The 57,671-nt window shown below is 55.3% G+C and carries 43 protein-coding genes (2 of these 43 cut by a window edge); 29 read left to right on the top strand and 14 right to left on the bottom strand.

Annotated features, from left to right (window positions below):
• The 3 genes from G6R38_RS24255 to G6R38_RS24245 form a co-directional block, all read left to right on the top strand.
• Nucleotides 1-1,129 carry the 3' portion of a polysaccharide biosynthesis tyrosine autokinase gene (locus G6R38_RS24255; protein ID WP_166831368.1) on the top strand. Its footprint begins 1,202 nt before the window's first position, so only the last 1,129 of its 2,331 coding nucleotides appear in the window; the start codon falls outside the window, past its left edge; it ends in the stop codon at nucleotides 1,127-1,129.
• Between the two features lie 116 nt (nucleotides 1,130-1,245).
• Complete coding sequence (locus G6R38_RS24250; RefSeq protein ID WP_166831367.1) at nucleotides 1,246-2,166, top strand: carbon-nitrogen hydrolase; 921 nt, start codon at nucleotides 1,246-1,248, stop codon at nucleotides 2,164-2,166.
• Between the two features lie 13 nt (nucleotides 2,167-2,179).
• Complete coding sequence (locus tag G6R38_RS24245) at nucleotides 2,180-3,220, top strand: agmatine deiminase family protein (RefSeq protein WP_166831366.1); 1,041 nt, start codon at nucleotides 2,180-2,182, stop codon at nucleotides 3,218-3,220.
• A 57-nt stretch (nucleotides 3,221-3,277) separates the two neighbouring features.
• Here G6R38_RS24245 and G6R38_RS24240 read toward each other — a convergent pair whose 3' ends face one another.
• The gene (locus G6R38_RS24240; protein WP_166831365.1) at nucleotides 3,278-4,633 is read right to left on the bottom strand and encodes a DUF1552 domain-containing protein; all 1,356 of its coding nucleotides are present in this window, start codon (nucleotides 4,631-4,633) and stop codon (nucleotides 3,278-3,280) included.
• A 58-nt stretch (nucleotides 4,634-4,691) separates the two neighbouring features.
• A complete protein-coding gene (locus G6R38_RS24235; RefSeq protein ID WP_166831364.1) occupies nucleotides 4,692-7,427 on the bottom strand; it encodes a DUF1592 domain-containing protein in 2,736 nt (911 codons plus the stop codon).
• 497 nt (nucleotides 7,428-7,924) lie between these two features.
• Between G6R38_RS24235 and G6R38_RS24230 the strand changes: the two genes are divergently transcribed.
• From G6R38_RS24230 to G6R38_RS24220, 3 genes are all read left to right on the top strand, one after another.
• Nucleotides 7,925-9,298 carry a tetratricopeptide repeat protein gene (locus tag G6R38_RS24230; protein ID WP_166831363.1) on the top strand — a complete coding sequence of 458 codons (1,374 nt, stop codon included), beginning with the start codon at nucleotides 7,925-7,927 and terminating at the stop codon, nucleotides 9,296-9,298.
• A 65-nt stretch (nucleotides 9,299-9,363) separates the two neighbouring features.
• A complete protein-coding gene (locus G6R38_RS24225; RefSeq protein ID WP_315852373.1) occupies nucleotides 9,364-9,837 on the top strand; it encodes a YiiD C-terminal domain-containing protein in 474 nt (157 codons plus the stop codon).
• Nucleotides 9,838-10,029: 192 nt separating this feature from the next.
• Nucleotides 10,030-16,404, top strand: a complete 6,375-nt coding sequence (locus G6R38_RS24220) for a hypothetical protein (RefSeq protein WP_166831361.1) — start codon at nucleotides 10,030-10,032, stop codon at nucleotides 16,402-16,404.
• A 50-nt stretch (nucleotides 16,405-16,454) separates the two neighbouring features.
• Here the strand turns inward: G6R38_RS24220 and G6R38_RS24215 are convergent, their stop codons facing one another.
• Nucleotides 16,455-16,793 (bottom strand): ribonuclease E inhibitor RraB, encoded by a 339-nt coding sequence (locus tag G6R38_RS24215; protein ID WP_166831360.1) that lies wholly within the window; start codon nucleotides 16,791-16,793, stop codon nucleotides 16,455-16,457.
• 292 nt (nucleotides 16,794-17,085) lie between these two features.
• Between G6R38_RS24215 and G6R38_RS24210 the strand changes: the two genes are divergently transcribed.
• From G6R38_RS24210 to G6R38_RS24155, 12 genes are all read left to right on the top strand, one after another.
• Nucleotides 17,086-18,663, top strand: a complete 1,578-nt coding sequence (locus G6R38_RS24210) for an Hsp70 family protein (RefSeq protein WP_166831359.1) — start codon at nucleotides 17,086-17,088, stop codon at nucleotides 18,661-18,663.
• Nucleotides 18,664-18,969: 306 nt separating this feature from the next.
• Nucleotides 18,970-19,977: a GspE/PulE/PilB domain-containing protein gene (locus G6R38_RS24205; RefSeq protein WP_166831358.1), complete on the top strand. Its 1,008-nt coding sequence runs from the start codon at nucleotides 18,970-18,972 to the stop codon at nucleotides 19,975-19,977.
• Between the two features lie 171 nt (nucleotides 19,978-20,148).
• The gene (locus G6R38_RS24200) at nucleotides 20,149-22,635 is read left to right on the top strand and encodes a PAS domain-containing protein (protein WP_166831357.1); all 2,487 of its coding nucleotides are present in this window, start codon (nucleotides 20,149-20,151) and stop codon (nucleotides 22,633-22,635) included.
• Nucleotides 22,636-22,699: 64 nt separating this feature from the next.
• Nucleotides 22,700-25,492, top strand: a complete 2,793-nt coding sequence (locus G6R38_RS24195; protein WP_166831356.1) for a trypsin-like peptidase domain-containing protein — start codon at nucleotides 22,700-22,702, stop codon at nucleotides 25,490-25,492.
• Between the two features lie 40 nt (nucleotides 25,493-25,532).
• Nucleotides 25,533-25,817 (top strand): DUF962 domain-containing protein, encoded by a 285-nt coding sequence (locus G6R38_RS24190; protein WP_166831355.1) that lies wholly within the window; start codon nucleotides 25,533-25,535, stop codon nucleotides 25,815-25,817.
• Between the two features lie 59 nt (nucleotides 25,818-25,876).
• Entirely contained in the window at nucleotides 25,877-28,222 is a 2,346-nt protein-coding gene (locus G6R38_RS24185) for a TolC family protein (protein ID WP_166831354.1), read from the top strand.
• A 146-nt stretch (nucleotides 28,223-28,368) separates the two neighbouring features.
• Nucleotides 28,369-29,352, top strand: a complete 984-nt coding sequence (locus tag G6R38_RS24180; RefSeq protein ID WP_166831353.1) for a helix-turn-helix transcriptional regulator — start codon at nucleotides 28,369-28,371, stop codon at nucleotides 29,350-29,352.
• Between the two features lie 168 nt (nucleotides 29,353-29,520).
• The gene (locus G6R38_RS24175) at nucleotides 29,521-31,146 is read left to right on the top strand and encodes a CTP synthase (protein WP_166831352.1); all 1,626 of its coding nucleotides are present in this window, start codon (nucleotides 29,521-29,523) and stop codon (nucleotides 31,144-31,146) included.
• Nucleotides 31,147-31,255: 109 nt separating this feature from the next.
• A complete protein-coding gene (locus G6R38_RS24170; RefSeq protein ID WP_166831351.1) occupies nucleotides 31,256-31,621 on the top strand; it encodes a hypothetical protein in 366 nt (121 codons plus the stop codon).
• A 65-nt stretch (nucleotides 31,622-31,686) separates the two neighbouring features.
• Nucleotides 31,687-33,081, top strand: coding sequence for a hypothetical protein (locus tag G6R38_RS24165; protein ID WP_206028709.1), 1,395 nt, complete (start codon nucleotides 31,687-31,689; stop codon nucleotides 33,079-33,081).
• A gap of 70 nt (nucleotides 33,082-33,151) precedes the next feature.
• Nucleotides 33,152-33,622: a hypothetical protein gene (locus G6R38_RS24160; RefSeq protein WP_166831350.1), complete on the top strand. Its 471-nt coding sequence runs from the start codon at nucleotides 33,152-33,154 to the stop codon at nucleotides 33,620-33,622.
• Between the two features lie 71 nt (nucleotides 33,623-33,693).
• Nucleotides 33,694-34,227: a YfcE family phosphodiesterase gene (locus G6R38_RS24155; protein WP_166831349.1), complete on the top strand. Its 534-nt coding sequence runs from the start codon at nucleotides 33,694-33,696 to the stop codon at nucleotides 34,225-34,227.
• Nucleotides 34,228-34,416: 189 nt separating this feature from the next.
• Here G6R38_RS24155 and G6R38_RS24150 read toward each other — a convergent pair whose 3' ends face one another.
• Nucleotides 34,417-35,010 (bottom strand): hypothetical protein, encoded by a 594-nt coding sequence (locus G6R38_RS24150; protein ID WP_166831348.1) that lies wholly within the window; start codon nucleotides 35,008-35,010, stop codon nucleotides 34,417-34,419.
• A 239-nt stretch (nucleotides 35,011-35,249) separates the two neighbouring features.
• Here G6R38_RS24150 and glgC point away from each other — a divergent pair, with 239 nt between their 5' ends.
• From glgC to G6R38_RS24120, 6 genes are all read left to right on the top strand, one after another.
• Nucleotides 35,250-36,476, top strand: a complete 1,227-nt coding sequence (gene glgC, locus G6R38_RS24145; RefSeq protein WP_166831347.1) for a glucose-1-phosphate adenylyltransferase — start codon at nucleotides 35,250-35,252, stop codon at nucleotides 36,474-36,476.
• A 33-nt stretch (nucleotides 36,477-36,509) separates the two neighbouring features.
• On the top strand, nucleotides 36,510-36,875 hold the full coding sequence (locus G6R38_RS24140; protein WP_166831346.1) for a hypothetical protein: 366 nt from the start codon (nucleotides 36,510-36,512) through the stop codon (nucleotides 36,873-36,875).
• 39 nt (nucleotides 36,876-36,914) lie between these two features.
• Nucleotides 36,915-38,180 carry a serine--tRNA ligase gene (serS, locus tag G6R38_RS24135; protein ID WP_166831345.1) on the top strand — a complete coding sequence of 422 codons (1,266 nt, stop codon included), beginning with the start codon at nucleotides 36,915-36,917 and terminating at the stop codon, nucleotides 38,178-38,180.
• Between the two features lie 179 nt (nucleotides 38,181-38,359).
• Nucleotides 38,360-39,106: an ATP-binding cassette domain-containing protein gene (locus G6R38_RS24130; protein ID WP_166831344.1), complete on the top strand. Its 747-nt coding sequence runs from the start codon at nucleotides 38,360-38,362 to the stop codon at nucleotides 39,104-39,106.
• Nucleotides 39,103-40,680: a glycine betaine ABC transporter substrate-binding protein gene (locus tag G6R38_RS24125; protein ID WP_166831343.1), complete on the top strand. Its 1,578-nt coding sequence runs from the start codon at nucleotides 39,103-39,105 to the stop codon at nucleotides 40,678-40,680. The genes G6R38_RS24130 and G6R38_RS24125 overlap by 4 nt, the downstream gene beginning before the upstream one ends.
• Before the next feature lie 63 nt (nucleotides 40,681-40,743).
• Complete coding sequence (locus G6R38_RS24120) at nucleotides 40,744-42,774, top strand: POT family MFS transporter (protein WP_166831342.1); 2,031 nt, start codon at nucleotides 40,744-40,746, stop codon at nucleotides 42,772-42,774.
• 32 nt (nucleotides 42,775-42,806) lie between these two features.
• Here G6R38_RS24120 and G6R38_RS24115 read toward each other — a convergent pair whose 3' ends face one another.
• The 3 genes from G6R38_RS24115 to G6R38_RS24105 all read right to left on the bottom strand — a co-directional run bounded on the left by G6R38_RS24115 (nucleotide 42,807) and on the right by G6R38_RS24105 (nucleotide 45,661).
• On the bottom strand, nucleotides 42,807-43,388 hold the full coding sequence (locus G6R38_RS24115) for an anthranilate synthase component II (RefSeq protein ID WP_166831421.1): 582 nt from the start codon (nucleotides 43,386-43,388) through the stop codon (nucleotides 42,807-42,809).
• A gap of 228 nt (nucleotides 43,389-43,616) precedes the next feature.
• Nucleotides 43,617-43,979 (bottom strand): hypothetical protein, encoded by a 363-nt coding sequence (locus G6R38_RS24110; RefSeq protein ID WP_166831341.1) that lies wholly within the window; start codon nucleotides 43,977-43,979, stop codon nucleotides 43,617-43,619.
• Between the two features lie 50 nt (nucleotides 43,980-44,029).
• Nucleotides 44,030-45,661 carry a HEAT repeat domain-containing protein gene (locus G6R38_RS24105; protein WP_166831340.1) on the bottom strand — a complete coding sequence of 544 codons (1,632 nt, stop codon included), beginning with the start codon at nucleotides 45,659-45,661 and terminating at the stop codon, nucleotides 44,030-44,032.
• Between the two features lie 595 nt (nucleotides 45,662-46,256).
• Here G6R38_RS24105 and G6R38_RS24100 point away from each other — a divergent pair.
• Nucleotides 46,257-47,111: a SirB1 family protein gene (locus tag G6R38_RS24100; protein ID WP_166831339.1), complete on the top strand. Its 855-nt coding sequence runs from the start codon at nucleotides 46,257-46,259 to the stop codon at nucleotides 47,109-47,111.
• 68 nt (nucleotides 47,112-47,179) lie between these two features.
• On the opposite strand, the gene G6R38_RS24095 is transcribed toward G6R38_RS24100, so the two are convergent.
• The 6 genes from G6R38_RS24095 to G6R38_RS24070 all read right to left on the bottom strand — a co-directional run bounded on the left by G6R38_RS24095 (nucleotide 47,180) and on the right by G6R38_RS24070 (nucleotide 53,544).
• Nucleotides 47,180-47,692, bottom strand: coding sequence for a hypothetical protein (locus G6R38_RS24095; RefSeq protein WP_166831338.1), 513 nt, complete (start codon nucleotides 47,690-47,692; stop codon nucleotides 47,180-47,182).
• A complete protein-coding gene (locus G6R38_RS24090; RefSeq protein WP_166831337.1) occupies nucleotides 47,692-48,888 on the bottom strand; it encodes a DUF1559 domain-containing protein in 1,197 nt (398 codons plus the stop codon). Before G6R38_RS24090 ends, G6R38_RS24095 begins: the two co-directional genes overlap by 1 nt.
• A gap of 234 nt (nucleotides 48,889-49,122) precedes the next feature.
• Nucleotides 49,123-50,574, bottom strand: coding sequence for a cardiolipin synthase (gene cls / locus G6R38_RS24085; protein ID WP_166831336.1), 1,452 nt, complete (start codon nucleotides 50,572-50,574; stop codon nucleotides 49,123-49,125).
• Nucleotides 50,575-50,658: 84 nt separating this feature from the next.
• Nucleotides 50,659-51,576: a DUF6807 domain-containing protein gene (locus tag G6R38_RS24080; protein WP_166831335.1), complete on the bottom strand. Its 918-nt coding sequence runs from the start codon at nucleotides 51,574-51,576 to the stop codon at nucleotides 50,659-50,661.
• A gap of 90 nt (nucleotides 51,577-51,666) precedes the next feature.
• Entirely contained in the window at nucleotides 51,667-53,004 is a 1,338-nt protein-coding gene (locus G6R38_RS24075) for an MFS transporter (protein ID WP_166831334.1), read from the bottom strand.
• Nucleotides 53,005-53,103: 99 nt separating this feature from the next.
• Nucleotides 53,104-53,544: a hypothetical protein gene (locus G6R38_RS24070; protein WP_166831333.1), complete on the bottom strand. Its 441-nt coding sequence runs from the start codon at nucleotides 53,542-53,544 to the stop codon at nucleotides 53,104-53,106.
• Nucleotides 53,545-53,666: 122 nt separating this feature from the next.
• On the opposite strand from G6R38_RS24070, the gene G6R38_RS24065 reads away from it, so the two are divergent.
• The 3 genes from G6R38_RS24065 to G6R38_RS24055 all read left to right on the top strand — a co-directional run bounded on the left by G6R38_RS24065 (nucleotide 53,667) and on the right by G6R38_RS24055 (nucleotide 56,147).
• Nucleotides 53,667-53,882 (top strand): DNA gyrase inhibitor YacG, encoded by a 216-nt coding sequence (locus G6R38_RS24065; RefSeq protein WP_166831332.1) that lies wholly within the window; start codon nucleotides 53,667-53,669, stop codon nucleotides 53,880-53,882.
• 128 nt (nucleotides 53,883-54,010) lie between these two features.
• Nucleotides 54,011-55,486 (top strand): DUF1570 domain-containing protein, encoded by a 1,476-nt coding sequence (locus tag G6R38_RS24060; protein ID WP_166831331.1) that lies wholly within the window; start codon nucleotides 54,011-54,013, stop codon nucleotides 55,484-55,486.
• Between the two features lie 184 nt (nucleotides 55,487-55,670).
• The gene (locus G6R38_RS24055) at nucleotides 55,671-56,147 is read left to right on the top strand and encodes a hypothetical protein (protein ID WP_166831330.1); all 477 of its coding nucleotides are present in this window, start codon (nucleotides 55,671-55,673) and stop codon (nucleotides 56,145-56,147) included.
• Between the two features lie 13 nt (nucleotides 56,148-56,160).
• Here the strand turns inward: G6R38_RS24055 and G6R38_RS24050 are convergent, their stop codons facing one another.
• Nucleotides 56,161-57,099: a cation diffusion facilitator family transporter gene (locus G6R38_RS24050; protein ID WP_166831329.1), complete on the bottom strand. Its 939-nt coding sequence runs from the start codon at nucleotides 57,097-57,099 to the stop codon at nucleotides 56,161-56,163.
• 398 nt (nucleotides 57,100-57,497) lie between these two features.
• Between G6R38_RS24050 and G6R38_RS24045 the strand changes: the two genes are divergently transcribed.
• Nucleotides 57,498-57,671: the 5' portion of an SEC-C domain-containing protein gene (locus tag G6R38_RS24045; protein WP_166831328.1), read on the top strand. It continues 1,977 nt past the right edge of the window; the window shows 174 of its 2,151 coding nt (coding positions 1-174); the start codon lies at nucleotides 57,498-57,500; the stop codon falls past the right edge of the window.

Genomic DNA, 57,671 nt, shown 5'->3' with positions numbered 1-57,671 from the left:
ACTGCTTGCACTGGCGGCTCAGGAAGAAGAGTCCGCGAAAGAACTCGTCGTCTACGAACTGCAGGACGAAACGCTCGATAAGCAGGTTGCCCGTCGTCAAGAGTTGTACAACGCCGTCGTTGAGCGACTGCGAGACATCAATATGGCGAAAGATTACGGTGGGTTCATCAATGAACTCATTGCGTCCCCGTCATTTGGGGATACCGTTTGGCCGAACTTGCCGTTGTGCGTCGTACTTGGCACGTTCCTTGGATTGTTGGGTGGGGTTGGTGGGGCACTTGCGTTGGAATACCAAGACCGTTCCTTCCGAGATGCGGACGAAGTCGCCGCCGTGCTGGACCTGCCGGTTCTCAGCCAAGTCCCATTCTTGGAAATTCCGGAGGAAGCCACCAACCCGTTGCACGCGACGATGGACCTCACGGTCTGTGCGTTGCACTCTCCACAATCTCCGGAGGCAGAAGTCTTCCGGGGTTTGCGAACGCAAATGTTCTTCGCCGCCAATGGAGAGGAACTACGCGTCCTCGCGATCACGAGTGCCAAACCGGGCGACGGCAAAACCACGGTTACCGCGAACTTGGCGTTTAGCTTGGCTCAGACCGGGCGTCGGGTGTTGCTCGTCGACTGTGATATGCGGCGTCCACGGATGAACCAAGTCTTTGGGGTCGAAAACGAAACGGGCCTCAGTTTGGTGTTGCAAGGTCAAGTCAAACCGTCGGACGTGATTCATGCCGTCCCAGAGACGAACGTGACATTCCTGCCTGCCGGTCCGAACCCCGGCAACCCAGCGGAGATGTTGGAATCAGTCGCGTTCCACGAATTCCTGGAAACCGCCAAGAGCGAGTACGACTTCGTTCTCCTGGACTGTCCGCCGGTTCTGAAGGTGGCCGATCCGTGCATCATCGCCTCTCAAGTAGATGGCATGTTGCTGGCATTGCGGGTCTCGCAGGACACCAAACCCGAAGCCCTCAAGACGTTGGAAATGCTCGACCAAACCGGTGTCACCATGTTGGGCTTGGTCCTCAACTGTTGGGATGCCGGCGGCAGTTTCGACACCTACGGCGGCGGGTACGGGTATGGTTACGGCTACGGCGATTACGCCCCGGACGAAACCCCCAAGGCGGCTGCGTAACCACACACGAACTGCTATACTACGATACGGAAAGTCGAGTCGATCAGTTGATCGGCTCGGCTTTTTGCGTGGATGCACCCGCGATCTGAATCTGTAACCGGGAATCGATTTGGCCCATGAATGACGCTCTCCATGTCGCGATGCTGCAAATGAAGTGCACCGAGCATCCGGCTGTCAACTTGCAAATTGCCCAAGACATGATTCGCGAAGCCGCCGCAGCTGGTGCGCACATTGTGTGTTTGCCGGAATTGTTTTTGGCTCCGTATTTCTGTCAGACCGAAGACCATGTGCACTTCGATCTCGCCGAACCCATTCCCGGCCCGACGACCGAAGCCCTTCAAGAGACCGCCCGCGAATCTGGAACCGTCGTGATTGCTAGTTTGTTCGAGCGTCGCGCTCCGGGGCTGTATCACAATACGACAGCCGTTATCGATGCGGATGGCCAATACCTTGGCAAGTACCGCAAGATGCACATTCCCGACGATCCGCTGTACTACGAGAAGTTTTATTTCACACCCGGCGATCTCGGTTTCAAGACGTTTGAAACGAAATTCGCCCGCATTGGCGTGTTGATCTGCTGGGATCAATGGTTTCCCGAAGCGGCTCGATTGACCGCCATGCAGGGTGCGGAGATCTTGTTCTATCCCACCGCGATCGGTTGGCATCCCAGTGAGAAAGCCGAGTACGGTGTTGCCCAACACGGCAGTTGGGAACTCATTCAGCGTTCGCACGCGGTCGCCAACGGTTGCTATGTGTTCGCCGTTAACCGCACCGGATTCGAAGCGACCCCCACGAGCGATTCCCCCACTCTCACATCCGCCGCCGAGTCCGGTGGCATCGAATTTTGGGGTCAAAGTTTCGCGGCTGATCCTTCGGGAACTATCATCGCGAAGGCGTCCAGTGATGAAGCGGAAGTCGTCGTTGTGCCGATCAATCGGGAGCAGATCGATGTCACCCGCACGCACTGGCCATTCCTTCGGGACCGCCGTATCGACGCTTATGGCCCGCTGACAAAACGCTACATCGACGCTGACTGATCGAAAGCCCATTATGAAACCGATCACATCGGGAACGTTCAGCCAACGGAATTTCCGCATGCCCGCCGAGTGGGAACCGCACGCCGCCACATGGGTGTCTTGGCCGCACAAGGAAGACTCTTGGCCGGGGAAGTTCGAGACGATTCCGCCGGTCTACGCGCAAATGGTGACGCACCTCGCGAGCTCCGAACCGGTGCACATCAACGTCAACGATGCCGCTATGGAAGCGGAGGCGCGTGGGCATCTCGACCAAGCCGGTGCGAGTGGGGAAATTCACTTTCATCACTTCCCAACCAACGATGCGTGGTGTCGCGACCACGGGGCAATCATCATCAAAAATCCAGACGGAGACCGCCACGCTCTCGATTGGCAATACAACGCGTGGGGTGAAAAGTATCCGCCGTTCGATCTCGACAACCAAATCCCCGGGCAAATGGCAGACACGCTCGGCATTCCCAGCACACCGATTCCATTAGTGCTCGAAGGTGGCTCGATCGACGTGAACGGACAAGGCGTCCTGCTGACGACCGAATCGTGTTTGCTCAATCCTAATCGGAATCCGCAGTTTTCTAAGGTGGAGATCGAGCAATATCTCAAAGACTTCTTCGGCGTCACGGAAATTTGGTGGTTGGGTGATGGAATTGTCGGTGACGACACTGATGGCCACATCGACGACCTTACCCGATTCGTCAACCCGACGACTGTCGTGACGGTAGTTGAAGAAAACCCTGACGATGTGAACTATCGCCCGTTGCAAGAAAATCGGCGGCGGTTGGATGCGTTTCGAATCGACGGCCAACCGTTGAACGTCATCGAACTACCGATGCCGTCGCCAGTGGAATACGACGGGGAACGACTTCCCGCCAGCTACGCGAATTTCTACATCGCTAACCGGGTCGTCTTGGTTCCCACCTACAATTGCCCAGCGGATGCAGTCGCCAGGGAAACATTGGGGCGGTGTTTTCCGGATCGGGAAATCATCGGCGTGGACTGTACCGATCTCGTGTGGGGATTGGGTGCGTTTCACTGTCTGACACAGCAAATCCCGGCGTAAAAAAAGCCGCCGGTTAAAACCGACGGCTTCGCGAATTCGTTTTCCTCAAGAATAGGTCTAGCTGTCGAGACCTTTCAGACGGCCTTTGCTGTCGCCGATGCTTTCAACTTGGGCTCCCACGCGATCGAGCATGGAGAGGAACAGGTTGTTGAGGGGCGTTTCTTTCGGATAAGCCACGTGCCGACCGGTTTCGATCGTGCCACCACCGCGACCGGCCAACACGATTGGCAAGTCGTGGTGGGTGTGTCGGTTGGCGTCGCTGATCGCACTTCCGTAGAGAATCATGCTGTTATCGAGCACGTTGCCTTCACCCTCACGAGTGTTGCGGAGTTTTTCGAGGAACTTCGCGTACTGTTCGGCGAGGAACAAATCGATCTTCGCAATCTGATCCATCTTCTTGCGATCGTTGCGGTGGTGAGACAGCGAGTGATGGCCGTCGGTCACTTCGACTTCCGGATAGGTACGGTTGGAACCGGCGTTCGCCAGCATGAACGTTGCCACGCGGGTTGTGTCGGTTTGGAACGCTAACGCCATGATGTCGTACATCAATGCGATGTGCTGAGCGGTTTCCTTCGGAATGCCTTCGGGCACATTGTATTCCGGGACTTCGGCGGCTGTCACAGCGGACTGTTGAATCCGCAATTCCAATTCGCGAACGCTGGTGAAGTACTCGTCGACTTTCCGACGGTCGGTTTGGCCGAGACGTTGTTGCAGTTTGCGAGCGTCCTCGGAGACCAGGTCCAGAATGCTTTGTCGATAGAAATCACGACGAGCTTTCTTCTGGACATCTTCACCGGTGCCGAACAACCGTTCGAAGGCCAACCGGGGGTTGATTTCCTTCGCCATCGGCGTGGTCGGCGTTTTCCAAGAGATGTTCGAGGAATAGGCACAGCTATAACCGGAATCGCAGTTACCGGCGTTGCGGCTGCGGTCCACACCAAGTTCGATCGACGGAAGCCGCGTGTATTTACCGATGTCGTCGGCGGCGGCTTGGTCGACCGAAATGCCCAATTTGATGTCAGCGCCATTGGTCTTGTAGGCTTGGCAACCGGTCAAGAAGACCGAGGCGTTCCGGGCGTGGTCTCCACCGCCATCGCCGTTAGCACGACCATGGTGCTGCGTGAGCCCGGAGAAGATGTTGATATCGTCTTTCAGACCGGCAAGGGGTTTGAGCGTGGGAGAGAACTCGTAGTCTCGCCCTTCTCCCTTCACTTGCCATTGGTCCATGATCGCACCGTTGGCGAAGAAGATGCACGCCATTCGCACCGGTGGTTTCGACGCTGCAGCGGCCGCCTGTGCCGGGCGAATCAAACTTGTTCGTGGCGACATAATGTCCAACAGTGGCAAAGCCATTGCCGTCCCGGCACCGCGAAGAAATGTTCGACGGGGAATGTGATTCTTTTTCGTATCCATGATTAGCCTTTCCGACTTGTGTCGAGTGCTCCGAAACGCACAGCACGATCACTCTGGGTTACTTGGTGGTTTCGACTTGTTGGTTACGACGTTTCAGGAATGGATCACTCAACACCACCTGAGTCATCAGGGTGCTGAATCGATCCCCGTTCTCTTTCATCTGCTTCGTAATTTCGTCGATCGCGCATCGGTCATAGTATTCCACACCGCGACCGAGTGCATAGGTCAACATCTTCTCTGCCAATGAGCGGCGGAAATCGTCGTTACGGTTCTTGAGAAGTTTGACCAACTCAACCGGTCCGTTAAACGGTCCACTGCCTTTGAGGTCGGCAGAGGCATCGATGTCGATTCCCTCATCCTGATCACGCCATTGGCCGATGGCATCGAAGTTTTCGAAGCCGAAGCCGATGGCGTCCATCACACGGTGACACGACGCACATGCCGGGTCTTTCCGGTGAAGTTCCAATTGTTCACGAAGCGACGCCCCGTCCGGAGCCTTCGCAGCGGTTTCTTCGAGTTCCGGCACATTCGGCGGTGCCGGTGGCGGAGGTGTGCCGAGGATGTTTTCCATCACCCATTTGCCGCGTTTGACCGGGCTGGTTCGCACGGGATTGCTGGTCAACGTGAGAATACTTCCCTGCGTCAACACGCCGCGTCGTGGCAATCCGGTCAACGAAACTTTCCGGAATTGATCGCCTTTGACGCCACCAATCCCGTAGAGCTTCGCGAGCCGTTCGTTGACGAACGTGAAATCGCCGTCGAGGAACTCGAACACATTCCGATCTTCCCGCATGACCGTTTCGAAGAATTTGCGGGTTTCGGTTTGCATGTCTTTCCGCAGGTCTTCGTTGAACTGCGGGAAGAGTTTGGGGTCGGGTTCCATCTCGTCGAGCATTCGCAAGTTCAGCCATTGCATGGCGAAGTTGTCGACGATGGCCTGCGATTTCGGGTCGGCCAACATCCGCCGAACTTGTGTTCGGAGCACATCCGGTTTGTGAAGTTGTCCCGCCTTGGCCAGCTCGAACAATTGCTTATCGGGCATGCTACTCCAAAGGAAGTAACTCAGCCGCGAGGCGAGATCGTAATCTTCGATGTTTTGGATCGCGGGGGTATCGGTGGGCCGTGCGTCACTTTCCACCCGGAACAAGAAGTGCGGAGACACCAACGCCGCTGACACCGCGAGTTGGATCCCTTGCTCGAAGGTATCCCCTCGTTTGATGGCCAACTTTACGAGTTCTTGGAACCGTTCGATTTCTTCGTCACCCACGGGACGACGGAACGCACGCGGCAGGAACTTCCGTAAGATTTCTTCGCTGGCTCGGTCGGGAGTTTCATCTTTCCCCGGCCGAGTGAATACCACTCGCTGATGCGATTCAGGCAGAAGATCGAATTGGAAATCCCGAGGCCCTTTCACCGTGATGGATCGAACGCCGGCGTTTCGGTCGCGTTGATTGCGGTCTTTGGCTTTCGGGTTGTAGTAGTCGTTGATGAAAGCCACTTCGACTTTTCGTTGGCCTTCGGTCAACCGAACCGGGTACTCGAACGTTTCGGTCTTCATATTCTTTTCGGTCACGAAGGTGTGAACCGATTTGCCGTCAATTCGCAATTGCAGCTTGGCTTTTTCATCACCAGCTTGTTGCCCCATGCCTTCCACGATGACGAGATATTCGCTCGTCATCGGAATCTTCACCTTCGCCGCCACGGAACCACTCGATGCCATCCAGGCGTACCCGCGATCTCGGAGTGCGGCACTGCCTTCGAGTTGCAAATCCCGACCGGCAACCCGGCGATCGACTTGCGAAAACGGATCGGCAACAATTGCACGGCTGGCCACTTCCTCGGCGGCTTCGACATATTTCTCAAACAGCAGCGGCGGCAGCGACAGTACGTCGCCGATGTTGTCAAATCCGTAGCCGACTTCGTCGGAAGGAAAATCCTCGGCGGGATGAAAATCGACACCAAGCAAATCGCGGATTGTGTTATCGTATTCGGCCCGGTTCAATCGTTGGATCGTCACACGACCGGGATCGGGCGGCAAACTGCAATCGACATAGAACAAACGATCATCGAGCCAACTCAGGACTCGTTCCCGTTCCTTCGCGGTGGGTTGAGCATAGTGATCGCCGGGCGGCATGGCTTCGGCGACAATCATCCGCAGGGCTTTTTCGTATTGTCGACGATTTTTGTCGATATGTTCGGCGGTGGTGTCGTCATCAAAGGCCAATCCAGCTTCCTCGACACCATCGGCGTGACAATCAAAGCAGTATTTTTCCAGAAACGGACGCACATCTTTCTGGAATGCCGCTTCCGTTGCGGGAGATTCGCTCCGTTGCTGTGGTTGGTCTTTGTCTCCCGAAGCGGCCGCCGCAGTTTGCGGTTGCGAGACGCCTGAGAAATTCCGAAACAGAAGAATCGCCATCGTCAACGCGACAGCACTACTGAACCCCAACAGACCACGCCATCCCCAAGTCCGTTTCTTCGGTCGGGCTGGCTTCGGCCGAGCCAATCGTTTGCGGACGCTCGGCGGAATCGGAGTTTTCGACGCCTGAGACTTTGCCGCTGCCTGCGACGGAACTTGAATAGAAGCAATGGTTTGCGGCGACCGCTCTTTCCCGATCGGACGCCGAGCCGATGTCTTGGAACGGCGTTTCGGCGGAGTGGGAACGATAAACCTGGCCGCACACTGTTTGTTCGGGCAGGTTCCTTTTCGACCCGCAAAACGTCCATGGACGTTGAATTTCACGCCACAAGATCGGCAGCGAATCCGAATGAGATCATCGGTCGAAACAGTCACTATCGAAAACCCCCTCTAGGTTGGCATGGTGACAACGGGGGCCACAAGACGAACGTGGCAGGTCTAATTCAGGCATCCGTCGGCGGGATTCAATGCACTCGTCTTCGTGAGCATGAGCCAACGGAAGGATGGAATGTCAGCAATTTGCTATCGTTAAGTTTACGCGATACCTTGGGAAAAAGTAAAGGAAATCCATAAACATTGATACGATGTTGATCAATTGGTGTCGAAAACATCGCCTCATGAATTTGTCTTCGGTGATCTGTTTGGTGGATTTCCCGGAAAAATCCGTTTGAGCGGTAGTCTGTGGGAAAACTCTGGGCTTCCGTTGGGTTTTTGCTGTTCAGACTCGCAGTAACTCCGGTAAATTTGCATACTCAATTGAATTCTTTTGCATCTAATTCTTCCAGTTTTCGTATCCGGGCCTTGGACAATCGTTCGCGGAGGAGCATCGACCGAGGGCCGATCCGATGTTCGAAATGAAACCGTAAACCGATATGTCACCATTTGAACTCATCGGCGCACTGCTTGCGTTTCAAGTTGCTCTCGGCCTGATTGGCGAGTTAATTTCCCGACTCACGCCTTTTGGTCGGCAAGATTCCTCGCTGATTGTCGAGGTCTTTCAAATTCCTCAAGCTCCCGATGGAGTGCTGGAATTGAGCGGCCGTCGCGGTGGATTCTGGGGGTTGGTGCTGATGACCATCGGCAAACACGCACGGGAACGGCTGACGGTCGATTCCACCGAAGTTCGCCTGGAATCCGACAGTCTGATGGGGAAATCGTTGCAAGTGATGCCGGTAACTCGCCGTCTGGGTGTGACCGCATATGCCAGCCGATCCGGGATCTACCTGGCTTACGCAGTGGCCACGTTCCTGTTCGGTTTGCCGGGGCTGTTCATGAACTCCACGTTCTTTGGGCACATGCTTTACCTGGCGATTCTGTTAACGCTTGTAGGTGCATGGTTGACGGTTTTCGCGATGTCCATGCGGTATGGCGTGCACATTACCGGTCCGCTGACGATTGGAGTCGCGTTCAAACCGGGAGTTGTGAACAGCCGCAAAGTCACGTTCGCCGAAGTGATTCAAGCCGCCGACGCCATCACAAATTGGGTTCAAGACGCCGTTGAATCCCCCGAGATCGCGTTGCCACCGATGCCGCAACCCGTTGTGCAATCGCCTCCGGTTCCGCAACCGACCGTCGCACCGCCTCAACGGCGGACACACGATCCGCTAACGAATGTGCCGAAAGGCAGTCAGTTTGGCGGTCCGGCTGATTTCTCTGCGGATGAACCAGGAATCGCGGACTCCGTTCGGATGGAACAATCTCGGTCCATTCCGGGTGGCCCAAGCCAACCAGAGCGTTTGCCCGGCACGGGAACCGTCCCGGATACCGGTGGCATCGATTTCGGATCGCAAGTCCCCGGTGGATTTGGCAACGACGACGACGATGACGACAACGAGTGGGGTCAAACTCCCACCAACACCGTGGGTTGGGAAGACCAGACGGAACACGCCAGCGACGAAGACCGTGCCGTGAAAGTGCTCAACGAAATTCGATCGGGTGAAATGACCGCAACGCAAGCCCGTCGCCATTTGCAAGATGTGATGCGTCAATACCCGACCACGCAAGCGGCACGGAAAGCTCGGCAGATGCTCAATGACATCGAGCAGGGCAACATCCGAGAACGAGGCAAAGAGGCGGACCCTGAAGAACTGGCCTTCAATGCGTTTGAACAGATCAAAGGGCGATCGGATATGTCTCGCGGAGAGATCAAACAGCGATTGCAATTGATCGTCAAAAAATGGCCTAACACTCGTGCTGGTCGGCAAGCCAACGATAAACTCCGGCAACTTCTCCGTGGCAACAGCTAGGACGATGCACTTGGCAATGGCAGTCTCGTTTCTGCCTGGCTTCTGTGACAGAAATTGGGATCTGAATTATCACTCACGAAACGCACGCGGAATTCCTCTCCAACTACATTGCCGAGCATATTCCGTTGTCTCGAGCGATGGGGTTCGAGGTGCGGGCAGTTTCCGAAACGGGAATCGAGTTGTTTGTGCCGCTCGCTCCGAACATCAATCATCGGGACTCGGCCTTTGGGGGTAGCATTTCGGCGGCGGGAATCATGGCGGGTTGGGGCTTGCTGCATCACAACTGCCGCATGCGAGGATTCCGACCAACGCTCGTTGTCCAAGAAAGCACCACGCGATATCTCAAGCCAATTCTCGAAGACTTTTTGGTCACGGTGAAGCCCATCGAACCGGCGGCTTGGCAGAAGTTCTTCCGCACTCTGGAAGCTCGTCGCAAAGCCCGATTGCGGGTGACGTCGGTCATCCAATCCGCTGGCGTCACTCTCGCCGAGCAAGATGGCACCTTCGTCGCCATGCTGCGTGAGCCAAGTCCATCGTAGACGTCCACAAGTCCCGACATCCCAACAAGTCACGTATAAAGCCGTAGCCCCCGCGTGACTCGGTTCCTGGGAAACGCATGGAACGGTTGACCATTCGCAATCTTCCTTCGATGATCCAGTTTGAAGGAACTTTTGCCGACAGACTCCGTCTCTACGGTGGTTCTGCAGGTTTTCATCGCGAGGAGCGTTCCCATGCGGCGGTTTGGATTGATTGGGTTGATCGTTGGTAGTTTTGTTTTCGGTGGAGGAGGACCGATGCCCCAAGCGGACGCGGCGAAAATTGGATTCATCGAAGACTTCGCGTTGGCGAAGAACCGCGAACGTGCATTGTCGCAATTGATTCCCGGAACCGAAGACTACTACTACTTCAACGCCCTGCACTTCCAGCACACCGAGCAGTTCGACAAAGTCAGCGACTTGCTCACCCCGTGGGTTAAACGTCATGGACGTACACAGCGGTACCGGGAAATTGAACACCGCCAAGCCCTGCTCACTTACCAACGCACACCGCAAAATTCGTTGGATTATCTCAAGCGGGAACTCAATCTCCGGCTGAACCATCAACGACAACGACTCGGCGAGAAACCCAACCTGCCGACCAAGTTGGACCCGAAACAAATCTCACGGGAAACACTCACTCAACGGGCACTCACGCAGCAGAAAGATCTGCAAGGGTTCGAAGATGCCGCGTTGGATTGGGTCATTGATCGCAAGCTCTCCGAGAACGAACGCTGGGAGTTTCTCAAACGCATTGACCGTCCGGATTATGAAAACCTTGTCGATCACATCATTGCCGATCTGGGAACGCGGCACAGTGGCGGTTTCGGATATTTGGAGATCCACAAGAAACTGTTGTTGGCACAGCTGAACGAATTGCTCGAAAAGAAACCCGATCTGCGGAACGCTCAGAACTTCGTCAATACTTACCTGCAAAAGTTGCGTCCGTCCGACGATGTCGATTGGCCCCACGACGATGATGCACAACTTGCGTATCTGGAACGTCTGTGGTCATTCGTCTCCACGTTGGAACCGCGTTACAACACGCTCAAAGCCCACGTGTTGTATCATCGGTTGAAGTACGACCTAAAGCACGGCGTGTTCAACAAACAACGCTTCATGACGTACCTCGCGTTGCCACGTCAAATTGGCTACATGAAGCCTGATTATCTCCGCTCGCCCGCGCAGCGAAATTGGAACGCGAATCTCGGGGAGAACTTCCAAGGCATCACGTTGTTCCCGGCGATCCGCAACGACGAATCCCTGGTGCGAGCCTACTTGGCTCACTTCTTCCTCGAAGAAACGGACATCAAACCGTACGCCAAATATGTGAACGATGTGTTCCTGCGGAAGTTGCTCGCGGAGACGAAAATCGTCAACTGGCTCGGTGATCCGGAACAGTGGGCGTCGTTGCTTTCGCCAGAAGAATATCGGACGTTGAAAGACCGGGTCGATCTCGATTTCGCACCGACGAACCCCGATCACTTCGATCCGGAAGACCCCGTCAGCTTGGATGTTTCCGTCAAGAATGTGCGGAACTTGCTGATCAAGGTTTATGAGATCAACACGCTGACTTGGTACCGCCAAAGCGGACGGGAAGTCCGTACGGATATCAATCTCGACGGGTTAGTACCGAACTCCGAACAAACGCAAACCTACGACGAACCACCCGTTCGCCGGATCAAACGCCACTTCGAGTTCCCCGCCCTCGACAAACGCGGCGTGTACGTGATCGACTTCATCGGCAACGGACGCAGTAGCCGAGCGGTCATTCGCAAAGGGCGGTTGCATTTCGTAATGCACACCGATGTTTCCGGCCACGTCTTCACCGTGCTCGATTCGAAGAACGAAGTCGTACCGAACGCGGAACTTTGGCTTGGCGGTCAGAAATACACGGCGGACAAGAATCATCACATCGCCGTCCCGTTCACAGCCAGTGCCAAGCAACAGCTGATCATTCTGTGTGCGGATGATTTTTGTTCGCTCACGCGGTTTCCGCATCAGCAGGAAAACTACACACTCCAAGCGGGTTTTCTCGTCGACCGAGAAGCACTGCTGAAGAACCGGCAAGCACGAGTACTCATCCGACCGCAATTGCTCGTGCAATCGGTCGCCGCTCCGTTGGAACTCTTGAAGAACGTCAGCTTGACGATTGTTTCCACCGACCTCGATGGCGTGACCGCAACCCAGCGGTTTTCTAGCGAGACGTTGAAACTTTCGCCGGAACGCGAATCGGTCGTGGAATTCAACGTGCCGGATCGGTTGTCGAAGTTGCTGTTCACATTGGAAGGGAAAGTCGAGAATCTCAGCCAAGGAGATGACGCGTCCGTTTCAGCGTCGCGGACGTTCGAGATCAATCAAATCGATCGGTCGGACAAGATCAGTGATTTGTTCCTCGCCGAATTCAGTGGAGAGTACTTCGCCAATTTGCTCGGTCGTTCGGGGGAACCGTTGGCGGACCGTCCAGTGCGGTTGGAGATCAAACACCGCGACTTCACCCGTACCGTGCAACTCACCCTGCAAACCAATGCCGCCGGTCGGATCGAGTTGGGTCAATTGGTTGGCGTTGAATGGGTGAAGGCGACTGGCCCCAGTGAAGTGCCCACCACATGGACGCTCCTCCACGACGAACACACGCAATTCACGAACAAACACGGAATCGCCGGTGTGCCGGTGGAAGTGCCGTTGATGCCGACCCCGAAAACGCTGAGTCGCGATGACGTGTCACTCCTCGAAGTCCGTGGCGGCACATTTGTGGAAGACCACTTCGACGCCCTCACGCTCGAAGACGGACTGCTACGCACCGATGCACTTCCACCTGGCGATTACGATTTATATCTGAAACGCACCGGCGAACATGTGCGAATCCGTCTGACCGAAGGCGATTACAAAGACGGCTATATTCTTGGTGACGAACGGTATTTGGAGGTTGTGTCTCCGCGTCCGTTGCAGATCGCCGAGATTCGAGGTGACGACGACAAACTCCTTGTGCAACTTCGCAACACGCGCAATGCGGCCCGTGTGCATGTGGTCGCGACGCGATACCGTCCGGTGTGGTCGGCGTTTCAGGAATTGGCTCAGTTGTCGCATGCAGGTCCGAAACGGATGACCCGTCCGAATGCGATGTCGGCTTACGTCGAAGGTCGCAACATCGGCGATGAATACCGGTATATTCTCGATCGGCAATACGCTCCAAAATTCCCTGGCAACATGCTGGAACGGCCGAGTGTACTGCTCAATCCGTGGGCGGTCCGCGAGACCGAAACCGGTCAACAAGCCGCTCAGAAGGGAGACGAATTCGCCCCGACATCTCCCGACGTTGACAGCATGATGGCGACTCCGAAAGCCGCCCCGGCTCCGTCTGCGAACAACACTGATTATTCCAATCTCGATTTCCTCGCCGACCAATCGGTGACGCTATTCAACTTGGTGCCGGACGAAAACGGTTTGGTCACGATTGATCGCAAAGAAATCGGTCCGCATGCGTATTTGCAAGTTGTGGCGGTTGATCCGCAGAACGTGGCGTCACGCTTGGCAACCCTTCCGGAACCGAAACGCCGCTTCCGCGATTTGCGGTTGGCCGAAAGTTTGGATGCCGACAAACACTTCGCATTGCAAAAGAAGATCAGTGTGCTCAAGGCGGGTGAGAAGTTCCAGCTCAATCATCTGCAAACCGCTCGCTTTGAAGCCTACGACAGTTTGACGAGTGTCTACGGTCTTTTCGTGGCTCTCTCGCAGAATGCCGAGTTGGCGAAGTTCCGCTTCCTGCTGAATTGGCCTTCGCTGTCCGACGAGGAAAAACGCGAGAAGTACTCCGAGTTTGCGTCTCACGAAGTCAGTTTTTTCATCGCCCAGAAGGACCCGGAGTTCTTCCGAAACGTCGTCGTGCCCTACTTGCAGAACAAGAAGGACAAGACGTTCCTCGATCATTATTTGCTCGAAGATGACCTCTCGCGGTTCCTCTCGCCTTGGGAATACAACCGACTCAATGCGGCCGAACGGGCATTCTTAGCGGCACGCATCGAAGCCGAGAAGCCGTTCACGATTCGCGACCTCAAAGACTTGCTCGCCTTGCAACCGCCGAACCCGGCACGTGACGAACAACTCTTCCAAACCGCGATCAAGGGCACCGCGCTCAGTACGTCGGATCGGTTTGGCTTGCAGGAATTCAGCAAGCAAATACGTGAAGAAGTGCTCATGGATGACGAAGCGAAGCTCGGCTTCATGACGGAACTGCAGTCGGCCGCTCCCGGAATGGGTGGCGGTGGTGGTGGTTTCGGATTCGGTGGCATGGTTGCTGGCGAGCCGATGGCCTCCGACAAGAAATCCAAATCAGAGTCCAAACCATCCGCCGCCCGCAAACGCCGGTACTCCGGTCGCGAAATGGCGGAAGAAATGGACGCTGATTTCGATAATGCCGGTGCGAAGTGGAATTCACTGAATGTCGATGGCATCAAAGATCGGCTTGGTCGCCGGGCAAATGCACGGCAACTGTTCCGCAAGCTCGACAAGACGAAGGAATGGATCGAAAACAATTACTGGCATCTGCCAATGGCCGACCAGGACTCCGACATCGTTCCCGTCAACGAGTTCTGGGCGGACTTTGCCGCTCATGACCACCAGCAACCGTTCTTCTCGGAACACTTCGCCAAGTCCGCTGGCAACATTCACGAAATGCTTCTCGCACTCGCCGTGCTCGATTTGCCGTTCGAGGCCAAAGAACACGATGTGAAACTCGCTGAAGACACGATGACGCTCACACCGGGCGGTTCGATGGTCGTCTTCCATGAGGAGATCGAAGCTGCCGGAATCGTCGACGGCCCAACACCAGTGCTGATCACGCAGAACGTGTTCCGGTTGGACGACCGATACCGTATCGAAAACGGTGAAAAATCCGATAAATACGTGACCGACGAATTCCTGACCCACGCGGTCTACGGCTGTCAAATCGTGGTCACGAACCCCACGAGCACGCGGCAGAAACTTCGTGTGCTCACGCAAGTTCCGGTGGGGGCGTTTCCGGTGGGTGGCAGTCAATTCCTGAAGAGCATTCCGCTCGACTTGGAACCGTTCCATACGCACAAACTGGAATACCACTTCTACTTCCCGCTCGCGGGTGAATTCCAACACTACCCCGCTCACGTTGCCGAAGGTGGACAAACACTCGCCCACGCCGAGGCGATGGATTTCCAAGTGGTCTCCGAGCCATCGAAAATTGACCGGGAATCCTGGGTCTATATTTCCCAACTTGGCAGCAACGAAGAAGTCATCGAATTCCTCAACTCGCACAACCTGCGTGAGTTGGATCTTGATGCCATCGCGTTCCGCATGAAAGACAAAGCCTTCTTCAATCAAGTGACCGACCTGCTCGCCCGTCGGCATGTCTACAACGACACGCTGTGGGCATACAGCGTGTTGCATAACGATGTGGAGAACATTCGAGAGTTCCTCGCCCATTCCCACGGGTTCTTAGATCAGTGTGGTGACTATCTTCAGAGTCCGTTGGTCACGATCGATCCGGTTCGTCGCCACGAATACCAGCACCGCGATTACCGTCCGCTCGTGAATGCTCGCACGCACCGACTCGGGGCAGATCGCGAGATTCTGAACGATCGGTTCCACGCCCATTACCACGAGTTCTTGAAGATTCTCGGCTATCACCGGGAACTCTCCGACGAACAGCGAATGGCGGTGACGTACTACTTGCTCTTGCAAGACCGCATCGGTGAGGCGTTGGCGTTCTTCGGCGAGGTCCAACCAAACAACCTGGAAACCCGTCTGCAATACGACTACTTCGCCGCGTACTTGGCGATGTACCAACGCGAAACCGAGCGTGCTGCAACGTTGGCACGGAAACACGAGAACCATCCTGTCGATCGGTGGCGGAATGCATTCGTGGCGGTCTCGCAGCAGATTCAAGAGATCACAGGCGGCGATGTCCAATTGGCCGATCCAAAAGACCGCAACCAACAACAGACCAAACTTGCGGCAACCGATGCGAGTTTCGATTTCCGTGTCGAGAACGAAACCGTCGAGGTCGATTATCAAAACCTGAAGGAAGTTCAGGTGAACTTCTACTTGATGGATGTGGAATTGCTGTTCAGTCGCAATCCGTTTGTGCAAGCCGGGACGGAACGCTTCGGATTCATCAAACCGAACCAAACCATGACCGTGAACCTGCCAGCGGACGGCTCGCAAACGTCCTTCGAATTGCCGGAAGATTTGCGATCGCGAAACGTGTTGGTGCAATTGGTTGGCGGCGGACAAACCACGTCGAAACCGTATTACGCGAACTCGTTGTCCGTAACCACCAGCGAGAACTACGGCCAACTACTCGTCCGGCAGGCGAAGGGCGGAAAGCCGGAGCCAACCGTCTATGTCAAAGTGTATGCTCGCAAGAAGGACGGCAGCATCGAGTTCTACAAAGACGGTTATACCGATTTGCGGGGTCGATTCGATTACGTCTCCCTGAGCACGAACGAGGTCGAAAACGTCTCGCAATTCGCTCTGCTGATCCTCAGCGACGAACACGGTGCCATCGTGCGTGAGGCAAAACCGCCACAACGGTGAGGCAGATAATGGGGTGATGATGTGAAAGACGACCATTTCACATCATCACATCAATCCTGAGAGACGTTTCCAAATGTCCCCCAGCCATCGGAGTAACCATCGAATGGACGGCTCAGGTCATCGAGTTCGACCTGAGCCGACATGATGCTTTGATAGGTGGGCACCATCGATTTGGTGCAGTACACGCTCCAATTTCCCGATTCGTTGTCGTAATCGGTATGCGAATCGTATCCATTCTCGGCCGCCACTTCGCGAAAGTCATTGGCAGCCAATTCATTCGGCACAGCGACAGCAAAGTCAATTTCCATCGGCTTTGTCATGTCGTTGCCAGACTCAGCCAGAGTTCGCAGCACATTGCCGTCGGCGTTATTCGGGTATTCTGAGTTCATGAGAAACCTCGTCTGTTCACATCATCACCAGGGGTGGTCCGTCCGATTTTGCGGAGTCAGATCATTAAAGTTGGATGAGTTTCCTCAACGGAGCACGAACAGCTTGCAACGACTGGGACAGGCTGGCAAAATAGGAGACCGGGAGTTGGTCCGTAGAAAACGGTCCAACTCCCGCGCATTTCACAATCGCCGCTCGCGAACAAAATCCGATTTGCAATTTGGTTTTCGGTTCGTAATAACGGTTAATCTTCAGGTCAAAGTCGTTCCCAGTGGTGGTCAATAAGGGCAACTCATGAAATTTCTCGATGGGCAAACAGTTGGAATTGATTTAGGAACGACCTACTCGGCCATTTCCCAATTGAACGACGAGGGTGTGCCAGTCCTCCTCGAAAACGCCGACGAACGCACAATTACGCCTTCCGTTGTGCTTCTGGCCGACGGTGGGCAAGTGATGGTTGGGCCGTCTGCAGAACGGATTTCCATCGAAGACCCGAACAACATCGTCGAAGCCGTCAAACGGCAAATGGGCAACAGCGATTATTTCGTGGTCTATCAAAACAAGAAACTCACGCCTGAATTCATTTCCGCGTTGATCTTGAAGAAGCTGAAAAAAGACGCCGAAGCCAAAATCGGCCCAATCGCCAACGCCGTCATCACGGTGCCCTACTACTTCAACGATGTCCGCCGAAAAGCCACGCAGGATGCCGGTCGGATTGCCGGTCTGAATGTCTTGGACATCATCAACGAACCGACCGCCGCGACGCTGGCTTATGCCTGGAACAAAGGGGAACTTGGTCGTCCGGATGTCCTCTCTGGTGAACGAACGATTCTCGTTTACGACCTGGGTGGTGGTACGTTCGACGTGACCGTGGTGCGGTACTCGGCTTCTAAGTTCCAAGTGCTCGCGACCGACGGGGACGTGATGCTCGGTGGTTTGGACTGGACGCAGCGTCTGGTCGACCACGTCGCGGAGCAGTTCAAACGCAAGTTCGGCGAAGATCCCCGCGACGACTTGGAAGCATTGAAATCCTTCCAGCAGGAATGTGAAGACGCCAAGCTGCAATTGACGAAAAAGGCCCAGGTCCCGATTAGCGTTTACTGCAAAGGCAAAACGCTGACCGTGAGCCTGACACGCGGCGACTTCGAACGCATGACCGCAGACTTGCTCCAACGCACGAAAGACACCACGGAACTGGTGCTGGAGCAGTCGGGCGTCAAAGGACCGGATTTGGATGAAGTCGTGATGGTCGGGGGTTCGACCTACATGCCGGTGGTCGAATCGATGCTGCGGCAACTCACCGGTTGCGAACCTTCTCGTGCATTGGAACCGGAAAAAGGTGTGGCCCAAGGCGCGGCCATTCACGCGGCAATTCTGGAAGCACGGGAACGCGGCGAAGACAGCACGCTTGGGAAAACGGTTCTCAAGCGATTGCAAGCGGTGCAAACGGCCGACGTCAACAGCCACTCACTCGGTGTGAAGGTTTCCGATCCGGAAGAACGGTCGCGGAAGATCAATCACATCATGATCCCCCGCAACACAACGATTCCTTTCAGCGTCAGCCAACGATTCGTTACCAACTCGGATAATCAGAAGCGAATTCACGTCGAAATCCTCGAAGGTGAAGCCCGCGACCCAGCCGGTTGTTCATTGATTGGTGACTTCCGCATTCTCGATTTGCCACCGAACTTGCCGAAGGGTTCGCCCGTGGAAGTCACCTACAGTTACGACGCCAACGGACGAATCCAAGCCGCCGCCAAGGAACTCACAAGCAATAAAGCTTCGCAAACCGAGATCGTTCGTGACTCTGGTCTCTCCGAAACCAACGTCGGCAACTTCGAACAGTTGGCGAAGGACTACCACGTGGAATAATCGGCGGTTTTTGGCCACCGTGAGTCATTCCTCACGAGTCCGGGTTTCGCATGACTCGGACTCAGTTCACGCATAGGGTTGCGGACACGGTTCAATCCAAGATAATCAAAGGTTTGTCAAAGTCGCGAAGGGTTCGCTCGACAAAATCAATCACTGGCTCCAGCGTGTCGATCACACAGAACCCTTGGAAACCGAGCAAATTCTATGACTGAAGACATTGATGGTTGAGTGACACCCACGTTCAATGTTGATCTCAATTCGATCGGTCGAGTGAATCCAACTGACTACTAACCACTGACAAGCACCATGGACGTATACAAGGATTGGCTCGGGATTCCCGAAGGGGAACGGCCGCCAGATTATTACACGCTGCTTCGGCTGAAACAGTTCGAGGATGATCCGGAGAAAGTCCAGAAGCACTACAAAAAATTGAATGCGGTCGTACGAAAGTACGCCACCGGTCAGTACATGCAGAAGTCGCAAGACCTGCTGAATGAGTTGGCCAAGGCGATGCTCTGCCTGACCGACACCGAACGCAAACGCGACTACGACGAGAGTCTCGGTCGCGAGTTCGACGATGCCGACGAAGGCGGTCGCAAGCCGATGTTGCGGGTGCTGGTTGAGCGGAAGGTTCTTTCTCGAGATCAAGCACGCGAGACCGAAGAATTCGCCCAAGCCCGTGGGTTGTCTCATCGCGATGCCGTCGTGCAGATGAAAGTGACCGACGCCGAAACCGCCACCCGTGCCTACGCGCAGGAGTTGGGTCGACCGTACATCGATCTTTCCGAGACCACGCCCGACGACGACGTTCTCGACCGTGTGCCGCGAAACTTCGTCAAACGCAACGCCGTTCTGCCGTTGTTCGTGGACGACGATGTCGTGATGGTCGCGTGTGCCTACGAACCCACTCCCGATCTGGAAGAAGAAATCCAAGTTCGCTACGGCATGCCGATGCGGGCGGTGATGGCCACGCCGTTGGCGGTCAACCAGGGAATTGCGAAATACTATCAACCCGGCATGCGGGACGAAGCCGTCGCCGCGGCGGCTCCAACGGGTAACACCGGCGGCGGGAAAGTCGTCAAGCAGAAGAAGTCGACGGAGAACAAATCCTGGTCGCAACTCACACCTGATGAACAGCGAGAACGGAAGAGTCTCGGGATCATCATGATGTGCTGGGGCATTATTGGCTCCGTGATGATCGACACGTTCATCCTGCCGGAATCCTTGAAGTTCATTCCCGTAGTCCCGTTCTTGTTCACGTTGATTGTTCCGCCGATCGTCATTTGGTACGTCCTGAAGGTTTACTGGAAGTAAACTCGACGACCGGCGAAACCGCTAAAAACGAACAATTCGGAGAACTTCTTAGAAGAACACACTGTCGTCACTCGTTGACGTCCGACGTCTCTCAAACACGACGTATGGTTGAATCCGGGATGCTTTTTTGCATCACCACCAACCGATGTCCACAGTTTTGGGAGCCAGCTGATGTCCGGCCTTCGTCAAGACATCAATGAGTCAGAGCGAATCGATGCGCTTCGGCGACTCGCAATTCTCGATTCCCCGGCCGAAGCCGAATTCGATCGGTTAGTCGAGTTGGCTGCCGAGATTTGCCAAACGCCGATGGCGTTTGTTTGCTTCGTGGATAGCGAGCGGTGTTGGTACAAAAGTCGATTCGGCTTCGACGAACAAGAGTTCCCACGTGCGATCGCGTTGTGCGGCCAAACGATTTTGCATGCTCAACCGCTGATCGTCCCTGATACACACGCTGACGAACGCTTCGTCGAGAATCCGATGTGCACCGCCGACGGAGGCGTGCGTGCGTATGTCGGCGTGCCGGTTCGATGTCCCAACGGTCAACCGATCGGAACCATCGGCGTTGCGGATTCTGTCACTCGGGACTTCAGCGAATTGCAGCGGAAGACCTTGGAAACTTTCGCCGGGCAAATCGAGCAGCTCGTGCGACTCCGATCGACGGCATTGCAACTGCAAGCGAGCAACGAAGACATCACCCGCCGTGCGAACCGATTGAACGCGAGTGAAGCGCATCTGCGAATGACCACCGACATCATCCCGGCTTTCATCAGCTATGTCGATCGGGACTATCGGTACGGGTTCGTAAACGCCAAGTACGAGGAATTCTTCGGCAAAACTCGTGACGAGATTATTGGCGAACACGTCCGCGATATCGTTGGCGACGAGAGTTACGAGCAAGCGTTGCCGTACCTGGAATCCGCATTTCAGGGTGAGACGGTTCGCTATGAGATGCGTCATACTGATTTCGACGGTCGACGCTTGGGAAGCGAAGTGACACTCGTTCCCGATCGACACGATGACGGCAGTGTGCAGGGTATCCATGTCGTTGTGATCGACCAAACTGAGATGATCGCTCGCAAGAACGAACTGCAGCGGCAAAAGCAGGAAACACAACGCATCCTCGATGGCTTGCGGGCGTTCGTCGTTTTCAAGGACACCAAAAACCGGATTCTGCGGATCAATCAATTTGCCGCCGATGCGGTGGGGCTGCCGATCGAGGCCATCGAAGGTCGCCACACGCGGGAAATCTATCCGACGGAAGCCGATGCCTTTTACGAAGACGATTTGAAAGTCGCGCGGACGGGAAAACCCCGTTACGGAATTGTCGAGCCGGTCAAGAACGGTGATGGCAGCACGAGTTGGCTTCGAACCGACAAGATCCCTCTGTTCGACGTTCACGGGAATGTCGAGCGAATCCTTGTGGTGGCAATTGATGTGACCACGTTGATCGAAACCCAAGGTGAATTGGAAGCGGCCAAGAAAGCCGCCGAAGCCGCGAACCATGCCAAGAGCCAATTCCTCGCCAACATGAGTCACGAGATCCGCACGCCCATGAGCGCGATCCTTGGGTTTGCTGACGTGCTCGCCCAATCGGTGTCGGAAACTCAACACATCGAAGCGGCGAATACGATCCGGCGAAATGGCGATCATCTACTGAGTTTGATCAACGACATTCTCGATCTCTCCAAAATCGAAGCCGGTCGCATGACGATGCACACTCAGCGACTATCGCCACGGCTGTTAGTGAACGAGGTCGTCGAGTCACTTCATTGGCGAACAAAAAACTCGCGGATCGCACTTCGTGTGACCACTGTAGGACTGGTTCCTGCGTGGATCGAATCCGATCTTACGCGGTTGCGTCAAATTTTGATCAACTTGATCGGGAATGCGTTGAAGTTCACCCACGAAGGTTCGATCGAGGTCTGTTTGCAAACCAAACAAACATCCTCGGGAGAACGGCAACTGCTGGAGTTCGCGGTCACGGATACAGGAATCGGGGTGGATGAAAAGAACCTGGATCGGCTCTTTGAACCATTCACTCAGGTCGATGACTCCGCGACCCGTCAACACGGCGGAACCGGGCTGGGTCTGACAATTTGCAAGCGTCTCGTGGAGATGCTTGGTGGGGAAATCTCGTTGGAAAGTCGTCTTGGAGAAGGCAGTACGTTCCGATTCGTGATTCCGTATGTCGAATCGGCCCCGCTCGAAAACTCAGCGCGGGAATCCGTACATGCCAAGTCGCAACCGACACACGTCACCGAAGGACTCTCAAAAAGTCGACATGTCCTCCTAGCGGAAGACGGACCGGACAACCAACGACTGTTCAAATTCCTGTTGCAGAAAGCTGGTTTCACCGTTTCGATTGCGGTGAATGGTCGCGAAGCGTTGGAAGCCGTCGAAGCCGGTTGGGACGACTTCGATTTGATTCTGATGGACTTGGAAATGCCGGTGCTGGATGGCTACAGCGCCACACGAGAATTGCGAGCGTTGGGTTATGAACGCCCCATCGTCGCGTTGACGGCACACGCGATGCCCGAGGTCGCCGAGCGATGTCACGCGGTTGGGTTCAGTGATTACGCCACCAAACCCATCCGCCGGCAAGCATTGTTGGATCTGATCGCAAAATGGCTGCAACCAGCCGCAACGCCCGCCAGTTAAAGCGGTCCTGATCGGAAAACCGCTGTCCACGTGTTGCGGTGGGCATCATGCTCGGTAGAATCGAATGGATCGACCAAGCGATTTCACGCTGCCGATCCCAATGCGGATTCTTCTAAGGGCCTCTCCCATGCCGCACGATCAACTCCACTGCCCTGCCTGCGATGTGACAATTCGATTCCGCGACGGTCTTCCCGATCGTGAATGGATCCGCTGCCCACGTTGCCGGGAGGAAATCGACCTCACGGACTTCGGTCTTGGCTCGTCCTCGGCCACCGTCGAATACGGTGCTGACGACTTGGAAATCTTGGACGATGACAATCGCCGCGATCCGTTCGACGATATTTTCGAAGGTCAGCCGTCCCGCCAGCGACGACGTTCCCGCGGGCCGGTTCAACCGTCTTCGAACGGTGTTTGGTTCGGGATTGCCGGGGGTGCGGTGGCCATTCTCGCGTTGGCGGTTGCGTTGGTGATTGTCTTGCTGCAGAACGACAATCCCCCGGCTCAGCAAGCCCCGATTGCCCAAAACGATCAGCCGCAGTTCGCTCCCAACATCCCCGTCCCTCCAAAACCCAAGTTGCCCGATTTCAAACCGCGACCCGTGCCGCAACCGCAATTGGTGCCACAACCGATGCCGCCGGGAGGCGAAGATATTGCCCATGTGACAGCGGAACCGAAGCTGGAACTGCCGAAAGTCAATCCCCCGCTGACGGCGGAAAAACCAGTTGTTGTAAAGAAGCAGTCGGAACCGAAAGACATCGTTCCTGCTCCACCCACCAATCCGGCCAATGCCGAAGCTGCTCCGCCACGGAAACTGCGTTACGGGTGGAAACCCGGCGGCGTTTACACGTTCCAAGTCAAAATCAAAGCGGGCTTCAAGGACTATTCCGAGGACATGTCCGGGCTCTGCACCTACACCGCGTTCAATGATCGCGATCATCACCCCGCCGAATGGGAACCTGAGAAAGGCAGCGGAACGGGGTTCGTCATCAGTCCGGATGGCTACATGGCAACTTGTGCTCATGTCGTGGAGAATGCTAGCTCGATTGAAGTGGATCTCGGCGGAAAAACGTATGCCGCGACGACCGTCGCCACCGATCACGCTCGCGATTTGGCGATCATCCGCATCACCGCGAAGGATTTGCCTGTATTGCCGTTGGGGGATTCAAAGGTCGTCGAGTTGGCCCAAGATGTCCGTGCGATTGGTTATCCGTTGACGGGTGTGCTCGGCCGGAGTGTGAAAGTCACCAAAGGTACAATTGCCGGGTTCATCGACGACGAAGACGGCAAGACCTTCCAAGTCGATGCGAGCATCAACCCCGGCAATTCCGGTGGACCGTTGGTCAACAATCGTGGCGAAGTCATCGGCATCGCAAGCGCGAAACTGACCGGCAACAAAGTCTCCAACGTCGGTTTCGCGGTGCCTTCGGAAGATCTCCAGAAGATGGCGAAGGCCCACAAAGTTTCGCTAGGCGGAGAGAAATCGGAAATCGATTTAGACGGTCCGATTCTTGCCAAACGTGTCACGCCGGCCATTGGGTTGGTGCGGGTGACGATTGGGCCGATCCAGGGCGACGAACAGTTCGTGCTGAAATACAACGGGCTCCTCACGCACTACAAACGCACGAAACGCAGCTATCTTCGCGGACCAAGCACGCCGGGACACACCAACAACCATGGTCGAATGACGATCGATGAACTCGGCAACATCATCGACGGTGGTGAACCGGCATCGATTCCGTACCTCTTGGGACCACTCGCCCATTTGCCATTCGATCCGTTGCCCCGCCAACAACGAACTCGTTGGAACGTTGATCGATCCGTCATCCTTCAGCACACGCGATCGGAAAATGACAATTTCGGCCCGTTCTACGTTCCCCGATTTCGCTCTCGATTCGCACCGTCTCCGTTCGGGCGGAAGGAGACAATCACTCTGTTGGCGGCGGAGGAAAGCCGGAGTTACCGAATTGCTTCGGTGACGGACGAGGCGTATGTCATCGATCGCCAATACGACTTCAAGACGACAGAAAACGCGGAAAAACCAGCGTTTCGACTGAAAGGCAGCGGGACCATCACGATCGACCGCACGGATATGCTGCCGCGAAAAATCGAACATGAATTGGTGTTCGAGACCAACACGGAATTCAAGACTGTCCGCACACCATTGAGCGTCACAATTCATCGGATGACCGAGCAAGAGGTGGCGGAACAGAAGAAACGAAGCGAAGAACTCGCTGCCAAAGCCAAGGCCGACCTCGCTCGTCGGAAGGCGGAGAGGAATTCACCGGAGAAGCTCGCCGAGCATCTCAAGACCATCGAAGACGGCGATCGCCTTCGCTGGTATTCGGCGATGTCTGCGTTGAGCCGATTCACGCCGAGCGATCACGAAGAGAAACGTGCGGACGTCTTGAAAGTTCTCAAAGAATTGACGCAAGATACCAGCACCAGTGTGCAACGCGAGGCCCGATCGGCATACTTGGTTTGGGCGGACGAAAACGAACTGGACACCGTCCTCGAATTTATGAAGGATTCCAGCGGTTCTGTGCGACGAAAAGCCATCGAGGCGGCGGGACGGATCGGCGGTGACAAAGCGGCCGAGGCGATCGCAGCCCGAATGTCCGAACCACTGGACCGCCTGAACGTGAAACAAGCATTGGTGGCGATCGGGCAAAAGTCGGTCCCGTTTCTTGCGAAATGGATCGACCATTCGGATCGCAACCTCCGCATGGATGTGTATCGAGCGCTCGGTGAAATCGGTGGCGATGATGCGAAAGCCTTGCTAGAAGAACAGGCAAAAGCCGATCCGGAAAGCATCGGCCGATCCACCGCGAGTTACGCCCTCCGGCGTTTGAATCGTTAAGTGAAACAGTGGCCTTGAGTTTGGTTAAAGTGAGACTTTCGTGAAACGCATTGTTGCCAATTACATCGCGCGCCATCAAAACCGATGGAACCAAATTCTGCACTGGATCGGTGTGCCGTTGACGTTTGTTGTCTCTGTGGTTTTCCTAGTCCGTGAGCAGTGGTTGGCCGCTGCAGCTGCGTTCATTGGAGGCTATTGTTTGCAATTCATTGGACATGCAATCGAGGGAAATGACGCTGGCGAACTGATTTTGCTCAAAAAATTACGGGGAATTCCCTATACCGAATTCGGCCCGTCGACAAAACAGTCAAACTTTTCCGATTGACCCGCCGATACTGATTCTGCCGCTTGTGCCAATTTTGCGCGGAGTCAAAGGGTCTATCTATGCACTTGTCGCCGATGACGCACCGAGTCTCGGGTTGCGTGGTTGCCGGAATATTGGCAATCCTCGCCGGTTGCGCGAGCAATCCTCCCAAACTGCATTACCTCGGTGATGCCGATTTGAACTACTACAAAGAAGCCGCCACGCAGGTCGAGTACCCACTCGTCTTCTCCGATACCACCGGAGAGGCGATGGCGACCGACCTGCCACGAACCATCGAAGATCGTCGCAAGGATGAGATCTGGGATCTCTCGTTGGAAGAAGCCTTGCACTTGGCGTTGGAGAACAATGCCGTCATTCGGACGGCCAGTGAATTCCGTCAACGCGGCGGCGTGCTAGCCAACGCAACGAACACCCCGAGTATCTACGACCCCGCGATTCAAGAATCCGGCGTGCTGTTTGGTGGACGTGGTGTGGAGTCCGCGTTGTCGGCATTCGATCCGACGTTGAATGTCTCAATGAACTGGGGTCGCGACGAACAAATTCAGAACAGTTTGTTCTTCAACCCCATTACCTCACTTACCGACGACGCCACATCGCCGCGAATCGGACCGGCGGGGGAACTTGTTTCCGAAACCGGGAACTTCCAGGCAAGTTTGCAGAAGCAGTTCGCATCCGGCGGACAGCTCTCGTTGACGCACACTTGGCTTTATTCCGGTGTGAACAACCCGAACGTGTTGTTCCCCTCGTCGTACACGGGATTGGCACAATTGGGGTATCGGCAACCGTTGCTCGCTGGTGCCGGAACCGAGTTCACCCGAATTGCCGGCCCGATCGCACAAAGTTTCGGCGGTCTGACCGGGGTGAACCAAGGGGTTGTGATCACACGAATCAACGCCGACATCACCATCGCGCAGTTTGAGACGTCGGTTCGCAACTTGGCTCGCGACGTGGAGCGTTTGTATTGGCAGTTGTACTTGCAATATCGTCTGTACGACATCGCCGTTGTGGCTCGCAACAGTGCGCTCCGAACGTGGCGGGAAGTGTCGCTCATCATCGAAGCCGGTGGTGCCCGTGATCTTGGACGGGAAGACGAACTGCAAGCAAAGGCCCAATACTTTGAAACGCGGGCTCTCGTCAAATCGGCGTTGTCGAACATCTACTCGACCGAAACACAGTTGCGACGCATCATGGGTCAACCTGTGAACGATGGTCGCATCATTCGTCCAATTGACGAACCGCCGTTGGCCAAGTTCGTCCCGGACTGGCATGTCAGTTTGGCCCAAGCGTTGACCAATCGCGTCGAATTGCGAACCCAGAAGTTCAACATCAAGAGCCTCGAACTTCAGTTGCAAGCCGCGAAAAGCCTGACCAAACCCCGTTTGGACTTCGTCAGCAGTTACAACGTCAATGGTTTCGGCGACGATTTGTTTGGCGAAAACGACAATGACGGCCGGACTTCGCAGGGGTTGGCCAGCGGATACGAAACGATGACGCAGGGCGACCAAACCGGTTGGGGTCTTGGCTTTGAAATGACATGGCAGATCGGGTTGCGATCGGCACACGCTCAGGTGCGAAACCTCGAGCTGCGATTGGCGAAAGCTCGTGAAGCACTCGCCGTGCAGGAAATGGATATCAGTCACGAAGTCGCGGCGACCTTCCAAGACTTGGCCGCCAACTACGGAACCGCCGAGGAACAGTTCAACCGACGAACCGCTGCCGCCGAACGGGTGGAAGTCTTCCGCACGAAACAGGCGTTGGGGTCGGTCACATTGGACTTGGTGTTGCGTGCTCAACGAGAGCGGGCAGCCGCCGATCAGGCGTACTACACGAGTCTCGTCGAGTACTCTCAATCCATCGCTGACTACCACTACTTCACCGGCAGTATGTTGGAAGCGAACAACATTCACATCGGCGAAGGTGGCTGGCGTCCGGAAGCGTATCATCAAGCCTTGCGACGAGCATGGGCCCGCAGCTACGCCTTCGAACATGACATGACCGACGAACGACCGGCCGTGTTCGCGAGTGAAATCCCTGTGGAAACGGTTCCTTACGATCCGGCTCAGTTGAATCAAGCGAGCGACGTGAGCCTGGAGATTCCGAACTTGCTCGAAGAAGACGCTGCCGTCGATACGCCACTGATCCCCGTGCCGGAACCGGCCGTCGATCAGCCGGCAGAAGACGATGCGGGTTCGTCACTACCGATTCCCGATGCTCCGAAAGCGGACTACGACGGAGAGACTGCGGAAAACCGGTTCCTGTCGCGTCGGTCCCAAGGGGCACGCCCGGCGAGCTTCCAAAAAGTTGGGCTACAGGACATCGACGCTACCGCAAACGACCACCGCTTCATGGAACCCAAGCAGGAAGAGTCTCTGGACTTAATTCCCGGACGTGACTTCCTGAAGTAAACCGAACGCGGTCAAAACGAAACTGAAGCATCGACAGTTATCCTCATCGGGGTGATTGTCGATGCTTGTTTTCGTTCAGAATGTGACTTAGTATAAAATCGTCCAGGACGCCCAAAACCCGATTGATTTGAAGGTCCTTAGTCCTAATGGCGCCACAAGATCGGCTACTTCGACTGCTGCGAATTGTACGACTGTTACAATCAGGACGACCCTATACATCAACGGAGTTAGCCAAGGAAAGCGACGTCAGCCAACGCACGATCTTTCGAGATTTACAGCTGTTGCAGCGAGCGGGCATTGTCTACAGCCGCGACGAATCCGACACTGGTTACGTGCTGCAAGACGCTACGTTGCTGCCCTCCACTGATTTCACGTTGGCCGAGACGCTCGCGTTGCTGGTGCTGTGTAACCAGCTTGGCGACACCACCAAAGGAATTCCCTTCCAACGCGATGCCCGTTCTGCGGCATTGAAACTTCTCAGCAGTTTGCCCGGGGAATTACGGGATGAACTTAGCGAGCTGACCCAGTCGATTTCCATTGATCTCGGACCGCACAACACGCTGCATCATGCCCATGCTGCATACGATGCACTAACGATGGCGATTAGCGACGGGCGGAAGATTCACTTACATTACGGCAGTTTGAGCAGCGAAGGCGACATCGAAACCACACTCTCGCCGTATCATCTCTTGTTCAAGAATCGCAGTTGGTACGTCGTCGGATATTCGCAGTTGCACGACGAAACCCGAATTTTCAATGTCGGTCGGATTCAAAAATGGGAACTGCTTGCCGAATCGTTTGAGTGCCCTGCAAGCTTCAAGATCGAACGCTTCCTCGGAAACGCCTGGGCTCTGATTCCCGAACGAGGTCGCCGCACACGGGTGGTCTTGCGATTTCAACCGATGGTCGCGAAAAACGTCGCTGAAGTCCGCTGGCATAAGACGCAACAAATTTTTTGGAACGACGACGGTACGCTAGAGTTCCAAGTCGTTGTGGACGGACTCACCGAAATTCGTTGGTGGATTCTTGGATACGGGGCCCAAGTCGAAGTGCTCGAACCCTTGCAGCTTCGCAACAACATCCGCGATAGCATCGAGCAAATGCGTCAAATCTACGCCGAAGACGACTGACGTTCTCGGATCAACCGGTCCGACTTGCTCGGCGGCATTGATTTTCCGTCCCTGCGGTGTTAAATCCGAACAGGCAGCCCTCCGGTTTCGTCCCGTGGCGTGGACCGGAGGGTTTTGTTGTACTTATGTTGCCTGGATTCCCGCGATCGCTTTGCCTGCTGCTTCAATATGACCAAGCATATTTTCGTCACCGGTGGTGTTGTCAGTTCTTTGGGCAAAGGGCTCACGAGTGCGTCGATCGGATTGGTTCTCGAACGACACGGCCTCTCCGTGCGGATGCAAAAGCTCGACCCGTACATCAACGTCGATCCCGGCACGATGAGCCCGTACCAGCACGGTGAGGTGTACGTACTCGACGACGGTGCCGAAACCGATTTGGACCTCGGTCACTACGAACGGTTTACGAATAGCCCGTTGTCGCGAGAGTCGAACTACACATCCGGACAGATTTATCTGCGGGTGATCGAACGGGAACGTCGCGGCGAATATCTCGGCCGAACCGTGCAGGTCATCCCGCATGTGACCGATCAAATCAAAGAATGTATCCGGAATCTTGCGCGGTCGGATGTCGATGTTGTCATCACCGAACTCGGTGGCACGGTCGGCGATATCGAGGGTCTGCCGTTCTTGGAAGCGATTCGGCAAATCCCGCTGGATGTCGGCAAAGAAAATTGCTTGTTCATTCACCTCACGTTGGTGCCGTACTTGAAAGCCGCTCGGGAAGCGAAGACCAAACCAACTCAGCACAGCGTCGGGTTGCTTCGTCAGATCGGGATTCAACCGGATGTGCTGATCGTCCGCACGGAACGCGAAATCGAACGCGAACATCTCGATAAAATCGCATCGTTCTGCAATGTGGAGCCGCGAGCGGTCATCGAGGAAGTCGATAAGGAATTTTCGATTTACGAAGTCCCGCTCGGTTTGGTGGATCACAAACTCGATCAGTTGATCATCCAAAAGCTCGGTTTGAATGCCAGTCCGTTGCAAATGGACGATTGGCAAGACTTGATGCATCGTGTCCGGCATCCAGATTCCGAAGTGCGAATCGCGGTTGTCGGGAAGTACATCGACCATCGCGATGCCTACAAGTCGATTTACGAAGCCCTCGACCACGCCGGTTTCAGTCACTCCGCACGGGTGTTGGTCAAGCGGATCGAAGCCGAAGATTTGCAGAAGGAAGGCGTCGATCATCTGTTGCGTGGTATCGATGGAATTCTGGTACCTGGTGGCTTCGGCATGCGAGGCATCGAGGGCAAAATTGAAGCGGTTCAGTATGCCCGTGAGAACAACATTCCGTATTTCGGAATTTGCCTGGGTATGCAAGTCGCGGTGATCGAATTCGCTCGGAACGTGCTCGGTTTGTCGCAAGCTCACAGCACGGAGTTCGACGGAGACACACCCGACCCGGTGATTTGTATTCTCGAAGAACAGAAGACCGTCACCGACAAAGGCGGCACGATGCGGCTGGGTGCTCAACCGTGCCGACTCACCGAAGGGTCTCGGGTCGCCGAGTGCTACGGCACGACGGAGATCAGCGAACGGCATCGGCACCGCTACGAATTCAATCCCGAATACGAAGAACGCTTCGTAAACGCCGGACTGGTTCCTACGGGTACCCACGAGAGTGGTTTGCTGGTGGAGGTTGTCGAAGTGCCCGATCACCCGTGGTTCGTGGCGGTTCAGTTCCATCCGGAATTTCGGTCCAAACCCCAGGACGCGCACCCGCTCTTCCGCGAGTTCGTGGGAGCCGCATTGAAACGGCACAAAGATCGAGCCGGTTCCGGTGCTAATTGATTTTCCGGCCGGGAATTCTTGAGAGATCTCGTTAGCTCCCTGGATGGGTTGCGGTTAAGTCCCTGAGACGAAACCCATTTCAAGCAACCATCCGATGAGGAGTTGAACGATGAAGATTTTTGCACCCGCCGTGATCGGAGCCGGTCTCGGTGTGTTCGCGATGGCCATGATGGTCGGCGTGATTGCCGCGTTCGGACCGCCCGCAATCCCCGCAAACGGTTTGGTTGTTCAAGTCGATACCGTTCAAACATCGCTGTATCTGATGCTGCTCGGTTGGCCGGTCGCTGCGTTGTTGGGAGCACTCGGGGGGGTGGTTGTCGGGTTGATCCATGCCGAAGCCACGACCGTTTCGATTACCAAACCCGCCGCGGTCACAAGCACCGCTCCCGTGCAATGGAATCGCACCGCCGTGGCCTCTCCGATGAACCGCAAACCGCGTCCTTCACGAGCTGGCTCGTTCAATCAACCGGCGTGAACTTCGCCGAAGACCCTGCTACACTCGCATAGCGCTGAATCCATATCTTCTGAGGAGGCGATCGAATGCGTGTGGGCCGATTCCTAATTGCAACTATCTTTTGTTTGTCTTCCGTGACCATCGCGAGTGCCGAAGTCGTACCGTTGCGAGTAGGGACGTTTTCGGTCGACGCGTCGCCGCCGGTCGGCAGCCCATTGGCTTATGACCCGTGTGAATCGGTGCAACTTCCGCTCGCATGCCGCGGGATCGTTCTGCTGGGGAATGACAAACCGATTGTGTTGTGTGCAGTCGATTGGATCGGCATCGGCAACGGTGGAAACGATGAATGGCGAGCGGAACTCGCCAAAGCCGCCGGCACAACCCCCAGTCGCGTGTCCGTTCACACGTTGCATCAACACGATGCTCCCCTTTGTGATTTCGAAACCGCTGATCTTCTCGCGAAGCATGGTTTGGATGGATATCGATTCGACAACGAATTCGCGCGTGAGGTGATCAGCCAAGCCGCTGATACCGTCCGGTTTGCCATCGAGAAAGCCGTTCCGGTCACGCACATCGGCGTCGGCACGGGTGAGGTGAAGAAAGTGGCCTCGAACCGTCGGATTCTCGACGAGAACGGCAAAGTCCGTGCGGTCCGCTACACCGCGACGCGGAATCCGAAATTGCAAGCGGAACCGGAGGGCATCATTGATCCACTGTGCCGTGCGATCAGCTTCTTTCACAGCGACCAACCCGTCGCTGTCGTCACGTACTACGCCACGCATCCGCAGAGTTATTACCGCACCGGCAAAGCCAATCCGGACTTCCCCGGCATGGCTCGGATGATGCGAGACGAAGCTCTGCAATCCGACGACAATACCGGTCCCATACACATCCACTTTAACGGAGCGGGCGGCAACATCGGCGCGGGTAAATACAACGACGGTTCTCCTGAAAATCGTCCCGTTCTCGCCAAACGACTCGCCGAGGGCATGCGACTCGCGTGGGAAGACAGCCTTGAAAACCGCAGCCCCATTACAGCTAAAGATCTGGACTGGAACACGACCAGCGTCCAACTTCCGGTTGGGAAACACCTCAACGAACCGGCGTTGCTCGCCATCCTTGAAGACGACGAGCAAAACCCCGACCAACGTGTGCGAGCCGCTCGAAATCTTGTTTGGTTGCGACGCTGTCAAAAGCGTGTTGGTATCGAGATCGGTTGTCTCGCGTTGGGCGATGCTCGCGTGCTGCATATGCCGGGCGAGTTGGTCGTGGAATACCAACTCGAAGCTCAAAAAATGCGACCGGATTTGTTCGTCGCAATGGCTGCCTACGGTGATTACGCTCCCGGCTACATCTGCCGAGCGATTCACTACGAACAAGGCGGTTACGAATCCAGTCAGAGGGCCAGTCGCGTGGCACCGGAAGTCGAAGGCGTTCTCCGCACCGCGATGCGGGAACTGTTGGACGTCTCCGCCAAGTGAACTCGATGAAGCCAATGATGAATCGAATTCTTCGCGATCCTAAAATTGACCGATTATCAGATTGAGCACCATGGGATCTCACCATCGATTCGAATTCCAACCGGGTCGGGCAATTGGCCCGTTTGAATTGGGAATGACACCGGAAGAAGTCTCGCAAGTTGTGGTCAATATGGCCTGTGAGGACTTTGAAATCAGCGGTCGACCGGATTTCGATCGAGCGTTCGCGAACAGTCTGCAGATCGATTACGATCCGGAAACGAGCCGAGCCGCACGTGTCAGTGTTTATTGGCATCCCGACTGCGGGTATGAGTGCGATTTCAACGGCAAACCGATCGCGGCGTATTCCAGTCGGGAGATCTTCGAGTTCCTGGCCCGGCTCGACGGAGGAGTTCACGAATACGAACAGCAAACGGGATATCGGTTTCCGATCGCAGGAGTGAGCTTGTTCGATCTTGATAAGGATTACGACTATAGCGGTGATGGCCAAACGCTCGTTTACGGGGAGGTGGGAGTCATCATACCAACGTCAGGCATCGATTGAAGTTCGACAATACTGCTAGCGGCTCGTCCTGAGTTTTGGGCTCCGTCATCAACACGACTTTGAAGAACATTATGAGAATTGGAATTTTTGCGGACGCTCACGATCACGTCGACAACGTCCGGCATGCGGTCAATGTGTTCAACGCCGAGAAATGCGAGCTGGTCATCTTCGCGGGCGATTTCTGTTCGCCGATCGTGATCCCCTCGCTGCGGAATCTCTATTGTCGCGTGCTCGCGGTGTTGGGCGATAACGATGGCAATGTCATCGGCATCAAAGGCGGGATGAAGATCATCGGCGAAGTCGCCAACGGCCCGGTGGGCTTGCGAACACCCGATGGCATTCGCATCCTGATCGGTCACACGATTGATTCGCTCAAGGGGCTGGTGGGTGATGCGGACGTCATCATCCACGCCCATTCGCATCGGGCGAATCTCGAACGAACCGAACGCCGACTGGTCATCAACCCCGGCGAAACCAGCGGTTGGTTCTTCCGCAAACCCACCGTCGCCATCCTCGAAACCGCCCCGCTCGACGCCCGGTTAGTCGCGTTGCCGGAATTGGCGCCACGAGTCGAAATCGAAAACGATATGCGAAGCAAAGTGTGAGTTGATGCAACCGGAGACTGGGATTAGGTGAGACACCGCGAATGCTCGATTCGCGTTGTGTGCCACTGCTAGCTTGCCTAGCAGTACGAGTGATCAGCCATTCGCGAGTCGTTAAAAACACTGCTGGACAAGCCAGCAGTGGCACTCGCGTTATCTGACAAGCCTAGGATACACGGACGGCGAAATTCGCTATTTCTTGGATTCGAGTGTAGCGGCTCCGAAATGTTTCTTTCCGAACTGGTCAGTCAAGGAATAGGCGAGTGCGACCACACCGTTGCGAAGATTGCCGCGGGCATAAAGTTTGCCTCGCCCGATGACCGGCGACTCGATGACGACAAGTCCGTCACCGCGTGCTGGCGCCGTTCCGGAAACCGGAAGTTCGATCTTTTCATTGTCCTTCCCGATGAAGGCGATTGCCCCGGTGAATTTCTTGCCATCACGTGTGGCAATGGAAATTGCCCAAGGTGTTTTCTTGCCCTTTTTCACAGTCGCCAAGCCAGCCCACATAACGCCAGTATGGAACTGGTCTGCCTGACGAGTCCGGCTATCATCTTCCATGCCGTCATCATCTTTTCCGCTCCGGCTTCCCCCCTCTTTGCGGAGTGTCTCATTTTCCTTTTGCAACAATTCGATGGTCTTCTCGGCCAGTTCCAGCTTGGCCTCCAAAAGTTCGATTTTCTGTTTCAGATCGTCGATCTCGCTAGCTGCGACCGGGGAACTCAACGTCCAAAGTCCCACGGCAAATCCGCAGATTGCAATCCAAGATCTCGAATGCCCGCTCATTCGTCTGTTCCCTGATTCTCGACCAAAAACTGGATGTATCGTTCGGGTGCCGTCATGGCACGACGAACCGCTAGAATGCCGAACAGCCTACACGACATATTGACAAATGTCTAACAGCAAAACTGTCAAACCGAAGGCTTGTCACATCATCATCCGTTCGCGTTCGGTTGTCCCGAGACCCGTTTGGCTGCTACAACACACAGGGATTTTTCGATGGAAACGACGCGAACGGACGCATCATGCATAACGTGTTGGCTTTAGTGCTCGCTGGTGGCAAAGGGAGTCGGCTCGAACCGCTCACACGGGACCGGGCGAAACCCGCCGTTCCATTTGGGTGCGGATACCGAATTATCGATTTCACGCTGTCGAACTGTATCAACAGCGGTTTGCGGCGGATGTTGGTGCTCACGCAGTACAAAGCCGCCAGTCTCGATCGGCATATCAATCTCGGTTGGCGATTTCTTTGCCGAGAGTTGAACGAGTTCATCGACGTGCTCCCGCCGCAGCAACGGCTCGATGAAAATTGGTACCAAGGCACCGCCGATGCCGTCTATCAAAACATCTACACCATCGAAAAAATCGGAGCCGAGTACACGCTGATTCTCTCCGGCGATCACATCTACAAGATGGATTACTCCGAACTCGTCCGTGACCACATCGAAGCCGGTGCCGATGCCACGGTGGCGTGCATTCCCGTCCCGCTGCACGAGGGGTCGGACTTCGGCATCATGCACATCGACCCCGATCACAACGTGCTCTCTTTCGATGAAAAACCCGCCGAGCCGGAATGCATTCCCGGTGATCCGGAGAATTGTTTGGCTTCGATGGGCGTGTATGTGTTCAAGACGGATTTCCTCTTCGAGCAACTTTGCCAAGACGCCACCGTCGCCGACAGCCGACACGACTTTGGTCACAACATCATTCCCAGCATGATCGGCACGCGGAAGGTTCGGGCGTATCCGTTCCGTGACAAAAACACAGGCGAGCGGTGTTACTGGCGGGATGTCGGCACGCTCGATGCGTACTACGAAGCCAACATGGATTTGGTGCATGTCGATCCGCAATTGAATCTCTACGATCGCACCTGGGAAGTCCGCACGTATCATCCGCCGTTGCCACCGCCGAAATTCGTGTTCAACGATGCCGACGAAGCGGAACCGCGTGTGGGGACGGCTCTCGACAGTATCGTCGGTCTGGGGAGTATCGTCTCCGGTGGGCATGTCGAACGGTCGGTGATTTCCCCGGATGTGCGAATCAACAGTTGGGCGCACGTGGAAGATTCGATTCTATTTGAAGGCGTCGACATCGGTCGGCATGCGAAAGTCCGAAAAGCCATCATCGACAAGAACGTCCACATCCCCGCTGGCATGGAAATCGGCTATGATCCCGAACTCGACAAGTCCCGCGGCTTCACGATCTCCGAAGGTGGAGTCACCGTCATCCCCCTGGGAACGCAACTGGATTAGCACAATGGATTCGTGGAAACGATAGGCGGTGTTATGAATGTTGAAGCGCTGTTACCGGTTGTTCCCTTGGCCATCATTGGTGTTGTGATCATTGTCATCGTGTATCGGCTTGGACGGTATGGCTGGAAAGGCGCTCGATTCGGTTACCCGATTTATACAGTCGATGACAAGAAAATCACCTATCGCAGGCGTTCCACAAATTGCACCTTTCGGTTGTACAAACTGGATTCGGGAAACTTGTACGGGATCGAAATCGGTCAATGGACCGGTCTCGCCGGAGAAACCGCAATGTATGCCATTCCCGAACACAAACTGCTAGAACTTCGTGATCGCATTACTGAGTTTGTGGAAACAACTGGAAAATACTCTTTTCCAGACCCCACAGACGAAACCGTCTAAACACAACTGACAACCCAACATCAACAACTGACGAAAACAATGCTTGATCTGCAATATATCTGTGACAATGCCGACGCCGTGCGGGAGAACTGCGAGAAGCGGGGCGTGAAAGTGGACTTGGAAAAAGTTCTCTCGCTACGTGAGCAACGAAGCGAGTCGATTCAACTCGTGGACCAGAAGCGGAAGCAGCAGAAAGACGTTTCCAGCAAGATTCCCAAAGCATCGGCGGAAGACAAACCGAAGTTCATCGCCGAGGGGAAGCAACTCCGCGAGGAAATCAGCGAAGCCGAAGCGAAACTCAAAGAGATCGAAGCCGAGTTGTTCGCCGAGCAGAGTCGCATTCCGAACATGACGCATCCCGATGCCCCGATCGGTGGCGAAGACGATGCGAACGTCGTTCGCACTTGGGGTGAGCCGACGAAGTTCGATTTCAAACCGCTCGATCACGTCGAACTGGCGGAAAAGCACGACCTGATCGACTTCGAAGCCGGCTCACGTGTCGCGGGGGCGGGGTTTTATTTCCTGAAGAACGAGGCCGTGCTGCTGGAAATGGCGCTCGTGCAGTATGCCCTCACGACGCTTTACCAACGCGGTTTCGTGTTGCACACCACGCCGGACCTCGCCAAGAACGACGTGCTGTTCGGCACCGGTTACACGCCGCGGGGCGAAGAAACACAGATTTATTCCATCGAGAACACCGATCTCAGCTTGGTCGCGACGGCGGAAATTCCGCTGGGTGGTTCGTTGCGAGATGAGATTGTCGATTTCAACAAACTGCCGTTGAAATACGCGGGGTTGTCACACTGTTTCCGCACCGAAGCGGGAGCCCACGGTCGGGCGAGTCGGGGAATTTACCGGGTGCATCAATTCACGAAGGTCGAGATGTTCGGCTTCACCGCACCAGACGACTCCGCTTCCGAAGCGTTTCTGAACGAAGTGGTGGAAATCGAGGAAACGATTTTCCAAGCTCTTAACATTCCGTATCAGGTGATCGACACGGCATCGGGGGATCTCGGCGGACCGGCGTACCGCAAGTACGATTTGGAAGCCTGGATGCCCGGTCGCGACACCTACGGTGAAGTCACCAGTGCGTCAAACTGCACCGACTACCAAGCCCGTCGGCTCGGCATCCGCACTCGTGTACCGGAGCAGAAAGGCACGCAGTTCGTGCACACGCTCAACGGGACCGCGATTGCCATCAGCCGGGCGTTGATTGCCGTCCTTGAGAACAATCAACAAGCCGACGGCAGCATCGTCATCCCTGAGGTCTTGCGGCCTTGGGTCGGTAAAGACAAGATTGGTTGATTCTTGTGGAGGTGGAAGCGTGTGACAGTCATCGACATGGGTGAAGTGGCCCCAATTCTCAGGGACCATCAATCCACGATCACACCAAATCCATGCTCACGCAAGGCGGTGAGGATGCCACCTGGCCACTGAAGTCTGATGATCAATTATTTATTCAACACAACGAAATTTGTTGCTTCATGCTCGAATTGCGAGGCGTCAGCAAAATCTATCGCGGCGAGACGGTGCTGCATCCCCTTGACCTCACCGTCGAGGCGGCCGAAAACCTAGTGTTAATCGGTCCGAGTGGTTGCGGCAAATCGACAACGCTTCGGTTGATGATGGGATTGATCCGCACCGATAGCGGGGAAGTTTCCTTCGATGGTACGAAACTCACCCCGCAAAACGTGCTCGAACTCCGGCAGCGGATGGGGTATGTCATCCAAGACGGCGGGTTGTTTCCACATCTGACCGCCGCACAGAATGTCACGCTGATGGCGCGGCATTTGAAGTGGGATGAAAAGCGAATTTCCACGCGGTTGGAAGAACTTCGTGGATTGACGCACCTGCCGAAAGAGTCGTTGAGTCGGTACCCCGCTCAGATTTCGGGCGGCCAACGCCAACGCGTCGGGTTGATGCGAGCGTTGATGCTCGACCCGGATGTTCTGTTCCTCGACGAACCGCTGGGGGCTCTCGACCCGTTGATTCGAGCCGACTTGCAAACCGAACTTCGCGAGATTTTCAACACGCTCCACAAAACGGTGGTGCTCGTCACGCACGACCTGGCGGAAGCGGCGTACTTCGCGGATACGGTTGTGCTGATGCGGAGCGGGCGAGTCGTGCAACGCGGGACAGTTTCGGAACTCTGGGACAAACCGGCCGAACCCTTCGTCGAGGAATTTGTGCAAGCTCAACGCAGCATCCATGCCGATCGGGAAACTCCATGAATGTCGTCGCTGGTCGTTTTACTCGCTCGTTGACCGGACTTCTCTGTGGTCTGGTGTGTCTCGCGGGATGCCAATCGGAAACCAATTCCGTCGGCTCCGCTGGAGACGCTGAGACAATCGTCGTGGGTTCGAAGGTGTTTCCGGAGAACGTCATTCTTGGCGAGATGATCACGCAGCTCATGGAGAACGCCGGTGCCAACGTGATTCACGAACGCGGCATGGGGGGTTCGCAGACGCTGTGGGAATCGCTGCGAGCCGGTGAAATCGACGCCTACCCCGAATACACCGGCACTATCCAAAAAGAGCTGTTCGCTAGTCGGAATATCAAAGATGAAGCCGAACTTCGCAAGCTGCTGAAGTCGGAATTCCAAGTCGAAATGAGTCAGCCGTTTGGCTTGAACAACACGTACGCCATCGGCGTTCGCAAAGTTCCACCGGACGGGATTTCCCAAGCCGACTGGGACAAAGTCACTAATATCGCCGATTTGCGAAAGTACCCCGATCTCGAATTTGCTTTCAGCAACGAGTTCATGGATCGCAATGACGGTTGGCCGTCGTTGAAGAAGGCGTTCGAGTTGCCGCACCGGAACGTGGAAGGTGTGGAACACAGTTTCGCCTATGCGGGGTTGGAAAGCGGGACGGTCGATGTGATCGATCTATACGCAACCGACCCGGACATCAAACGTCTGGATCTGAAAATCCTCAGCGATGAACTCGATGACGGTCGCAATTTCTTTCCGAATTACAACGCGATGATTCTCTACCGTGCCGATCTCAAGACACGCGTTCCCGAAGCCGTCGAAGCGATGTTGCGGTTGGAAGGCCAAATCGACAATGCCACAATTATCCCGCTGAACGCCCGCGCCAAACTCGACAAAGTTCCCGAACCGATCGTGGCCGCGGATTATCTGCAAGAGACATTCGACATCGAGAAAACCATCCGCCGGGAATCACGAACAGCCCGCCTCACGAGACGAACGTGGGAGCATTTGCAGTTGGTGGGTATTTCCGTGTTTGCCGCCGTGTTGGTAGCGGTCCCGTTGGGAGTGTTCGCGGCGAAGTCACCGATGCTCGGCCAAGTGGTGCTCGGTGTGACGGGCATTCTCCAAACGATTCCGTCGCTGGTGCTATTTCTGATCATGATTCCCTATCTCGGCATTGGCCCGCAGCCGGTGATTGTCGGATTATTCCTTTACAGTTTGTTGCCGATCGTGCGAAACACCTACGCGGGTCTGGCAGAGATTCCTCGACAGATTCACGAGTCCGCCGAGGCGTTGGGATTACCACCGGCAGCCCGATTGTGGCGAATTGAATTGCCGCTCGCGACGCGGTCGATCATGGCGGGCATCAAAACGGCCGCGACGATCAACGTCGGAACGGCGACGCTGGGCGGTTTGATTGCCGCTGGCGGATACGGAGCACCAATCTTCACCGGCATTCGACGGTTGGATTGGTCGTTGGTCTCCGAAGGAGCAATCGCGGCCGCCGTGATGGCGCTCGTGGTGCAGTTGCTGTTTGACATTGCCGAACGGTTTTTGGTCTCCCCCGGCTTGCAACTGAAATCGGAAGCGTGAACTCGTTGGCAGTCATCGCGTGCGGCGTCCCGCGCGATGAAACGACATCAAAGAAAGACACCGATGGCGGATTCGAGATACCGAGAAACTCCCGACCCAATCGAAACCATGCCGCCGGGCGTGCCGTACATTGTTGGCAACGAAGCGGCCGAGCGGTTCAGTTACTACGGGATGCGGGCAATTCTGACCGTCTTCATGGCCGACTATCTGTATCTGATGTCGGACAAAATTCAGCCAGCGATGAGCAAAGCCGAGGCGACCGAACACTATCACACGTTCAGTTCCTGGGTGTACCTGTTTCCGATCATCGGGGCGTTACTCTCCGACACGTTGACGGGAAAATACCGCATCATCATTTGGGTTTCGGTGCTGTACTGCATCGGGCACTTGGCGCTCGCACTGATGGGCACCGCTCAGTTGGCTCCCGAAACATGGATGTGGATCGGTTTGTTCCTGATCGCACTCGGATCGGGCGGGATCAAACCATGCGTGTCGGCCCACGTGGGGGATCAATTCGGAAAACAGAACCAACATCTGATGCCGAAGGTGTATCAGTGGTTCTATTTTTCGATCAACTTCGGCTCGATGTTTTCGTACTTCCTCACACCGTGGCTGCTGGAATGGTACGGGCCGCATATCGCGTTCGGTGTGCCCGGCATTCTGATGGGGATCGCCACTCTGGCGTTCTGGATGGGGCGTTACTCGTTCGTGCACGTGCCGCCAGCTGGCACCGGCTTTTTGCAAGACGTGTTCAGCCGCGAGGGGTTGTTCACGATCGGCAAATTGCTGTTGGTTTACTTTTCGATTTCGGCGTTCTGGGCGTTGTTCGATCAAACGGGGTCGGCCTGGGTGTTGCAGGCTCAGAATATGGATCGTCAATGGCTTGGTATGTTGTGGTTGGAATCGCAGATCGGTGCGGTGAATCCTGTGTTGGTGATGCTGCTCATTCCGATCTTCCAATTCGGCTTGTACCCCGCCATCAACAAAGTCTTTACGCTCACGCCACTGCGTAAGATTTCGATCGGTCTGTTCCTGGCGGCGGCTTCGTTTGCGTTGTCGTCCATCATTCAAGAATGGATCGACACCGGAAGTCGCCCGTCGATTGCTTGGCAGATTCTGTCATACGTGATTTTGACATCCGCCGAAGTGATGGTGTCGATCACCGGTTTGGAGTTCTCTTATACGCAGGCTCCAAAGTCGATGAAGTCGGTGGTGATGTCGATTTGGTTGCTGTCCGTCTCACTGGGGAATGTGGTGACGGCGGCGGTGAATCACTACATCCAAATTCCGGGGATTAATCGGTTCGTGAGTGAAGCCAGCACGTTGGAAGTCGCGGACGGCGAAAAAACGTACCGAGATCAATGGTTGATGAAAGCGTTGCCAGTCGAGAAGGATTCCGACAAGCACGATGTGCTGTTGGCCGGTTACGATCGCAAGTTCGACACCGATGACGATATTCGTCTCACCTACGACGCTTACGGCAATCTCACGGAGGTCTTGCCGCAAAATGTTGATGTGTTGAAGTCGGCGAAAGAACGGATCAGCGAGAACTTTTTTGCGTCCGCCGATACCGACGATGAATTGCAGTTGCCGGATGACGAGACAGCCGACGAGTTGCTGAAGGATCTACAAGACGCCTCTGAAAAGCCGTTGCGATATCACCGTGTGACCCGCGACCAGTTCCGAATTGTCGCCGCCGGTGCGGATGGAGAATTCGACACGGCTTGGGACGAAGTGCTCAACGCGACCGTGAGTCGTGTCAGCAAGAAAGAAACCAGCCCGGAAGACAAACCGCTTACGTGGCGGGAGAAGCGAATTATCGAACTGAAAGGCGATGTCGGTCGTGAAGAAGTCGAGGCGGCTCGCGGGACCATTCCGGAAACGAAAATCAGTGAATCATTCACGGTCGGCGGGCAGGTCACGCTGGAAGGGGCCAGCTACTTTTGGTTCTGGACTTACGTGATGCTCGGAGCCGCTGTCCTATTCGTGCCGATCTCGTACTTCTACAAAGATCAAACGCAGATCCAAGGCGATGACGAAACCGACCACCCTGCCCCGCCCGAGGAACATGCCCTCACCGATGAGGAAACCTAAGCGGTGCAACGAACACCTCCCGCGAAACTTCCTTACAGATCGAGGAAGTTTTGCAGGAGTTTCACGCCTTCGAGGGTGAGGAAACTTTCGGGGTGGAACTGGACACCGTGGATGGGGTGTTTCTTGTGACGGAGACCCATCACTTCGCGGGGGTGGTCTTCGTCGTTGGTCCAGGCGGTGAGTTCAAAATCGTCGGACAGTGAATCCGCGGGCACGATCAAACTGTGATACCGGGTGGCCGTGAACGGGTTTTCCAATCCGGCGAACACTCCCGTGTTGTTGTGATGAACTTGAGACACTTTGCCATGCATCAAGCGATCGGCTCGGACAACCTGTCCGCCGAACACGTCCGCGATGCATTGGTGTCCCAAACACACGCCGAGCACGGGAATCTTCGTGCCGAATTCCGAGATGATCTCCCGCGATAACCCGGAATCGTTCGGCGTACCGGGACCGGGAGAAATGATGATTCGCTCGGGTTGCCAACCGGCGATTTCGTCCAGCGTGGTTTGGTCGTTACGGGCGACACGGATCTCAAGTGATGAGTCCATCTCTCCCAGACGTTGAACAAGGTTCCAAGTGAACGAGTCGTAATTGTCGAGAACAAAAATCATCGGCGGCGGTTGGTTCGTGCGGGTTTCGATGGTGTGTAGTGATGAGAAACTGAGATTCCTCAACGGAAGCCCAGCGATGGTCGCTACATCAAACCGAGACTGAGTTGAAAACATCAACTTGGTCTGGTGGTCACTGTGGGCATCGTATCACCCGACCCCTCGAACGACCAGACCGCACTTCCACCTTCCGGGCATCGACGAGACCGCGCAACCTGATTTTTTGAGCAGCTACTGTTTGGCGGGGCCGAACAACTTGCGGGCGAGGTCACGGAGTTGTTCCGCGTTGCCGCCCTCGCCTTGCGATTGCAAACAGCGGTGATCGACGAACACCAACGCCGGCTGACTTGCGCACGTCGCTTGCGCAACTTGCGACAACAACTGCTGTTCGCCAACGCTCAATCGATGGACTTTGCAGAGTTGCTGAAACAGATCGTTCGGCGTGTCGTTGGATTCCGTCCGCGAGACTCGATGACGTTCCCACCAATACAAACCGCCCCAGATCGCCGCAATCAACGCAATAATCGCCGCGAAAAACAGATAGTTTCCCAGCGAGGCCGAATGACGGCTCCAGCGTATAAACGAACTGGACATTTCGGCGGTCGACGCCAGACTCGAAACGAGGATATTCATTGTCGTGGCCCTCAAACTTCCGCGGATGCTGATTCGGAAACCGTCTGGCTTGGAACTTCCAAGCCGTCGTCAGCGACTAATCCGGCCAATTGACTCAAGGCGGAATCAATCGCTTCGCGGACTCGAATATTGGGATCGCCTCGATGTTGTTGTAACGCCGCAACGACCGACGGGACTGGCATCTCCGCCAATGTCTCGACGACAACGCGACGAATTTGCTCGTCATTGTCGTTGAGCAGTTCCAAGAGTGTCGGCAAGACATGCCAGTGCAGACCCAGTGACACGGAACCGGTGATCGCACGAATTCGCCGCTGCCGGATCGGGTGAAAAAATTCTTTCGCCAATTGCTCAGTGGCTTGAGGGTCGATCTTCAAGACCAACTGTCCGGCCCGTTCGGCGTGATCTTCATCGAACCGGTCATACGAAGCCAAGATGCGTTGCAGATCGAAGTCAGACAGTTCTTCCCGTGCCGCCTCCCGCACGACATCTGCGGTGCTATCCAACCCGTTCACAAGTTGTTCGAGAGCGTCTGGCAGTCGTTGTTGCCGAACTTGTGTCAACGCCCACGCTTGCGATTGCGGTTCCTCGGAGTTCAAGGCGTCGGCCACGATTTCACGGACCGAATCCCCATTGACCGGCATCCCGCCAGCCAAAACTGAGTCGCGAGCTTCAAAGGTTCCGTTCCGCAGAATCCACTCACGCACCCGCTCTTTGACATTGTCAGCCACCGCCACGTGCGACAGCAACGTGAGAACCGCCGGTTGCAATGCCTCCGGTAACAGCGGCAGCACCTCTTCGGGAGCATCCAGCCAAGGCAACGATTCGATTTGTTGAAGGTTCCGGGCTTGCATCGTTGTCGGACTCTTCCGCACCCAACGCAAAGTGGCCGCGATGAATTCCGGATCGGACCGCTTCCCGAGAATCTCGAAAACTTTCAACGGCGGCCGCGATGTATTCAGGAATTGCAGTGTCAAATCCATGACGCCGGGGTGCGTGCTTGTCTGCAAGAATTGGAAGACTAGCTGACGAATCTCACTGCCACTACCAAGCACGAGTCGCACGGCTTCGTCGTTGGTTTGCCCCAAAATCAAGATGGCTTCAACGATCGCATCTCGATACGGCGATTTGGTCAGAGTCGCTGCGGGAAGATTCAACGCCGCCAAACTCGCATGCCGAACTTGCATCGCGGCTGCATGCCGAGGATCGGTCGATTTGGTCCGGAGTTGATCATGCACCCGATCGACCAAAACCCGAAAGACGGAAACCATTCGTTCGTCGAGGAAGTTCGGATGTTCGCTGAGACATTGAGCCACCAACGGAAGCAGATTCCCAGTCGTTCCCGCCTCGAGAATGGCCATGACATCCTGAGAGGCATCGCTGCGGGTCGTCAAACATTTTCGCAACGGGCCGGCCAAGTTGTTCGCCGTGACAACAAGCTGTTCCTGCGCTTCCGGGGACAAACGACGAAAATGACGAATCAGTTCGATCTGCGTTCGTGGCGAACAGTACTCCGCGATGGCGTCCACCGCCGCAACCTGCACACCCGCGTGGGGTACATCCAACGCTTTAAGCAGCATGGGCGCGGCATGTTCGCTACGCGATGTCGCCAATGCTCGCATCGTCAGACAAATGGCTTGTGTCATAAACTTCTTCAACTTTCAACGTCACGGTTGGCGGATCGTGGAAGCTTGTCGCTCACGTGGTTTGTCTCGATCACCGCACAGACCGAAATCCGGTTCTGAACACACAAACCAACGATCGTCGAGTTATCTTTCCTTTGGCACTCTTCCCAGAATTCACGACCTCCCCACGTTTGTTGCCAGTCATCATGCCGAACACACGGGCATCTCAACCTCAAAACCAAAATGGATTGATACGGCTTGTTCCATCTTGGAATCGAAGATGAACCATCCCGCCATCCGCTGGACGAGATGCCGAGGAATCACATGACAACCATGTGTCACAAGGAAAACTCGGTCCAAGATAGCAAAGGATCTATCGGAGGTTTTCCGGCGACTTCCGAAACGGACCACGTAGAGACGTTGTGATCTCTATGATCCAGCCAGCCGGAATTTCCGGAGAATTCGTCCCCAGAGAGCCTTCGGTTGCCTAGAATGTTGAAAAACGAATTCAATGACTCACTTCCGAGTGGCAATACTAGTATTTCTACTGAGTTCGCAGATCACATCGAGCAGTTAGAATCATTGAACGCGACCGTTCTGTTACAATCACCGGGATATGCCTGAACCACGAAACTTCTCCGAACCGGATTACCGTCACGATACGGAATTCTCGAAACTATTAGCCCGACGTGCGGATGTGGATTTGACAATCGCCGCGTTGGAAGTCGCTCGGGATGCGTATCCGGAGATGCAATTCGACGAAACATTGCGTTGGTTCGATCTGCGAGCGAACTACCTCCGAGAGAAGTTCGCCGCCAGCGTTTTTGAACGCGAAGCACTTGAGGCGTTGTGTGAGGAGTTAGGACGTCGGCAAGAATTGACAGGCAGCGACGCGGCTTTCGACGACCCCGATGCAAGTTATCTCAACCGGATCGTCGTCACCGGACAAGGGATTCCGTTGAGTTTATCGCTGGTCTACATGGGCGTTGCCGAGCGGGCGGGTTTGACGCTCAGCGGCGTGTCCGCTCCGCAGCACTTCTTGTCCCGATGCGAAACGGCCGAAGGACCGTTGTTCGTCGATGCCTTCACACCCGGGCGAATTCTCACCGCCTCGGAATGCATCGAGTGGTTGTCCGATCTGACGGAAATGACGGACGAACAAATTCGGCCATTCCTCGAACCCGCCGGACCACGCATGATTCTCGTCCGCATGCTGAACAATCTGAAAGTCGTGCATGCCAAGCACGAGAATTGGGACGCAGCGTGGAAGGTGCAACACCGACTGATGACACTCAAGCCGGGTTCGTATCAGGAACGCCGAGACATGGGCATTCTATCCGTGCACGCGGACCGGACGCTCAGTGCGATTAAACTTCTCACTGGTTGTCTGCGGAATTGTCCTCAGGAAGAACGCGAGGTACTCAAAGAGCATCTCGAAATGGCCCACTCCAGTCACGCGCGGTGGAACTAAACCGTCGCCTGTGTCGGCGGTGGATGGGAAGAACGCTATGATTCCTGGCCGTCTCGGAGCAAGATGAATCAGTCGTGGTGGTGGGTGTGATCATCTTTGTGATCGAGGGTCCCAGAAACCGCTTTTCCTTCGACCTCCAGCGTGAACTTCGCGGTGAAATGGGCGACGTTGTGCAACGACGAAGGAAGATCAGCGGAACTGATGGCAAATCGGGACGACCGTCCTGAAGGATCGTCGGGTCGCGGGTCGGCCGCAAGACTGACAGGAACATCCTCGCCGTCCACTTGAAATGAAATTTCCAAGGTCTGACTGGAAATCGGCAACGGTTTCTTGGTCCCCGTTTCAAGAACGTGGACGATCAGTTTGCGTTCCTTTTCATCGATAGCGAACTCCAATTGCATGTCCTCATGCCCCGGAAGTTCGATGAAATGCCCGCCGTGCAATTCAGGGCGGTCGCTCTCCGAACTCCCACATCCTGCAAACACAGTGAGCAGTAAGAACCCACCAACGAACAACCAACGCCGCGACTCCGCCACGAGCACGCGACCGACACGCCAACCTGTCACACACTGAGAATACATCAACGGCCCCCTTCGTCACTACGATCTGCCAACTTTTGAAACAGTCCCATCTCGTCGGATGTGGCGTTCCGGCGAAAGTCGATGGTTTCGGATAAGAACCGCACCGATCCATCCGCCATCAGGAAATTTGAACCGCCCGGATGGTAACTGCTGAAATTCGCCGAACCCGTTCCATCGCAGTCGACATTGGTGAGAGAAGGATCGTCATTGATGGGATAGAACGCGGTTCCTAGTACGGTTTGATTGTCGGCCGCGGTGCAACCTTGGGAGGAATCCACGCCGGGCCACGTTGCGGCGTAGTTCCGCATGTTCCGTTCCCCGATCGCCAGCGTATTGCTCGTCCCATCCAGAATGTGAGCAAACTTGACGCTTGAGTTTCGACCGAACAGTCCATTCCCTGCGAAACTAGCTTCCGACCAGTCCACTCGCTGTTCCGCCCAACGACTTCCAAACACACCCACATAATTCGACTTCGCAACATTGAACGAAGCGCCTGCAGGGAGCGTTGGCGCTGGTTGGGGATTGGGTGTCGGTGTTGGTACCGGATCGGGGTCCGGTTTGGGGTCCGGTTCGGGATCGGGATTCGGTGGAGGCGGCGGTGGCAAATGGGCGAAGATGAAGATGCTTGCCGGACAGCTGGGCCACGGGTGCGTCGTTGTCACGTGAGTGGCAACGTTTGTTACCAATGGTTCCAGCGAACGGCCGGGTATGGCTTCGGTCAACGTGGTCTGATTCGTGGTCGCCGTTTCGGGAATGACAATCGAACGGAACTCGTGAGCCAACACGTTGCTGCGATCCGATGGGCAAACGAAAAGATCCAACGGCGTCTGAAGGAATGCCAGCTTCACCGGATCGGATACAACCTGGGTGAGCGAGTGCTCGGTAGGACGCAACGCGTCATGAAGTGCGGTCTGCTCCAAGTATGGCAGCAGCAACACACTCCATCCCCACCCCTTCTCGTCACTGGGGTCGTCTAGGTTGGCCACATAGCCGGATGGTAACGTGCCACATGCGTCGTGATAGAGATGTAAGCCGATGCCAATTTGCTTGAGATTGTTCCGACATGCTGTCCGTCGAGCCGCTTCACGAGCATTTTGGATGGCTGGTAAAAGTAGCGTCACAAGAACGCCAATCACCGCCAGCACCACGAGCAACTCGATGAGCGTCATGCCTCGTCGCTTTGAACGGGAATTCATGGGACCTCCCAGAGACTGAGGGACTCGTGTGACGCGATGTGCGATGCCCGTAACACACCCCATCGTGTTGGCAACTCAACCGTTACCAACTCACGATGCATATGCAACAGATTCGCGAAAGCAATAGATTCTCTCCTAAGCAGCAACGTAACGCTAGCCGAAACGGTGACGCCAGAGAAATTATTGCGATTTCCCACCGATTCCGGTTTCGGTGGAGCACGTCGGGCGACGGGTCTACAGGACGGGGGAAAACAAGCGACAAATGTTTTCGCGGAGGACGCGCCATTTGGGGCGTTTGACCCATTCGTCGTACTCTAATTGCCGGGCATCTTTCTGATCGTTCTCGAAATCTTCTTCGAGCTGCTGGGCGACGCGGGAATCGTAAAACGCCAGACCGATCTCGAAGTTCAACAACAGACTTCGCGAATCGAAATTGGGGGAACCGACGAAACTCCAATGACCGTCGATGGTCATGGTTTTCGAGTGCAGCAACCCCTTTTGGTATTCGTAGATTTCGACGCCTGCTTGCAGGAGCGAATCATAGTAGGATTGGGCTGCGTACACCGTTGCCATGTGAGCGCTTTGGCAGCACAACAGCAATCGCACTTTGACGCCACGATACGCCGCCGACTCCAACGCCATCGCCAATGCGGGTGTGGGGACAAAGTACGAAGTGGCTAGCGTCAATCGACGTTCCGCTTCGTTGATCGCGGTGAACATCAATTGATGAAACACTTCCGCCTCGCCGGACGGTTCACCCGCGAGAACTTGAGCGGCGGTTGGTCCACCTTCGATGGGCGGCGGATAGTAACTCGGTGCCGTCAACTCTTCCCCGGTGGCGTGATACCAATCCTCCGCGAAGACTTGCTGCAACTGCAAGACCGCGGGGCCTTGAATCCGCATATGCGTGTCTCGCCAATACCCCAACTTTGGGTCGAGTCCTAAGTATTCATCACCGATATTCATCCCGCCGGTGAAACCGGTTTGGCCATCGACGACGACAATCTTGCGGTGCGATCGCAAGTTGATCAGCAATCGGTTTCGCCAATGTTGTCCGGAGAGGAACGTTGCGAATTGGATGCCTGCGTCTTTCATCGGTTGGACAAAGCGACGATTTCGCCGCATCGCCCAGGAACCGATCCCGTCCACCAGCACACGAACCTCGACCCCGGACCGCGCCCGTTCCACGAGCCAATCCCGTAGCCTCAATCCGGTCGCATCGGGTTGCCAGATGTAATACTCCAGGTGGATGGATTGTTTGGCCTCGCGGATGGCCTGTTCGATCAATCCGAAAGTCCGATTGGTGTCGGCGACAATTTCGACTTTGTTGTTGTTAGTTGGCACGGTCTCGGCAAGACGTGTGGCCAACCGCATGAGTCGTCGCTGATGAACCGAGTATTTTTCGCTGGGAATGAGTTGATACTGCGTGAGTTCCGGCAGGTTGCGGGTGATGGCTCGGCTGGCCAACGCACGCCGGGCGGCTTTGCGTTCGACACGGTTGATTCCGAAAATCACGAACACGACACCACCGAAAATCGGCACCATCAACAGCAGCATTAGCCAGGCAACGGTGGACTCCGGGTGCTTCTTCTTGTGCAGTAATAACAACGGCAACAAACACAATTGCACGAGAAAACTCATTCCCGTGATCAAGGTCGTCCAATGCCAACTCAACAACCAATCCATGAATTCCGAACCGCCTAAAAAGAAACCGCGGAGAAATCTCCGCGGAATCGTATCACAGCCATGAGTGGTTCGAAAGCTGGTGTGTTACCAGGTCGTTTTCAACCAGTTTTCGTAGGTTTCAGCGACTTTCGCCGACTTGGTATCGCCGCCGTGAATGTACATGGCGTATCGCAGCATCAGCGAGTCGCCTTTTTCGAGTTCCGTCGGGGGAACTTCGTTGCCGGCGTAGGCTTTCTCTCCCCATGGATTGATCGAGAACAATCCGTAGTTCCGCACGTGATATCGCGACGGACGGAAGTTCTTGGGATGATCGAAAATCGTCAGGCCGAACGTATCGCCTTCGACTTCGCCGTAGTAATCAATCCACTTCGCCGGTTTTCCCCAGGCGGCTTTCGTGCCCTTCACGCCTTCCGACGTGACCACATGTCCGCCTTCGTTTTCCCGCATCGAATCGACCATGCGGAAGCCGAACAGTCCTTCTTTCGTATCTTCGAACGTCACGGGACCGTGCTCGGCGATGAAGTTGATCGCGTACTCGACGACATAGTTCGAGAAAATGCGGATCGTTGATTTCTCGGTAACGACCGGTTCACCGGCTTCGTTGAGCCAATGATTCGTGACGGTCATCACGGCCGGATCGCCTTTCGCCTTGTCAATTTTGACAGAGACGTTTTTGATCCGGCCGTCTTCCTTCCAGAACTTCACGCCGTTAACTTCATCGACGGCAACCCAAATCCCCTTGTGGTGTGGGTGATCGAGACCTTTTTTGCCGGGTGTTGCAATCTCCCGTGTCAGTACGGTGCCGTCCGGTCCGCGAACCGGAGAGAAGAACGGCTTTGGCAGATCCGATCCGTAGTTGAACGTCGTGAACGGCTTTCCGCCTACGCTCACGTCGATCGTTTTGCCATCACCTTCGGTGATTTGAACCGCTTTGTCCGCCGCGATCAGCGATCCGCCGCTCAGTAGCATGGCCGACAAACAGCAGGCACGTAGAAAACTCATCCTCGATCCCCTCGATATGGAATATGGTGATTCGCCCCATCGAGCCGCCCAAACAGCCCGATGTCGGCATTCCATCGTATCGACGAAAATTCACACGTCGAGGCTATCGGCGGATTTCACCGGCGGTTGAACCCAAGCGGCGGCGATCACCAATGGAATCGGCAACGCCACAAAGAACCACAATGCCGGGTCGAACGAGCCAAACCAATCGCGAGACGCCCCCGCGATAAACGGTCCGAGACTCGAACTCGCAACCGCGCTCGTGGTAACAACACCGCGAATGCGTCCTAGATGTCGTCGTCCGAAGTATCTGGCCCACAACGGATGCGTGCTTCCGAAGAACGTTCCTTGTGACGCCCCCAGCACCATCCCGACCGTGACACACATCGCCGTGGTGCTCACATTGATCAGCAACATGGATGAGATCGCTAAACCAAGCAGTCCGATCGCACACAACCAGCGAGCGGACACATAATCGGACAGCGTTCCACCACTAAATTGGAAGGTCGCCCAGCAGATTGCGAAGAACGACATGGTGAGTTTGTAGTCGGCTTCGGTGAGTCCTCGGTCTTGCAGGATCGGAACGAAGTGGAAGACGATCGCCGTCAGAATCATCGAGAACATCCCGACCCCCGCGGACACCACCCAAAACGCCGGTGTGCGGATCGCTTCGGAAAGCGTGAGGTCCGAGACGATGCGGCGAGCATGCGGGTGAGAATCCGGCAGGACTTTGCCGTTGTCGATTTGTTGACCGATGTCCTCCGGCCGATTCCGCACGATGAAAAAGAATGCCGGGAACAGCACGCCGAAAATCACACCGCCTTGGATCAGGTAAGCGGTTCGCCAATCATACGCGTCGATCAACCAAGAATTGACCCTTGGCATGATCGCCATCGCCGAAGCGATCGACAATGTGCGGATGCCTTCGACGAGCCCAAGTCGGCGTTCGAACCAGAACGGTAGCGTGTTGCCGCTGAGGAACGCCATCGCCCCCGGTCCGACGAGCCTGAGCATCGCAAACGCGAACAACAACACAAACCAGTTCCCCGCCATCGCCAACGTCACACATGCGGTGAGCAAGACCGTCAGGATGACAAGTAACGTACGTCGCAACCCGTGGCGGTCCATGAACATGCCGACGTATGTGAGCGGCATCGCTCCTAAGATCGTGCCCAGCATGTACGCCAACGCCAATTCACTATGCGATAAACCCAGGCTGGTACGGATTGGTTCGTTGTAGACGGAGATGCCGAACGTTTGCCCCGGTGAACTGGCGAACGCCGTCACCATCGCCACGCCGAGCATCACCCATCCATAGTAAAACGGTGCGGAGGTCGCGACCGGTTCCGGGGAGAGCGTTTGTGGCAGACTCGGGGAAGTCACCGGCAGCGGAGCCGATGAAACGGTTTCCGTCGATTGCAAAGTCACGGAACAACCAACTTTCAGGCGGGAAGACACGGCAGGAACGCGCCGGAATTTTCGCCTTGTCCCCCGGTTCTGTCAATCCCCTCTGTCTGACGCAAATTGCTATTCATCGAACTTTCGCACCGTTCCGGGTCGCATGGAAACTCGGCAAGATCGACGGGAATCTTTCAATTCTCGAATCCAAAGTCCCGCATCGGATTTCGCAGTTTCGAATATGCCGAACAGGTCCGTATCGACGAGGGCGTCGTATCCACTCATTAACTCGAAGAAGGTGTCATCGACGGTCTTCGCCATTACGAAATAATCATACACAGCCGCGTGCAAAACAGCCGCGTAGACATGTGCTTCGGCTATTTGCTCGGCGGTGGCAGATTCGCCAAGAGCCACTTTCGGACGGTGCTTCAATAAAGCCAACATGTGAACAGTCGAGCCCAACGCATCGTCTTGCCACACGTCTTGACGGTAAGAATCGAGGCACGCAAGTTCATCTGCCATCGACTCCGCCAACTGTTGTATCGTCACAAAACTAAAGGGAGCGTTCATCGAAGAGTCTTTATGAGCGTTTCGAAGCTGGAAAACACGATTGTCGTCCGAAGCGAATTGGTTAGGATAACCCACGTCGATTTAAAAAAGGCTGACACTTTCTTAACTCGTGTGGGAATCCCATGATTCGTTCACAAACTTGTCCGATCTGTAACGAGGAACTTCCGCCGGAATTGACCGCCGATTCACCGTACTTTCCGTTTTGCAGCAAACGGTGTCAATTGATCGATCTCGGTCGCTGGGCGGACGGTCGGTATGCGATCGTCGACGAAATGACGCCCGAACAGATGGCGGAGGAATTCGACAAACAAAACGAAAGCGGATACTTCGAGGGCTAAACCGATACGTGCCGTCGCTCACTGCAAGCGATGCCGACAAGTTTTTGCAATTCCGATTCGTGGTTGGTAGGCTGATTGATCTTCGATCACATTTGTCGACTCCCAAATCCCAAATCGGACTTGCTTCTATGCGACTTTCCTGGCTGTGTTGTTGTCTCGTCGGCGGTGTCTTCTTCGTTCCGCCTTTGCACGCGGACCAGATCACGTACGTTCAAGACGATGGCACGCAAACCACTGTCGAAGCGCAGATTTACGGATCGGATCGCGGAGCGGTGGCGCTTGAGATGGCGGACGGATCGCTGGAAGTCATTCCGGAAGCCCGCATCGTCAAACGGGAACCGGGAGACGGTCCGGAACCACTCGACGAAGACGCGATGATCGAGCAACTCACCGAACGGTTCGGGAAGGATAAATTCCGAGCGACTTCCAAACGCCCGTTCGTGGTCGGTTTGGTGTTGGCGAGTCCGTTGGAGAGCAGAATTCAGGAAACGCGAGCGACTTCGTTTTTGCGGGAAGCCGTCGGGTTTATGAAGCGGGTCGAAAACGAATTCAAGAACTACGCTCGGCAAGCTCGCATTTCGATCGACAACCCCAAGCACACGCTCGTCGCGTTGATCTTCGAGACCGACGACGATTTCGAAGCCTATGTCGAAGAAACTCGTGGCGGAGCACAAAGCCTGTCAGCCGGGAACATCGCGGGGTTTTACTCGGGACTGTCCAACCTCTTGGTACTGCGGCTGAGTGAGTGCTACGACTTTGCCACCCCGCTGCATGAGGCGATGCACCAACAGGTTTACAATCGCGGTGTGTTTCAACGATTGGCACCGCTGCCGGTCTGGTTCAACGAGGGCATTGCCACGTCGTTTGAAGGCAATGGTGACCGCATCCGCAACGGTCCGAATCGGCTTAACTCGCATTATGCTCGCAAGTCGCTCGCCGGTGGTGGGCTCTCTTGGACGGAAACCGTGCAACACGACTCCACCTTCCGAGGTGACATCTTCGCCGGTGATGCTTACCGAAACGCCTGGAGTATGCACTGGTTTCTGCTCAACAATTACGACGACCAATACAAGAGCTACGTGGAACGGCTGGGCGAGAAAGAATCACTCGCGGAGATCAGTCCGGAGCAACAATTGTCGGAATTCGAGGATGTTTTCGGCAAATCTCCGGCGGAGTTGGAATCGGAGTTTCGCCGGAAGTTGCCGATCGAAATGCGACGCCAACGGCTCTCGGCGGTGGAGCGTCGGCAAGCCGGTCTCAGCGAAACACAATCACATCTGGGCGAAGTCGTGCTGACGGCGGTACGTCAACCGAACGGTTTGCTGCAAGTCCAAGGGCAACTCACGAACATCTCGCCACTCCGTGATATGGCGTATTATGTGACCGTTGTCACCGGTACGGGAGAGTTCGCGGACTGGTTCGTTCCGGACCTGAAAATTCGTAAGTCGCAACGGTTGCCCTTGCAATTTGTGCAAAAACGGATCGTTGGAGCGCGCGGCGGACCGGCGGGAACGTTCCGCGTGAAAATTCAGTCCGCCATCGCCGACAGCGACACCGCCAACGCGTGGAAACGCGGCCAACTACCGTCCCCATTGGGCGAATGATCACTCTACTGTCCGATCGACTCGTTCAATTCCCCGCAGTCGCACACGATCGAACCTCGACACAAACTCCGTACTTGATTCGGAGAAAACTTGAGGATTTTCTTGGAGTCCTTCGCAGAATTTGCCGATTGAATGAGAAGACGCCACATAATCCGTCTTTTCGTAACAGCTGAGGAGCCAATCGATGCGAATCCTTCTGGGAATGCTAGTGCTGTTCAGTGGATGTGCGTCGGCCCGTTATGTCACCAAAGGTGAGATGGAAGGCGTGGTCGCGATGCCCTCCGACACCGACCGCAACCGTGAAAAAGCTGAGGAATTGATGGCTCAGCATTTTCCGGAAGGCTATGAGATTGTCTTTGAGGAAGAAGCCGCTGTTGGCAGCGTGACACACGTTCACAAGAATAGTCACGGAGACGACATCCATCTGGCTGGCGGTCTGCAAAACTATGATCATGACGATTTCGCCAGCGTCACGCCGCGATTGCCGGGTCTTACGCATCGCACCGCTCACAGCGACATCACCATGACGACCCGCGACAAAACCGAATGGCGAATCCGTTACCGCAAAAAACGCCCGAATTCGCTCACCGCACCGGGGGAACTTCCCAGCGAATCGCTCCAACAGCACTTCGAAGCCATTGACGCCAACGCTGAGAACTAATGGTGTGCGTTGGTCATGATTTGCGTCGGCGTTCCGCTCCAGCAGAGATGGAATCGGCTTCGAGGAAGATATGTTTGATCTGCGGATGTTGAGCGCGAATCGCCTCTTCCAACCGGTCAATTGCGGTTTCGACATCATCTGCCGATAGTTCATCGTGGAAATGCACATCGAGTGCGAGCAAGATTGTTTCCGGACCGAAGTGCAACGTAAGTGGCTTCCGAACACGTTGAACCGCCGGGTCGTTTGTGGCGATTTGCCGAACGTTCGCAACGGTGGTCGGGTCCGCACTTTCACCGATGAGTAACCCGCGTGTCTCACGAATGAGCAGCAACGCCACGCCCATCAGAATCAAACCGATGATGATGGACGCCACACCATCGAGAACCGGCATTTCGAACAGGTGGCCGAAGTAAATCCCGAGAAACGCTACCACAAGCCCCAGCATCGCGGCGGAATCTTCGAACAGCACGGCGAATGTGGTCGGGTCTTTGCTATGCCGAATCGCTTGCCAAACGCCGTGATCCTTGTTTTTGGCCTGGAGAAACCCCTTGAGTGCCAACCACCAGGCAGCTCCTTCGAAGACAATCGCCAAACCCAAAACGATGTAATTGGCCGTTGGGTCTTGAAGTTCGCCCGGGTGCATCACGTGTTGGATGCCCTCATAAAACGAGACGCCGCCGCCGATTCCGAAAATCAAGACCGCGACGATCAACGTCCAGAAATAGAGATCCAAACCGTAGCCGAACGGGTGTTCGTCGTCCGCCGGTCGTTGGCTGAGTCGAATTCCCAGCAGCAGTAACGCCCCGTTGCCGGTATCGACAACCGAGTGAATGCCTTCGGAAAGCATCGCCGAACTGCCGGTGATCCCAGCGGCAATAAATTTCGTGACCGCAATCGCCCCGTTGCCGGCGATGGCTCCGTAAATCGCAATTTTCGATCCGCTCGCGGCCACAGTTCGATTCCTTCACTGACTGGTTATGGTTGGACACGTGTGCGGATTGTACTTGATCCCAAGCGAATCGCAATCGGCGAGAGTTTGACGCTCGGAAACGATGATTCTCCTCAAACGTCTTTGTGCGGCATCAAAAATGGTTTGCTTGTCGGAATTCCATCGGTGATCGATTCGGGGGGGGGATTGCGACCGACCATTAGCAATCATGGGGCCGTTCTGAAAATTCGTCGAGGCCCCCGCAATCCGGCAGAGTACCCTGTGAATTGGCGACGGATTTGCTACTATCATTGGTTCCGTGGCATATCATCCGCGGCTAACAGCATATCAAGCGGCACCTCCCTGCCTCAATACCGTTGCGGCAGCGACACGGAGGCCCTTCGGACGACAGGATGACCCTTATGGCTTATGATGCTTACGACCCATGTCCTTGTGGCAGCGGGAAGAAGTTCAAATTTTGTTGTCTTCCCATTGCGGAAGAAATGGACAAAGTCGCCGGGCTGCAAGAGAACCACCAAACTCAAGCGACTTTGCAGGTTTTAGATCGGCTGCAAAAAACCAAACCGGAAATTCCT

It is taken from the genome of Thalassoroseus pseudoceratinae (genome assembly GCF_011634775.1).
Taxonomy (GTDB): Bacteria; Planctomycetota; Planctomycetia; order Planctomycetales; family Planctomycetaceae; genus Thalassoroseus; species Thalassoroseus pseudoceratinae.
The sequence above is the reverse complement of the archived record's forward strand: the minus strand, read 5'-3'. Positions and strand labels throughout refer to the sequence as shown.

Bases quoted from the DNA above. Each gene is read 5' to 3' on its own strand.
- G6R38_RS24250 (WP_166831367.1), top strand. From the start codon at position 1,246: ATGAATGACGCTCTCCATGTCGCGATGCTGCAAATGAAGTGCACCGAG.
- G6R38_RS24245 (WP_166831366.1), top strand. From the start codon at position 2,180: ATGAAACCGATCACATCGGGAACGTTCAGCCAACGGAATTTCCGCATG.
- G6R38_RS24240 (WP_166831365.1), bottom strand. From the start codon at position 4,633: ATGGATACGAAAAAGAATCACATTCCCCGTCGAACATTTCTTCGCGGT.
- G6R38_RS24230 (WP_166831363.1), top strand. From the start codon at position 7,925: ATGTCACCATTTGAACTCATCGGCGCACTGCTTGCGTTTCAAGTTGCT.
- G6R38_RS24220 (WP_166831361.1), top strand. From the start codon at position 10,030: ATGCGGCGGTTTGGATTGATTGGGTTGATCGTTGGTAGTTTTGTTTTC.
- G6R38_RS24215 (WP_166831360.1), bottom strand. From the start codon at position 16,793: ATGAACTCAGAATACCCGAATAACGCCGACGGCAATGTGCTGCGAACT.
- G6R38_RS24210 (WP_166831359.1), top strand. From the start codon at position 17,086: ATGAAATTTCTCGATGGGCAAACAGTTGGAATTGATTTAGGAACGACC.
- G6R38_RS24205 (WP_166831358.1), top strand. From the start codon at position 18,970: ATGGACGTATACAAGGATTGGCTCGGGATTCCCGAAGGGGAACGGCCG.
- G6R38_RS24200 (WP_166831357.1), top strand. From the start codon at position 20,149: ATGTCCGGCCTTCGTCAAGACATCAATGAGTCAGAGCGAATCGATGCG.
- G6R38_RS24195 (WP_166831356.1), top strand. From the start codon at position 22,700: ATGGATCGACCAAGCGATTTCACGCTGCCGATCCCAATGCGGATTCTT.
- G6R38_RS24185 (WP_166831354.1), top strand. From the start codon at position 25,877: ATGCACTTGTCGCCGATGACGCACCGAGTCTCGGGTTGCGTGGTTGCC.
- G6R38_RS24180 (WP_166831353.1), top strand. From the start codon at position 28,369: ATGGCGCCACAAGATCGGCTACTTCGACTGCTGCGAATTGTACGACTG.
- G6R38_RS24175 (WP_166831352.1), top strand. From the start codon at position 29,521: ATGACCAAGCATATTTTCGTCACCGGTGGTGTTGTCAGTTCTTTGGGC.
- G6R38_RS24170 (WP_166831351.1), top strand. From the start codon at position 31,256: ATGAAGATTTTTGCACCCGCCGTGATCGGAGCCGGTCTCGGTGTGTTC.
- G6R38_RS24165 (WP_206028709.1), top strand. From the start codon at position 31,687: ATGCGTGTGGGCCGATTCCTAATTGCAACTATCTTTTGTTTGTCTTCC.
- G6R38_RS24160 (WP_166831350.1), top strand. From the start codon at position 33,152: ATGGGATCTCACCATCGATTCGAATTCCAACCGGGTCGGGCAATTGGC.
- G6R38_RS24155 (WP_166831349.1), top strand. From the start codon at position 33,694: ATGAGAATTGGAATTTTTGCGGACGCTCACGATCACGTCGACAACGTC.
- G6R38_RS24150 (WP_166831348.1), bottom strand. From the start codon at position 35,010: ATGAGCGGGCATTCGAGATCTTGGATTGCAATCTGCGGATTTGCCGTG.
- glgC (WP_166831347.1), top strand. From the start codon at position 35,250: ATGCATAACGTGTTGGCTTTAGTGCTCGCTGGTGGCAAAGGGAGTCGG.
- G6R38_RS24140 (WP_166831346.1), top strand. From the start codon at position 36,510: ATGAATGTTGAAGCGCTGTTACCGGTTGTTCCCTTGGCCATCATTGGT.
- serS (WP_166831345.1), top strand. From the start codon at position 36,915: ATGCTTGATCTGCAATATATCTGTGACAATGCCGACGCCGTGCGGGAG.
- G6R38_RS24130 (WP_166831344.1), top strand. From the start codon at position 38,360: ATGCTCGAATTGCGAGGCGTCAGCAAAATCTATCGCGGCGAGACGGTG.
- G6R38_RS24125 (WP_166831343.1), top strand. From the start codon at position 39,103: ATGAATGTCGTCGCTGGTCGTTTTACTCGCTCGTTGACCGGACTTCTC.
- G6R38_RS24120 (WP_166831342.1), top strand. From the start codon at position 40,744: ATGGCGGATTCGAGATACCGAGAAACTCCCGACCCAATCGAAACCATG.
- G6R38_RS24115 (WP_166831421.1), bottom strand. From the start codon at position 43,388: ATGATTTTTGTTCTCGACAATTACGACTCGTTCACTTGGAACCTTGTT.
- G6R38_RS24110 (WP_166831341.1), bottom strand. From the start codon at position 43,979: ATGTCCAGTTCGTTTATACGCTGGAGCCGTCATTCGGCCTCGCTGGGA.
- G6R38_RS24105 (WP_166831340.1), bottom strand. From the start codon at position 45,661: ATGACACAAGCCATTTGTCTGACGATGCGAGCATTGGCGACATCGCGT.
- G6R38_RS24100 (WP_166831339.1), top strand. From the start codon at position 46,257: ATGCCTGAACCACGAAACTTCTCCGAACCGGATTACCGTCACGATACG.
- G6R38_RS24095 (WP_166831338.1), bottom strand. From the start codon at position 47,692: ATGTATTCTCAGTGTGTGACAGGTTGGCGTGTCGGTCGCGTGCTCGTG.
- G6R38_RS24090 (WP_166831337.1), bottom strand. From the start codon at position 48,888: ATGAATTCCCGTTCAAAGCGACGAGGCATGACGCTCATCGAGTTGCTC.
- cls (WP_166831336.1), bottom strand. From the start codon at position 50,574: ATGGATTGGTTGTTGAGTTGGCATTGGACGACCTTGATCACGGGAATG.
- G6R38_RS24080 (WP_166831335.1), bottom strand. From the start codon at position 51,576: ATGAGTTTTCTACGTGCCTGCTGTTTGTCGGCCATGCTACTGAGCGGC.
- G6R38_RS24070 (WP_166831333.1), bottom strand. From the start codon at position 53,544: ATGAACGCTCCCTTTAGTTTTGTGACGATACAACAGTTGGCGGAGTCG.
- G6R38_RS24065 (WP_166831332.1), top strand. From the start codon at position 53,667: ATGATTCGTTCACAAACTTGTCCGATCTGTAACGAGGAACTTCCGCCG.
- G6R38_RS24060 (WP_166831331.1), top strand. From the start codon at position 54,011: ATGCGACTTTCCTGGCTGTGTTGTTGTCTCGTCGGCGGTGTCTTCTTC.
- G6R38_RS24055 (WP_166831330.1), top strand. From the start codon at position 55,671: ATGCGAATCCTTCTGGGAATGCTAGTGCTGTTCAGTGGATGTGCGTCG.